The sequence below is a fragment of the Streptomyces sp. NPDC020681 genome (assembly GCF_044334895.1).
Lineage (GTDB): Bacteria > Actinomycetota > Actinomycetes > Streptomycetales > Streptomycetaceae > Streptomyces.
In genome coordinates, this window is the sequence record NZ_JBIRTX010000001.1 from 169,385 (window position 1) to 227,055 (window position 57,671).

The 57,671-nt window shown below is 70.5% G+C and carries 39 protein-coding genes and 1 pseudogene (1 of these 40 cut by a window edge); 19 read left to right on the top strand and 21 right to left on the bottom strand.

Translation table 11 applies throughout. The annotated features are described in order from the left end of the window. Window positions 1-223 precede the first annotated feature (223 nt). Window positions 224-1,855 (top strand): serine/threonine-protein kinase, encoded by a 1,632-nt coding sequence (locus ACH4YL_RS00725; protein ID WP_398503402.1) that lies wholly within the window; start codon window positions 224-226, stop codon window positions 1,853-1,855. Next, complete coding sequence (locus tag ACH4YL_RS00730) at window positions 1,852-2,607, top strand: hypothetical protein (protein WP_398503404.1); 756 nt, start codon at window positions 1,852-1,854, stop codon at window positions 2,605-2,607. Before ACH4YL_RS00725 ends, ACH4YL_RS00730 begins: the two co-directional genes overlap by 4 nt. On the opposite strand, the gene ACH4YL_RS00735 is transcribed toward ACH4YL_RS00730, so the two are convergent. The 3 genes from ACH4YL_RS00735 to ACH4YL_RS00745 all read right to left on the bottom strand — a co-directional run bounded on the left by ACH4YL_RS00735 (window position 2,592) and on the right by ACH4YL_RS00745 (window position 6,074). Continuing rightward, window positions 2,592-3,140 (bottom strand): hypothetical protein, encoded by a 549-nt coding sequence (locus tag ACH4YL_RS00735; RefSeq protein WP_398503406.1) that lies wholly within the window; start codon window positions 3,138-3,140, stop codon window positions 2,592-2,594. The two genes, ACH4YL_RS00730 and ACH4YL_RS00735, sit on opposite strands and share 16 nt — an antisense overlap. A 134-nt stretch (window positions 3,141-3,274) precedes the next feature. Next, window positions 3,275-4,429: a glycoside hydrolase family 64 protein gene (locus tag ACH4YL_RS00740; RefSeq protein ID WP_398504336.1), complete on the bottom strand. Its 1,155-nt coding sequence runs from the start codon at window positions 4,427-4,429 to the stop codon at window positions 3,275-3,277. 145 nt (window positions 4,430-4,574) lie between these two features. Then, window positions 4,575-6,074 (bottom strand): glycoside hydrolase family 76 protein, encoded by a 1,500-nt coding sequence (locus tag ACH4YL_RS00745; RefSeq protein WP_398504338.1) that lies wholly within the window; start codon window positions 6,072-6,074, stop codon window positions 4,575-4,577. Between the two features lie 408 nt (window positions 6,075-6,482). On the opposite strand from ACH4YL_RS00745, the gene ACH4YL_RS00750 reads away from it, so the two are divergent. The 5 genes from ACH4YL_RS00750 (at window position 6,483) to ACH4YL_RS00770 (ending at window position 12,090) form a co-directional block, all read left to right on the top strand. Beyond that, on the top strand, window positions 6,483-7,244 hold the full coding sequence (locus tag ACH4YL_RS00750; RefSeq protein WP_398504340.1) for a serine/threonine protein kinase: 762 nt from the start codon (window positions 6,483-6,485) through the stop codon (window positions 7,242-7,244). Between the two features lie 41 nt (window positions 7,245-7,285). Beyond that, on the top strand, window positions 7,286-8,803 hold the full coding sequence (locus ACH4YL_RS00755) for a protein kinase (RefSeq protein WP_398503408.1): 1,518 nt from the start codon (window positions 7,286-7,288) through the stop codon (window positions 8,801-8,803). A gap of 108 nt (window positions 8,804-8,911) precedes the next feature. Further along, window positions 8,912-10,063: a hypothetical protein gene (locus ACH4YL_RS00760; RefSeq protein ID WP_398503410.1), complete on the top strand. Its 1,152-nt coding sequence runs from the start codon at window positions 8,912-8,914 to the stop codon at window positions 10,061-10,063. A 120-nt stretch (window positions 10,064-10,183) separates the two neighbouring features. After that, on the top strand, window positions 10,184-11,194 hold the full coding sequence (locus ACH4YL_RS00765; RefSeq protein WP_398503412.1) for an SPFH domain-containing protein: 1,011 nt from the start codon (window positions 10,184-10,186) through the stop codon (window positions 11,192-11,194). Continuing rightward, window positions 11,191-12,090: a hypothetical protein gene (locus ACH4YL_RS00770; protein WP_398503413.1), complete on the top strand. Its 900-nt coding sequence runs from the start codon at window positions 11,191-11,193 to the stop codon at window positions 12,088-12,090. The genes ACH4YL_RS00765 and ACH4YL_RS00770 overlap by 4 nt, the downstream gene beginning before the upstream one ends. A gap of 95 nt (window positions 12,091-12,185) precedes the next feature. Here the strand turns inward: ACH4YL_RS00770 and ACH4YL_RS00775 are convergent, their stop codons facing one another. After that, entirely contained in the window at window positions 12,186-12,899 is a 714-nt protein-coding gene (locus ACH4YL_RS00775) for an SDR family oxidoreductase (protein ID WP_398503415.1), read from the bottom strand. A gap of 121 nt (window positions 12,900-13,020) precedes the next feature. Between ACH4YL_RS00775 and ACH4YL_RS00780 the strand changes: the two genes are divergently transcribed. Both ACH4YL_RS00780 and ACH4YL_RS00785 read left to right on the top strand, forming a co-directional pair. Continuing rightward, window positions 13,021-13,590, top strand: coding sequence for a TetR/AcrR family transcriptional regulator (locus ACH4YL_RS00780; RefSeq protein WP_398503417.1), 570 nt, complete (start codon window positions 13,021-13,023; stop codon window positions 13,588-13,590). 416 nt (window positions 13,591-14,006) lie between these two features. Then, window positions 14,007-14,924, top strand: a complete 918-nt coding sequence (locus tag ACH4YL_RS00785) for a S1 family peptidase (protein ID WP_398504342.1) — start codon at window positions 14,007-14,009, stop codon at window positions 14,922-14,924. A gap of 82 nt (window positions 14,925-15,006) precedes the next feature. On the opposite strand, the gene ACH4YL_RS00790 is transcribed toward ACH4YL_RS00785, so the two are convergent. The 5 genes from ACH4YL_RS00790 to ACH4YL_RS00810 all read right to left on the bottom strand — a co-directional run bounded on the left by ACH4YL_RS00790 (window position 15,007) and on the right by ACH4YL_RS00810 (window position 19,041). Then, the gene (locus ACH4YL_RS00790; protein WP_398503419.1) at window positions 15,007-15,789 is read right to left on the bottom strand and encodes a uracil-DNA glycosylase; all 783 of its coding nucleotides are present in this window, start codon (window positions 15,787-15,789) and stop codon (window positions 15,007-15,009) included. A gap of 96 nt (window positions 15,790-15,885) precedes the next feature. Continuing rightward, window positions 15,886-16,761, bottom strand: a complete 876-nt coding sequence (locus tag ACH4YL_RS00795; protein ID WP_398503421.1) for an amino acid ABC transporter ATP-binding protein — start codon at window positions 16,759-16,761, stop codon at window positions 15,886-15,888. 7 nt (window positions 16,762-16,768) lie between these two features. Next, window positions 16,769-17,599, bottom strand: coding sequence for an amino acid ABC transporter permease (locus ACH4YL_RS00800; protein ID WP_398503423.1), 831 nt, complete (start codon window positions 17,597-17,599; stop codon window positions 16,769-16,771). Beyond that, a complete protein-coding gene (locus tag ACH4YL_RS00805; protein WP_398504344.1) occupies window positions 17,566-18,333 on the bottom strand; it encodes an ABC transporter substrate-binding protein in 768 nt (255 codons plus the stop codon). The genes ACH4YL_RS00800 and ACH4YL_RS00805 overlap by 34 nt, the downstream gene beginning before the upstream one ends. Window positions 18,334-18,543: 210 nt before the next feature. Continuing rightward, window positions 18,544-19,041 carry a GNAT family N-acetyltransferase gene (locus ACH4YL_RS00810; protein ID WP_398503424.1) on the bottom strand — a complete coding sequence of 166 codons (498 nt, stop codon included), beginning with the start codon at window positions 19,039-19,041 and terminating at the stop codon, window positions 18,544-18,546. A gap of 205 nt (window positions 19,042-19,246) precedes the next feature. On the opposite strand from ACH4YL_RS00810, the gene ACH4YL_RS00815 reads away from it, so the two are divergent. The 3 genes from ACH4YL_RS00815 to ACH4YL_RS00825 all read left to right on the top strand — a co-directional run bounded on the left by ACH4YL_RS00815 (window position 19,247) and on the right by ACH4YL_RS00825 (window position 22,945). Next, on the top strand, window positions 19,247-20,422 hold the full coding sequence (locus ACH4YL_RS00815) for an alpha/beta hydrolase family protein (RefSeq protein WP_398503426.1): 1,176 nt from the start codon (window positions 19,247-19,249) through the stop codon (window positions 20,420-20,422). Between the two features lie 119 nt (window positions 20,423-20,541). Continuing rightward, window positions 20,542-20,925 (top strand): DoxX family protein, encoded by a 384-nt coding sequence (locus ACH4YL_RS00820; RefSeq protein WP_398504346.1) that lies wholly within the window; start codon window positions 20,542-20,544, stop codon window positions 20,923-20,925. A 127-nt stretch (window positions 20,926-21,052) separates the two neighbouring features. After that, complete coding sequence (locus tag ACH4YL_RS00825) at window positions 21,053-22,945, top strand: Xaa-Pro dipeptidyl-peptidase (RefSeq protein ID WP_398503428.1); 1,893 nt, start codon at window positions 21,053-21,055, stop codon at window positions 22,943-22,945. A 78-nt stretch (window positions 22,946-23,023) separates the two neighbouring features. Here ACH4YL_RS00825 and ACH4YL_RS00830 read toward each other — a convergent pair whose 3' ends face one another. Then, entirely contained in the window at window positions 23,024-23,632 is a 609-nt protein-coding gene (locus ACH4YL_RS00830) for an HD domain-containing protein (RefSeq protein WP_398503429.1), read from the bottom strand. A gap of 46 nt (window positions 23,633-23,678) precedes the next feature. After that, window positions 23,679-24,404: a siderophore-interacting protein gene (locus ACH4YL_RS00835; RefSeq protein WP_398503431.1), complete on the bottom strand. Its 726-nt coding sequence runs from the start codon at window positions 24,402-24,404 to the stop codon at window positions 23,679-23,681. 111 nt (window positions 24,405-24,515) lie between these two features. Here ACH4YL_RS00835 and ACH4YL_RS00840 point away from each other — a divergent pair, with 111 nt between their 5' ends. Next, the gene (locus ACH4YL_RS00840; RefSeq protein ID WP_398503432.1) at window positions 24,516-27,164 is read left to right on the top strand and encodes a GNAT family N-acetyltransferase; all 2,649 of its coding nucleotides are present in this window, start codon (window positions 24,516-24,518) and stop codon (window positions 27,162-27,164) included. Between the two features lies 1 nt (window position 27,165). Here the strand turns inward: ACH4YL_RS00840 and ACH4YL_RS00845 are convergent, their stop codons facing one another. Further along, window positions 27,166-28,674 carry an amino acid adenylation domain-containing protein gene (locus tag ACH4YL_RS00845; RefSeq protein ID WP_398503434.1) on the bottom strand — a complete coding sequence of 503 codons (1,509 nt, stop codon included), beginning with the start codon at window positions 28,672-28,674 and terminating at the stop codon, window positions 27,166-27,168. A 61-nt stretch (window positions 28,675-28,735) separates the two neighbouring features. Further along, the gene (locus ACH4YL_RS00850) at window positions 28,736-30,091 is read right to left on the bottom strand and encodes a KamA family radical SAM protein (RefSeq protein ID WP_398503436.1); all 1,356 of its coding nucleotides are present in this window, start codon (window positions 30,089-30,091) and stop codon (window positions 28,736-28,738) included. A gap of 232 nt (window positions 30,092-30,323) precedes the next feature. Here ACH4YL_RS00850 and ACH4YL_RS00855 point away from each other — a divergent pair, with 232 nt between their 5' ends. Further along, window positions 30,324-39,272, top strand: a complete 8,949-nt coding sequence (locus ACH4YL_RS00855) for an amino acid adenylation domain-containing protein (protein ID WP_398503438.1) — start codon at window positions 30,324-30,326, stop codon at window positions 39,270-39,272. Next, the gene (locus tag ACH4YL_RS00860) at window positions 39,265-40,452 is read left to right on the top strand and encodes an NAD(P)/FAD-dependent oxidoreductase (RefSeq protein WP_398503440.1); all 1,188 of its coding nucleotides are present in this window, start codon (window positions 39,265-39,267) and stop codon (window positions 40,450-40,452) included. The genes ACH4YL_RS00855 and ACH4YL_RS00860 overlap by 8 nt, the downstream gene beginning before the upstream one ends. A 126-nt stretch (window positions 40,453-40,578) precedes the next feature. Here ACH4YL_RS00860 and ACH4YL_RS00865 read toward each other — a convergent pair whose 3' ends face one another. Next, window positions 40,579-40,782 carry a DUF5999 family protein gene (locus ACH4YL_RS00865; RefSeq protein WP_398503441.1) on the bottom strand — a complete coding sequence of 68 codons (204 nt, stop codon included), beginning with the start codon at window positions 40,780-40,782 and terminating at the stop codon, window positions 40,579-40,581. Between the two features lie 275 nt (window positions 40,783-41,057). Here ACH4YL_RS00865 and ACH4YL_RS00870 point away from each other — a divergent pair, with 275 nt between their 5' ends. Then, on the top strand, window positions 41,058-42,494 hold the full coding sequence (locus ACH4YL_RS00870; protein ID WP_398503443.1) for a PP2C family protein-serine/threonine phosphatase: 1,437 nt from the start codon (window positions 41,058-41,060) through the stop codon (window positions 42,492-42,494). 105 nt (window positions 42,495-42,599) lie between these two features. Here ACH4YL_RS00870 and ACH4YL_RS00875 read toward each other — a convergent pair whose 3' ends face one another. Then, window positions 42,600-44,093: a hypothetical protein gene (locus ACH4YL_RS00875; RefSeq protein WP_398503445.1), complete on the bottom strand. Its 1,494-nt coding sequence runs from the start codon at window positions 44,091-44,093 to the stop codon at window positions 42,600-42,602. 232 nt (window positions 44,094-44,325) lie between these two features. On the opposite strand from ACH4YL_RS00875, the gene ACH4YL_RS00880 reads away from it, so the two are divergent. Next, on the top strand, window positions 44,326-45,450 hold the full coding sequence (locus tag ACH4YL_RS00880) for a phosphotransferase (RefSeq protein WP_398503447.1): 1,125 nt from the start codon (window positions 44,326-44,328) through the stop codon (window positions 45,448-45,450). 83 nt (window positions 45,451-45,533) lie between these two features. Here ACH4YL_RS00880 and ACH4YL_RS00885 read toward each other — a convergent pair whose 3' ends face one another. From ACH4YL_RS00885 to ACH4YL_RS00910, 6 genes and pseudogenes are all read right to left on the bottom strand, one after another. Then, entirely contained in the window at window positions 45,534-48,650 is a 3,117-nt protein-coding gene (locus ACH4YL_RS00885) for a ThuA domain-containing protein (protein WP_398503449.1), read from the bottom strand. After that, on the bottom strand, window positions 48,647-49,528 hold the full coding sequence (locus ACH4YL_RS00890; protein WP_398503451.1) for a sugar phosphate isomerase/epimerase family protein: 882 nt from the start codon (window positions 49,526-49,528) through the stop codon (window positions 48,647-48,649). The genes ACH4YL_RS00885 and ACH4YL_RS00890 overlap by 4 nt, the downstream gene beginning before the upstream one ends. Continuing rightward, on the bottom strand, window positions 49,528-50,751 hold the full coding sequence (locus tag ACH4YL_RS00895) for an ABC transporter substrate-binding protein (RefSeq protein ID WP_398503453.1): 1,224 nt from the start codon (window positions 50,749-50,751) through the stop codon (window positions 49,528-49,530). Before ACH4YL_RS00895 ends, ACH4YL_RS00890 begins: the two co-directional genes overlap by 1 nt. Continuing rightward, window positions 50,748-51,752 carry an ABC transporter permease gene (locus tag ACH4YL_RS00900; RefSeq protein WP_398503455.1) on the bottom strand — a complete coding sequence of 335 codons (1,005 nt, stop codon included), beginning with the start codon at window positions 51,750-51,752 and terminating at the stop codon, window positions 50,748-50,750. The genes ACH4YL_RS00895 and ACH4YL_RS00900 overlap by 4 nt, the downstream gene beginning before the upstream one ends. After that, window positions 51,749-52,744 (bottom strand): ABC transporter permease, encoded by a 996-nt coding sequence (locus tag ACH4YL_RS00905; RefSeq protein ID WP_398503457.1) that lies wholly within the window; start codon window positions 52,742-52,744, stop codon window positions 51,749-51,751. Before ACH4YL_RS00905 ends, ACH4YL_RS00900 begins: the two co-directional genes overlap by 4 nt. Window positions 52,745-53,241: 497 nt before the next feature. Further along, window positions 53,242-54,735: pseudogene (locus ACH4YL_RS00910) on the bottom strand (sugar ABC transporter ATP-binding protein); the annotation flags it as partial. A gap of 164 nt (window positions 54,736-54,899) precedes the next feature. On the opposite strand from ACH4YL_RS00910, the gene ACH4YL_RS00915 reads away from it, so the two are divergent. Together ACH4YL_RS00915 and ACH4YL_RS00920 are read left to right on the top strand one after the other, a co-directional pair. Continuing rightward, window positions 54,900-56,111, top strand: a complete 1,212-nt coding sequence (locus tag ACH4YL_RS00915) for an ROK family transcriptional regulator (protein WP_398503458.1) — start codon at window positions 54,900-54,902, stop codon at window positions 56,109-56,111. Between the two features lie 105 nt (window positions 56,112-56,216). After that, window positions 56,217-57,671, top strand: partial view of an N-acetylmuramoyl-L-alanine amidase gene (locus tag ACH4YL_RS00920; protein ID WP_398504348.1) — the 5' portion only. The gene runs 471 nt beyond the window's last position; 1,455 of the gene's 1,926 nt are visible here — the first part of the coding sequence; it begins with the start codon at window positions 56,217-56,219; the stop codon falls past the right edge of the window.

Genomic DNA, 57,671 nt, shown 5'->3' on the forward strand with positions numbered 1-57,671 from the left:
GGAACCACGGGCCGCCGACCGGCGCCCCGGTCGGTGCACAAGACGACCGAAACCCCACCACCCCCTCCAGGAACAGTGTGGGGAGGCCGGAACCAAGGCGTGATGGAAATGTGTCTGCCCTGAGGAGACCCGCTGGGCTTCGATGGGCTAGCGTGCGGCGGTCGCGCATCGGCGACCGCGCCGCACGGCCCGTTTCGGCAGCCGTGGCGATGGGGGGACGACAGTGAACGCATGGCAGGTGCCCGGGTATACAGAGTCCCGGGAGTTGGGCTCGGGCGCGAGCGGGCGTGTCGTGCTGGCCGCCCATCACGCCACCGGCATGCCCGTGGCGATCAAGTACCTCAGCGAGCGGATGCGGGCGGACTCCGACTTCGTCCGGGCCTTCCGGGCCGAGGCCGGTCTGCTCGCAGGGCTCGACTCGCCGTATGTGGTCGGGCTGTACGAGTACGTCGAGGCGCCGCAGGGCGCGGCCATCGTGATGGAGCTGGTCGACGGCATCGCCCTGCGCGCACTGCTGCTGCGGGAAGGCGCGACCGGGGCCGAGGCGGCGCTGGTGGTGCTCAAGGGCTCGCTGCTGGGTCTTGCCGCGGCACACCGTGCGGGCGTGGTGCACCGCGACTACAAGCCGGAGAACGTCCTGGTCGCGGCCGACGGCTCCTCCAAGCTGGTCGACTTCGGCATCGCGGCGGGCCGCGGCACGACACCGGGCGTGGCCGGCACTCCCGCGTACATGGCGCCCGAGCAGTGGAACGGAGATCCCGCGTCGCCGGCGGCCGATGTCTACGCGGCGACCGCGACGTTCTACGAGTGCCTGACCGGCAGCAAGCCGTTTGCCGGCGAGAACTTCGCCGAACTCGCGCTCCAGCACATCGAGGCACCCGTTCCCGATCAGGAGGTGCCGGAGCCGGTGCGGCCGCTGATCCGGCGCGGGCTGGCGAAGGAACCCGGCGCGCGGCCGGAGAACGCAACGGCATTCGTGGCGGAGCTGGAGGAGATCGCGGAGGTCGCCTACGGCCCGGACTGGGAGGAGCGGGGCCAGCGGAAACTCGCCGCCCTGGCCGCCCTGCTCCCGCTGCTCTTTCCGTCGGCCGGCGGTCAGCCCGCGGGCACCACCGAGCTGGCGACGACGGCAATCGGCGGTGGGTCGGGCGGCGGCTGGAGCGGCTGGAAGCCGGGTCTGCGGGGACTGCTGGCCGGTGCTGCCGCCGCGCTGCTGGCCGTGCTGGTCACGGTCACCGCGAAGGCGACCGAGGACAACCCAGGCCAGGCAACCGCTCAGACGCTGGCCACGACCAGCGCGGAACCGGGCACGGCCAACTCGCCGGGCGGCGGATCCGGTTCCGCAAGCTCGTCACCGAGTGCCGGCGCCTCGCCCGACACCTCGCTCTCGCCATCTCCTTCACCGTCCGATTCCGACGGCGCGACAGCCACTCCCAGTCCCTCGGACACGGACGTGCCGACGCCTCCCTTCACACCCGATCCGCCGACGACGCCTCCCACCACCGAGACCACCCCGCCCGCCAAGCCGCCTGTGGCCGTGAAGTCCGTGACCGTCACGAGCTTCCGGCAGACGGGTGTGACGACCGGCCAGGCATCCTTCGACATCGTCACGGACGGAACCGGTCCCGTGACCGTCGTCATCGCCTGGTTCACCGGCGACAACAAGGGTGAGCTCGGCGCGCAGGAAGGAACGCAGACCATCGAACGGAACGGCGCGACGCAGTACACGCTCACGCTCGACCGCACCTTCCAGGGCAAGGGCTGCTTCTGGGGCGTGCGGGCGACGACGAACCCGGCCGCGGCGAACGGCAGTTCCTCGCAGCAGGTCTTCATCCGGCGGTGCATGATCGGATGAACGATCCACGGATTCCGCACGACCACGAGTACGGCCCCGAGCCTGCGGCGCACAAGCCGCCCGAGACCGGTCGCGAACACGCCGTCGACGGCGACGACGCCTACAGCGCGACAGCTCTCGGCAGCCACTGGTTCGAACGCCCGGAACCGCAGGCCGCGCCCGAGGGCGCGACCCTGCTCCAGGACCCGCAGTGGTCCGACGTGGCACCGGACCGTGTGGAGGGCGAGGTCCTCCGCTTCGGCCCGGGTGTGACCGCGGTCGTGCGCGATCGCAGTCGCAGCCCGCACAACACCACGGCCGCTGTCTGGCACGGCACCCTGGCAGGCCAGTCCGAGAGCGCGGAGCCCAGCGAGAAGCAGCGCGGCGGCCTGCGCCGTTACGCACTGGCCGCGGGCGTGCTTGTCTGCGTGCTCGCCTTTCTCGCCTGGCAGCGCTACGGGCCCGCGCTGTCCGTGGAGGGTGTGGCCGTACGCACGCCTTCCCAAGGGCCCGGATGTGACCAGACGGCGGACATCGTGGGCGTCGTGGACACCAACGGCCGACCGGGCACCGTCAGTTATCGCTGGACCCGCAGCGACGGCACGACCTCGGGCCTGCTCCAGGAGAAACTGACACGCGGCCAGAAGCAGGCCCATCTACATCTGCTGTGGACCTTCCGCGGCCGCGGGGAGTACCGCGCCAGTGCGGTCCTGCAGATCACCTCACCGACCCGGCACACGGCCACGGCCCACCTCACCTACCGGTGCGGGTGATCCGGACCGTACTCGTACAGCACCCGGGTCACATACATCTCGTCCGTGACCACCGACACCCTCCGCCGCAGCCTGGCGCCCACCAGCTCGATCGTGTCGGCGATCTTGGTGTCGCCGTCGTCCATCCGAAGGGGCACGTCCACGTCCTCCCGGTACGGCTGTGCCCAGGTCACCGGCTCGCTCAACAGCAGATGGCTTCCGGTCGGCTTGGTGACGATCCGGCCGTCGAACGGCTTGGCCCGCGGCTCCAGGACGCCCTCCTCGCAGAACCACTCCACCTCCGCCGCCCCGCGTTCCGTGAAGGTCAGGTCCGGCCCGATGTCCAGGACAAGACCCGACGCCGGTTCGACGGCCGGCTCGGGAACCAGCGCCTCGCCGGCCAGCCATCTCTCGATCAGTAGGTCCAAGGTCATCTGCACATCGCCGACGACCGCCTCGACTCCGGTCCGATCGTCGCCCGTGAACACGTACTTCACCCCGGGATCGTGCGATACCGCGCCGCGCAGCGCCCACCGCCCCGTGAAACCAGTCATGCCGTTCGCCCTGCCCCTGCTCGCCGAAGTCGGACGATCTCACCGTAAGGCCAGGGTCTGACAACGACGGGCGGGCCGGGGCGTCGGGGACAGCGCGGGACGGCGGCGGGACAGGACTGGTCACGGAACAGGACCTAGTTGAACGGGTCGAGCGTGATGTACGCCTGCTGCGGATTGCCGTCGTGCACCAGCGACTCATGGGCTCCGACGTCGTCGAAGGCGAAGGCGTACGCCTTCCCGTCGACCATCTGCGCATGGATCTTCCGCGCGTAGTGGTTGGTGACCACGTCCTTGTAGAAGTTCGCGGAGCTGGTGTCGGGCTGGTTCGGGTTGGTCAGGAGCGTGGAGCGGTTGAAGCCGGCGCACAGGGTGCGGGAGATCGGGCCGCGCACCTGGTCGTTGGGAGCGTCCAGCCGCTTGTAGCAGCCGAAGACACTGTCGGAGTCGGGCTTCTGGAAGCTGGTGACGGTCGCTCCCGAGCCGTTGGTGAAGTTCATGACGTTGCCCGAGACCCGGCCGTAGTACTTGGTGTTGGGCTGGTTGGCGAACGGAGTCACCGTCAGCGTCGAGGTGCTGTACCGCTGCCACACGCGGTTGATGTAGTCGTCCAGCACGGTGGCCGGCAGGGTGCCGGTCCCTATGCCGTGCGACGGCGCGAGGGCGCGCAGCACGGTGCCGTCGGAGCGGGTCTGGATCAGGTTCGCCCAGCCTCCGGGCTGTCCTCTCAGCGCGTTGTAGAAGCCGTTGTAGCCGCCGGGCTTCAGATGACCGGTGTTCTTGGTCGTTCCATTGGCGAGCTTGACGCCGACGGCGTACGGGGCCGAGAACATGTCGACCTGTGTGCTGTTGATCCACAGACCGCCGTCGTTGAGCGTGTACTCGGACCAGTTGAAGAGGATGTTCCTGTTCGGGTCGGTCGGGTTCTGGACGGCGGGCTGTACCAGTCCGCCGGTGGTGAGCTTGAAGACCAGCTTCTGGCCGTACGAGAAGTAGATGCGGCCGGAGAACTTGGGCATCCGGATGGTCTTCGACCCGCCGTTCGCGGGTCCGGCGATCGAGGCGTCGGGCGCGGGCGTCGGCGGGTTGCCGCCGGCGGGCCAGGGGTGGAAGGTGCCGTTCGCGTCGGCCCAGCCCTGCTGTCCGGTGGTGAGCAGTGTGCCGAGGTTGTAGATGTAGATCGGCTCGCTGCGCCCCGAGTTGTTGGTGAAGGTGAGGGGGATGGTGGCGGGCACGGCGGCCTGCGCGGGCGTTGTGGCGCTGATGGCCGTCAGGCCAGAGGCGATGACCATCGCCGCGAACAGTGCCGCGGGCGTTCTACGTGGGCGGAACACGTTGGGCCTCCTGGTGGGGGGTGGATTGCGATGGAGCGGGATGCGCCGGGAGAGAGCGCTCTCGAAGCGGACGCGGACGCATCCCGATGGCTCAAGCCCACGCTCACGGCGCGGCGTTGAGCAGGTCGAGCGCGCTGTGCTGGCGAGCGGCGTCCGTCGTGTCGAGGGGCCCGCTCCAGCGCAGCCCGTACTGGTCGAGCGGGTTGCGGTCGCGGGCGTGGGCGGCATCGGCCTGACGGGTCAGATAGGCCGTGTACGGATGGTCGGAGAGCGCGGCGTTGAGCTTGCCGAGGCCGCGGACGTGCGCACCCTTGAAGGACGGGCCGTCGGCCTGACAGTCGCCGCTCTCGCACGGGTCCCGCAGAACGCCTTCCGCGGTGTGCAGAGAGGAGGTGGTGGTCGCGGCGTCGGCGATCTGCCGTGCACGGGTGAGCAGTTGATCGTCCTGGGTGGCCCGGTGCAGTTCGGTGAGCGCGCCGAGCAGTACGCCCTGGTTGTACGACCAGACCGTGCTGCCGTTGTTGCGGCAGGTGGACAGCGAGATACCGTCGTTCACCAGGTTGGAGCCGTTGATCATGCCTGTCGCCTGGAACCACGACCAGCCGGCGCGCGCCCGCTGCAGATACACCGTGTCACCGGGGATGCGGTTGTGCAGGGCAGCGTTGAGCTGGATGTAGAGGGAGTTGGCGATGGCTGCCTTGTAGGTCTTCGCGGTGCTCCACCAGACTCCGCCGCCGCAGGTGCCGTCCCAGTAGGCGGCCATGTGGTCGGCGCCGGCGCGGGCGGTGCTCAGATAGCGGCTGTCGCCGGTGGCGTCGTACGCGGCGACCCAGGCCATCCCCCACCAGCCGGTGTCGTCGATGTACTCGTTGCGGAACTGTCCCGCGTGCGCGTTCAGTTGGCGGTCGTAGGTGTTGGCGATCGCGTAGCGGTAGCTGGGCATGCCGGAGACCCGGATGTTGTCGATGACGGCGGTCAGGGCGTTCGCCGAGTTCCACCATCCGGTGGTGGCGAACAGACCGGTGCCGTTGTTGTAGAACTGCATCTGCGCGGTGGCCGCCGCCGTCCGCCGGTCGTAGGCGTTCCACGTGGTGCGCGCCCAGGCCGTGCAGGCGATCTCCGGCCGGTCGCCGGCCTTTCCGCAGGCACGCAGGGCGCCGACTCCGTGGTTGTTCCAGTCGTCGACGTTGTACATGAGCGTGCGCCAGCCACGGCTCGCGGCGGGCACGGTGGTGAGGCCCAGGCGGCTGCCCGAACTCCATGTGCGCCCGCCGTCGAAGGAGCGGTCGAGCCACATCTCGTCGCCGGGGCTGCCGTTGCCGAGCGAGGCCCAGCCCATCGCGTCCTGGTCGTCGAAGTGCAGCGTGATGCTGCGGGAGTGGACCGAGGTGGAGACAGGGCTGCGGGTCACGGGAGCGAGCGCGGGGTCGCGGGCGTCGCAGTACTTGTTGCAGATCGCGGCGGCGGCACCGGAAGCGGCGGGTGCTCCGGACGGTTCGGCAGCCGCGGCAGGGGCTCCGGACGGTGCGGAGGCAGGCGTGGCGGACGCCTGCGGGGCGCACAGGACGAGCGCGGCGACGACGGGCACGGCGAGGCGGCGCATCCTGGCGGACAGTGCTGGCCACATGAGCGGCTCCCTGAGGCCGAGAGGGGGGAGGCATGAATGAGAGCGCTCTCGGAACGTACGGGCGTGACGGGGTCGCGTCAACCTCCGCCGGGCGCAAGCAGCTTGGCAGCACGATCAGGCCAAGTGCGGTGGCCCGACGAGCGTCTCGAATGGCCCTTGCGCATTGCCGTTCCGCCGTCCCGAGCACGCCGCGCAGTGACGTGAGCACGCCGGACCGAGGGCTCTTTCCGGCCGCACCGGCACAGGAGCCGCCGGCCACAAACGGAGGTGGTGCGTCCACTCTGCGGCAGTCGGTATTGTCGACCGTCGACCACTGAACCGTGAGTCAAGAGGGGGAGCCGTGGGCGTGACAGCGCCTGCGCGCGGAACACGGGTGTGAGCACAGTGACAACAGTGATTGTTCAGTTGCCCGAACGGGCACTTCGGCATGCGGACGATCCGGAGCCCAGGCCCCGGCTGCTGCACCTGGGACCCGGCGAAACCGCCGAATTCGGTCGTGGCGCACCCGGCTGCCCGGTGGCCGTACCGCTGCACGACCCGGGCGTCTCGCGCTACGCCGGCCAGATCATCGCGGCCGAGGACTACTGGCGCCTGACCAACTACAGCCCGTCCGCCACTTATGTCGTGGAGAATCTGGAAGGCGCCGGCGAACACATCAAGGTCGCGCCAGGCCGGATCGCCGCTCCCGTGCCCTTCGAGCTCTCGCGGGTGATCCTTCCCTCGGCCGGCGGACCGGCCGACTTCAAGGTGTTCGCGCCTCAGCACGCCTACCGCGACCCGCACTCCGGCCCGTCCGCCGGCGAGCCCACCGCCGCCCCCTTCGCCCTGGACCCGACATCCAAGTACTTCCTGGTGCTGCTGGCGCTGTGCGAGCCGAGGCTGCGGTCGTCCCTGAGCACCGCGGTACCCGGAGTCGGCGAAGTGGTGGACCGGCTGCGGCCGTTGCCGTCCTGCGGCGATCTGACCCGGTCCGCGGTCAACTACCACATCGACTATCTCGCCACCGCCAAGCTACGACTGGGCGACGACGCCGACGAGTCCGCCGGTCGCGGTGGTAAACGAGGACAGCTCATCGCTCTCGCACTCCGCTTCAACCTGGTGCGCGAGGAACACCTCACGCTCCTTCCTCCACCTGTCCGACGCTGAACCGGTGTTGCACCGACGCTGAACCGAAAGGCCCATCGAGGATGGACCAGAGCACGCCCCCCACGCCCCCACTCGACATCCCCGCCGGATACCGCGTCGCCGACTGGACCGTGACCGAGCTGATCGGATCCGGCAGCTGGGGCAGCGTCTACGCGGCCGGGTCCGCCGAGCGCGACAGGCCGCTCGCTCTGAAGTTCCTCCGCACCGATCTGCTCACGCCGGGTCAGCGCGCCTCGATGGACGCGCTGACCGGTCAGGAAGTGCGGTTCAGCCGCGAGGCCGACCACCCGAATCTCGTACGCACCCACGCCGCGGTCACGCTCGACGACCCGGACCGGCCCGAGCTGAACGGCGTGATCGTGCTGGTCATGGACCGGGCGGAACGGAGCCTGCAGGATCTGCTCGCGGACGGCGAGGCGGGCGTGCCCGTACCGGGCGCCGGGCACATCCTCAGCGGCATCGCCGCCGGTCTCGCCCATATGCACACCCAGGGCTGGGTGCACGGCGACCTCAAACCGGCCAACACACTGCTGGCGTCCGAAGGAGCCGTCTGGCTCGCCGACTTCGGGCTCACCGCGGAACTGGACGGCACACACGCCTACATACCGCCGATCGGCTCGCTCGACCATGTGCCGCCGGAGTGGTGGTCGCAGCGCACCGGCGTGCGCGGCAGCGTCGTACGCCCGACCGCCGACATCTGGGCGTTCGGCGTGCTCGCCCACCAGGTGCTCACCGGCGGACTCCATCCTTTCCTCGGTTCGACCGCCCGCGCGCGTTCGCTGGCGGCGCAGACGTACGCCAAGGGCGCCGCGCCCCTGCGACTGGACGACAGGCTGCCCGAAGGCTGGCGCGATCTGATCACCGCGTGCCTGGCCCCGGACCACGCGTCGAGGTCGCCGCTCGGCGCGCAGGAGCTGTCGGACCGGGTGCGCGCGCTGCACGCCGGCTCCCGTCCGCCGACCCGCCGGCGGACGCAGATTCTCGTCGGCGCCGGACTGGCACTGGCCGCCGCCCTCGCGGGAGTTGCGGTGGTGGCGTGGCCGGAGCGCGAACAACAAGCCAGTCCGAGGCCGAGGAAGTCCACCGTCGTCACGCTCCCCGGCGCGATCCCCGAGGACTCGGACGTGCCGCGCGAGCTGAGACCGGTGATCAACGAGGCCGCGAAGCGGTGCACCGACAAGGAGGTCACCCCGGCGCTGCTCGCCGCGATGGTCAAGGCGGAGAGCGGTTTCGATCCGAAGGCAGCGCGGCCCGCCACCGGTGAGTACGGCATCGCGATGTGGACACCTTCCGTCTTCAACGCATGGGCGGTGGACGGTGATCGGGACGGCGACAAGGACTACATGTCCCCGCCGGACGCCATCTCCAGCATGGCCGTCTTCACCTGCTGGCTCGACCAGCGCTTCAAGCAGAGCGGCCTCCGCGAGAACCTGCCCGCACTCATCGCCGCCGGATACCGCACCAGCGACAAGGCGGTCATCGAGGCCGGCGGCGTGCCCGCCAGTACCCGCGGCCATGTCGACACGGTGCTGAGCAACCTCGCGGCCTACACCCGCTGAGCGTGACCGAGGACGCCCCGGAGTGGTCCTGACATACGTCAGGAGGCGCCCGGCCCACGGCTGACTACCGTACGGACCGCTCCGCCAACCCACTCCGGGGGAACCACAATGACCCTTCGCACCAGACTCGGCGCCCTCGCCGCCCTGACCGCGACGCTGCTGTGCGTCGCGACGGCCGCGGGCGCAGCCCCCGCGCGCCCCGCGGCCGAGCCGCAACCCAAGGCGGCGTCCGTCGCCGTCCCGGCGGGAGTGACGGCGGGAGTCGCCGTCTTCGACCGCCGGACCGGCACGTTCACCGAGCAGTTGAACACCGGCATGCAGTTCCGTTCGGCCTCGGTGGTCAAACTGCTGCTCGCGCTGGACTTCCTGTGGAACCGCGGGCCCGACTACAGCATCCCGGCCGCCGACCGGACCCGTCTCGACGCCATGCTCCGCAGCAGCAACGACGATGCCGCCAGCCACTACTGGAGCGCCAACGGCGGTTCGGCGATCATCGGCCGGATGGTCACGCGGCTCGGCCTGTCCGACACAGCGCCGCCGCCGGCGAGCCACCCGGGCTACTGGGGCTACACGGCGCTGTCCGCCCGAGACACCGTGACGATCTACCGCTATCTGCTGGACTCGGCGCCGGCCCCGGTCCGCGACTACATCATGGGGAATCTGCGCCAGTCGACCCGTTGTGCGTCGGACAGTTTCGACCAGCACTTCGGCATCGCCGGCGCGTTCGAGAAGCCCTGGGCCGTGAAGCAGGGCTGGTCGGGCCAGTACGCGCCGGGCACCTGCGGCCCGTCGAGCAGCGCCGAGAAGAGCGCGGTCTCCGTTCGACAGGCCGCGGCCGACGCCGACCTGTCGCGTCCCGCGCTGCACACCACCGGCACGGTGGGCGCCGGTGACCGCAGCATCGTCGCCGTTCTCACGCTGCACCCCATGGGCACGACGTACGGCAAGGCCTACACCGACATCGGTCGCCTCACCCGCTCACTCACCGTGCCCGGTGGCGTCCGGCCGGCGGGCAAGTGGTACGGGACATGGGGCTCCGACGTGAACGTCCGGGCGGACTCGACCAGTTCGTCCAAGGTGCTCACCCGGCTGCCGGCCGGTGTCGAGGTGCTGGTGGACTGCCAGAAGCGCGGTGATGTGGTCTCCGTACCGCCGTACACCAATGAGTGGTGGGCCCATCTGCCGCAGTACGGCGGCTACATGACCAACATCTACGTCAACTCGCCGGACAACAAGCTTCCCGACGTGCCGGACTGCTGACCGCAGGCATCGCAACTCGATGGGGGCGGCTCGCCGAAAGCGAGCCGCCCTCTTCATGTCGTCGTCTTGACGATAACCGGTCAGGCCCTATATCGTCGAAGAGACGAAAAGGGGTCCGGCATGGCCGACATCATCAGGCGCTTCGGATGGCGCCACCTTCGTTCCGCACCCACCGCTCATGTCCGCCACCACCGGCGGGGACAGCTCGTCCACGACGGACCCGGACTGAGCTTCTGGTTTCGCGCGCTGACCGCCGCGCTCTGCGAAGTGCCGGTCGACGACCGCGAGGAGTCCATGGCCTTCCATGCCCGTACGTCCGACTTCCAGGACGTGACCGTGCAGGCCACCGTGACGTACCGGATCGGCGAACCGGCCACCGCCGCCGCCCGGCTGGACTTCTCCATCGATCCGGACACCGGCGCCTGGCGCGGCGCTCCGCTGGAGCAGATCTCCACACTGCTCACCGAGACCGCCCAGCAGCACGCGCTGGACGTGCTGGCCCGCACCCCGCTGGCCGCCGCTCTCGTCGACGGAGTGGCCGCGGTACGGGAGCGGATCGGCGCCGGACTCGAAGGCGAGCCGCGGCTGGCCGCGACCGGCATCGCCGTGGTGGCCGTGCGCGTCGTGGCGATCCGGCCCGAGCCGGAGGTGGAGCGGGCGCTGCGCACCCCGGCCCGCGAACAGATCCAGCAGGAGGCGGACCGTGCGACCTACGAACGGCGGGCCGTCGCAGTCGAGCGGGAGCGCGCCATCGCCGAGAACGAACTCGCCAGCCGCATCGAACTGGCCCGCCGCGAGGAGCAGTTGGTCGAACAGCGCGGCACCAACGCCCGCCGCGAGGCCGAGGAGAAGGCGGCGGCCGACGGCGTACGGGCCGAGGCCGAGGCCGCGCGCACCGTACGGCTGGCCAAGGCGGAGGCCGAGGCCGCACGCGAGGTGGGCGACGCCCGCGCCCAGGCCCAGGCCGCGTGGCTGCGGGTGCACGCCGAGGTCGACGCGGCCACGCTGCACGCGCTGACCGGCTCCCGGCTCGCCGAGAACCTGCCGCGCATCGACAGCCTCACGGTCTCTCCGGACGTGCTCACCGGATTGCTCGCCAAGCTCGGCGGCAGGCAGGGAGACCAGGCGTGAGCCTCGCGCCCCGGGCGGTGCTGGTGCACCGGACCAGTGAGTACGAGGAGTTGCTGGCCCGCCACGGCACGCACGGGCAGGCCGGCTTCTTTCTCTCGTCGCGCGGCCGGAGCATCGAGGACGTGGCGGAGCGCCACCGGCGGGCCCGGCGGGCGCTCGCCGATGCGGCCGCCGCGGTGCCTCTGAACTGGCGTCAGGCCCGGGTCGACCGGGCCGATCTCGACCGTTTCCTGTTCGGCCCCGAGGACGTGGTGGTCGTGGTCGGGGCGGACGGGCTGGTGGCGAACACCGCCAAGTACCTCTCGGGCCAGCCGGTGGTCGGCATCGACACGGAACCCGGCCGCAACCCCGGTGTCCTGGTGCGCCACCGGACCAAGGACACGGCCCGGCTGCTGGCAGCCGCCGTGACGCCTCGCTGCGCCTGCGACGAACTCACCATGGTGGAGGCCGTCGCAGACAACACCGAGCGACTGCGCGCACTCAACGAGATCTATCTGGGCCGGCCCGGCCACCAGAGCGCCCGCTACCGGCTGAGCCCCGCCGACGACACGGACGCCTCCGAAGCGCAGGCGTCCTCCGGAGTGCTTGTCGGCACCGGCACGGGCGCGACCGGCTGGCTGCGCTCGCTGTGGCAGGAGCGCGCCAGCGGTCTCCAACTGCCCGGCCCCGCCGATCCGCGGCTCATCTGGTTCGTACGCGAGGCCTGGCCCTCGCCCACCACCGGCACGTCGCTCGTCGAGGGGACGCTGGGACGCTCCGAACAGCTCCGGCTGGTCGTCGAGTCCGACCGGCTGGTCGCCTTCGGCGACGGCATCGAGAGCGACGCGCTGGAGCTGACCTGGGGCCAGACCGTACGTCTGGGCATCGCTGACACGACGCTGCGGCTGCTTCTCTGAGGCGGACACGGTGGCGCACCGCAGGCCCGCGGCCCCCGCCGGGAACGGGAGCCGCGGGAGTCTTGCGGCTCAGGGCCTTTCGTCTGGATCAGGCCCTAGGCCGCCGGCTGGACCAGCTGCGGGTAGAGCGCGCTCGGGTCGGCGGAGAGTCCTGCCTTGACCTGCGCGGTGATCTCGTCGGCGATGATTTCGTACCGGCCGGCCTCGATGGCGTCGAGTGCGGCGTGCGCGACCTTGGCCGGGTCGGCCTTGGGCTGGTCGACGGCCGCGGCCATGTCGGTGTCCATATAGCCCACGTGCAGCGCGGAGACGAGCGTCCGCTGCTCGGCGAGCTGGACGCGCAAGGCGTTGGTGATGGCCCAGGCGGCGGCCTTGGACGCGCTGTAGGCCGTGTTGGCGGGTATCACGTACCAGGACAGGACCGAGAGGACGTTCAGCAGTGCGCCGCCGCCGTTGCGGGCGAGGATCGGAGCGAAGGCCCGGCTCACCTCGAGGGTGCCGAAGGCGTGCGTGTCCATCTCCCGGCGGAATCCTTCGAGGTCGCCGTCGAGGACGCCGGTCCCGGTGGAGATGCCCGCGTTGTTGATCAGCAGCGTGACGTCCTGGGCCTGTTCGGCCGCCGCGCGAACGGCGGCGGGGTCGGTGATGTCGAGGGCGAGAGGCACCGCGCCCGGGACAGTGACCGTGTCCGGATTGCGCGCGGCCGCATAGACCTTCGCGGCTCCGCGGTCGAGGAGGGCCTTGACGAACTGCTCCCCCAGTCCGCGGTTGCCGCCCGTCACCAGGGCCACTGCGCCGTCGATCTGCATGGTGATCTCTCTTCTCGTCGCGCTGCGAAATCCGGCTCGGAAACCGATCGGTTTCCTGGGTGCTGCCTCGATGGTAAACCGATCGTTTTCCTTTGCCAAGCCCCGGCGGTAATCTCGGCGTATGACCACGACATCGACGCCATCCACCCGCGACCGGCTGCTCGACGCCGCGGCCGAGCTCTTCTACCGCGAGGGCGTCGGCATCGGCGTCGAGGCGCTGTGCCGGGCCGCGGGCGTGTCGAAGCGCTCGATGTATCAGCTGTTCGACAGCAAGGACGCCGTCCTGGCCGCGTCACTGAAGCGGCGCGCGGCCGGCTACGAATCGCAGCTCCTCCCGCCGCAGGACGACCAGCGGCCGCCGCGCGCCCGGATCCTGCATGTCTTCGAACAGCTGGAGGCCGCTTCAATCCGGCCCGAGTACCGCGGCTGCCCGTATCTGGCCACCCAGGTCGAGCTCAAGAACCCCGACCACCCGGCGAGCCGGGTCGCGCGCAAGGTCAAGGACGGCCTGACCGCCTACTTCCGCTCGGAGGCGGAGCGCGGAGGCGCCCAGGATCCGGCGCTGCTGGCACGCCAGTTGACGCTGGTCTTCGACGGGGCGAGCGCGAGGGCCGGGGTCGGCGCGGAGACGCTGGACGGGCTGACGCCGGCGACGGCGGGAGCGCTCTTGGACGCGGCGGGCATCGCGTAACACCCGTGCAATGTGACCCGCGTAGATCCGGACACCCGCACGCCGTGCGCGAAGCGTGCCGATCGGGGCGATAACGCCGGGCGCCGGCGCCGCACTTCACCTCCCGGGGCCGACGGCCCGAAGCGGGCTCCGGCCGAAGAAGCGCCCTCGACCAGCCACGATGCCCACCGAGCCCGCGCGAAAGCACGACATTCAACCTCCTTCCGGCACTCGGCAGTTCACGCCCGTGTGGCGCGAACTGGACGCGCGTAGAGCGGCCGAAAGGCGATCTTGTGGCAGCCCCATCCGGAGTCGAGGATTCCTATCGCACGGCGGTTGTCAGGGCCATGACTGTCAAACGGTCAACGGTGCTGTCCTCCACCGCGCTGAAGGGCCCGTCCACCCAGCGGGCCCCGGAACCCCCACCGGAGGATGTAGTGAACATCAAGCGCTTCTCCCCCCTCGGCGGCGTCGCCAGACGCGGACGGCTGATCGCCGTCGCAGCCAGCCTGCTGACCGTCTCCGCGCTTGCCGCCCCGACCGCGGTCGCCGAGTCCGGCGACGGCGTACGGGCCACCACCGCCCAGCTCGCGCAGGCGAGCAGCGCCGTGCTCGGCGCCGACGTGCCCGGCACCGCCTGGTACACGGACTCGGCCACGGGCAAGCTCGTCGTCACGGCGGACAGCAGCGTGTCCCCCGCCGAGATCGCCGAGATCAAGAAGGCCGCGGGCGCGCGTGCCGGAGCACTCGAGATCAAGCGCACGCCCGGCACGTTCAACAAGCTCATCGCCGGCGGCCAGGCCATCTACACCGGCGGCGGCCGCTGCTCGCTCGGCTTCAACGTCCGCAGCGGCAGCACGTACTACGCCCTGACCGCGGGCCACTGCACCAACATCGGGAGCACCTGGTACACCAACTCCTCGAACACCACGGTGCTCGGATCCACCGCCGGATCCAGCTTCCCGACCAACGACTACGGCATCATCCGGCACTCGAACGCCTCGGCCGCCGACGGCCGGGTCTACCTCTACAACGGCTCGTACCGCGACATCACCAGCGCCGGCAACGCCTCCGTCGGCCAGTCCGTCCAGCGCAGCGGCAGCACCACGGGTCTGCGCGGCGGCACGGTGACCGGTCTCAACGCCACGGTCAACTACGGCGGCGGTGACATCGTCTACGGCCTCATCCAGACCAACGTCTGCGCCGAGCCCGGCGACAGCGGCGGTTCGCTGTTCTCCGGCAGCACCGCGCTGGGCCTGACGTCCGGCGGCAGCGGCAACTGCTCCTCCGGCGGCACCACGTTCTTCCAGCCCGTCACCGAGGCGCTGAGCGTCTACGGCGTGAGCATCTTCTGATCGACCGCTTCTGATGCACAGCTCGTGATCGACGTGATCGACGTGGCCGGCGGGTCGCCTTCGGGCGGCCCGCCGGCTGCGGTTACTGCTCCAGGCCCGCGACGGCGGCCGCCTGGCGGAACACGTCGACGACCATGTCCAGGGTGAGCAGCCCGGTGAAGGTGTTCCGTTGGCTCGGGTGATAGCAGCCGAGCAGATGCAGCTCTCGCCCGCCGCCGCTGTCGGGCAGCACCACATGCGCACCGTGCCCGAACACCGGCCGGGGCCTGGGCAGTTGTCGGCCGGCGTCACTCAGCACGGGCAGCAGAGCCTGCCAGCCGAAGGCTCCCAGAACCACCACGGCCCGCAGCGACGGACGCAACAGCTCCAGCTCGCGCGCCAACCAGGGCCGGCAGGCGTCCCGCTCCGCCGGAGTGGGCCTGTTCTGCGGCGGAGCGCAGTGGACCGGCGCGGTGAGCCGCACTCCGCGCAGTTCGAGTCCGTCGCCGCGGTGGGTGCAGGTGGGCTGGTTCGCGAGCCCTGCGGCGTACAGCGCCTCGAAAAGGAAGTCGCCCGATGCGTCACCGGTGAACATCCGACCGGTCCGGTTGCCGCCGTGCGCCGCCGGAGCGAGCCCGACCACCGCCAGGGGTGCGTCCGGCGGACCGAACCCGGGAACCGGCCTGCCCCAGTACTCCCAGTCCTGGAACGCCGAGCGCTTGCTGACAGCGACCTCCTCGCGCCAGCTCACCAGCCTCGGGCAGGCCCGGCACTGCGTCAGCCGGGCGTCCAGCTCGGCCAGGTCCTGGCACCCTGGCGCGCTGCGGGCGGGAAAGTCACCGTCGTCAGGAACGGGCCGCGGACCTGGCGCTCCGTGCGTCCTCATGGGTCCACGCTAGTGCGGACCACTCCCGCGGGCCGGGTTCCGCGGGCCGGGTTCCGCGGGCCGGGTTCCGCGGGCCGATGCGCTGGTCCGCCGCCGTCACTCGCCGGTCGAGCCGCCGGCCTTCCGCGGTCCGGGCTCCGTGTCCGTGGACTCCGTGCCGGTGGACTCCGCGTCCGCGCTCGGCACGTCCGCCGCGGCCGGATCGAGAATCCGGTCGAGGAAGTTCCTGGTCCGCTCGTGCTGCGGGTCGCCGACGACCTGGGCCGCCGGTCCCTGCTCGACGATCACTCCGCCGTCCATGAACACCACTCGGTCCGCGACCTCACGGGCGAAGCTCATCTCATGGGTGACGACCATCATCGTCATGCCTTCCGCGGCCAGCAGCCGCATCACCGACAGCACCTCGCCGACGAGTTCGGGGTCGAGCGCCGAGGTCGGCTCGTCGAAGAGCATCACCTCCGGGCCCATCGCCAGCGCCCGCGCGATCGCCACGCGCTGCTGCTGACCGCCGGACAACTGCGCCGGATAGGCCTCCGCCTTGTCGGCGAGCCCGACGCGCTCCAGATTCTCCCGGGCCACGGCGGCCGCGCGCGCCTTGTCCCGGCGCAGCACCCGCCGCTGCGGCAGCGTGAGGTTCTCGGTGACGTTGACGTGCGGGAAGAGGTTGAACTGCTGGAAGACCATGCCGATTCGGCGGCGTACGGCGTCGATGTCCACGTCGAGGTCGGTCACTTCGGTGCCGCCGACGAAGACCTGGCCGGAGCTGGGCTCCTCCAGCAGATTCACACAGCGCAGCAGTGTCGACTTGCCCGAGCCGGAAGGGCCGATGACACACACCACCTCGCCGCGGCCGATGTCCAGGTCGATGCCGCGCAGCACGTGGTTGTCGCCGAACGACTTGTGCAGCCCCCGGATCTCGATCTCCGGGTGGTCCGCGGCCATGGCGTCCACGCTCTGAGTCTTCTGTGACATCTCGTCCTCACCTGGCCTTGTCGGCGCGGGTCTCGAGACGGCGCACGACGAAGCTCAGCGGCACGGTCACCAGGAGGTAGCAGAGTCCGGCGACCAGGATCGGGGTGGAGTTGGCGGTCTGGCTGGCGAGGTCCCTGCCGAACTTGGTCAGTTCTCGCTCGTCGAGCGTGACGCCGAGGAACAGCACCAGCGAGGAGTCCTTGAACAGCAGGACGAGCTCATTGGTGAGCGGCGGGATCACGATGCGGAACGCCTGCGGGATGATCACCGACACCATGGCCCGGGCGTGCGAGAAGCCCAGCGAGCGGGCCGCCTCCATCTGGCCCTTGGGCACCGCCTGGATGCCCGCCCTCATCGTCTCCGCCATATAGGCGGCTGCGACCAGGCCGAGACCGAGAGCGACCTTGCCGTACGTGCCGCCCGGGATCTGGTAGCCGGGGAACGCCAGCGGCACCGCCACACCCACGAAGATGAAGATCAGCAGCGCGGGCAGACCGCGGAAGAGCTCGATGTAGACGCTCGCGACCCAGCGGTACGGGGCGACGGACGACAGCCGCATCAGCGCGATGATCAGCCCGAGGACCAGTCCGAAGCCGAAGCCGGAGAACGTGTACACCACCGTGTTGCGCAGCGCGATGGTGATGATGTCCGGGAAGAGCTCTTCGGCCAGGTCCTGCTGGGCGAACTGGTTCTGCAGCCGGCCCCAGTCGGCGAACACGCCGACCACGACCAGCACGGCGACGAAGACGGCGTACTGAATGCCCTGCGAGACGCGGCGACGCTGCCTTCGGGTCAGCCGAGAGGTCACGACGTGCCCTTGGGCAGCGGACCGATCCACTGCTGGTAGAGCTTGTTGTACGTGCCGTCGGCGCGGGCGTCGTTGATCGCCTTGTCGATCGCCGCGAGGAGCTCGGTGTTGCCCTTCTTCACCGAGAATCCGTACTGCTCACCGGTCTCGATGTTCTGGCCGAGCGCGAACGCGGCGGCGTTCGCCTTGTCCTTGAGCCAGCCTTGGACGACCGGGTAGTCGATGACGACCGCGTCGACCTGGCCCGTACGAAGACCGTTGAGCACCGCGTCGGAGCTCTCGAAGGCGACCGGGTCGAAGCCCTGCGACTTGGCGTAGCTCTCGCCGGTGGTCTCGGCCTGAGCGCCGAGCTTCTTGTTCATGGACTTGACGTCGGCCAGCGTCTTCACGCCGCTCTTCTTGGTGGCGAGGAGCGCCTGGGTGGCGTCGAAGTACGGGACGGAGAAGTCGACGTTCTTCTTGCGCTCGTCGGTGATCGTCATGCCGGCCGCCGCGAGGTCGCACTCGCCGGAGTTCAGGAACGCGCCGGTCTTGAAGTTCTCGAACGGCGTGTCCACGATCTTCTGCTGGACCTTGAGGTTCTTGGCGACGAGGTCGATCAGCGCGACGTCGAAGCCGACGACCTTGCCGCTCTGCTCGAACTGGAACGGCGGGTACGGCAGATGCGTGCAAGTGGTGAGCTTGCCCTTCTCCACGACGGGAACGCCGCCCGCCGCCTCGCCCGGGCCGTCGCCGCCGGAGGAACAACCCACGGCGAGGAACATCCCCGCCGCGACAGCACCGGCGGTGGCGCGGGCGCGGAAGCTGCTGCGGTGACTGCGGTGTCCTCTGGCCGTCCAGAACACGGTTGACCTCCATGAGTATGCATTGCGGGCGGCCGGCAGAACGCGACCGTCCGTCGGAGATCGTAAGGCACTGAGCGGTTGCGGGAGCGGAGCTGTCCACGATGCGTCCACACCGTCTCACCGGCTGAACTACCAGGCCGAAGGGATCGGGATGATCAGCTCCGGCCGGTCCCACATCACGGCCGGCGGGTTCGCCCGCACGGTGCCGCAGCGCTGCGCGCCCACGCTCCGGTAGAAGCCCTCGGCGGGCGGATGCGAGACGACCCGCACGGCGGTGATGCCTGCTCTTCGGGCCTCGCCCGCCATGTGCTGGACGAGGCCGCGGCCGATGCCGAGTCCCTGCGCGGCGTCGGAGACGAACATCAGGTCCAGCTCCGGCGGCGACAGGACCAGCGCGTAGAAGCCGAGCACGGCGTCGTCCTCGCCGACGGCGACATGGACCGAGTGGGTCTCGATGTAGTCCGGGCCCACCCGGTAACCGGCGACCATCGGCTCGTACGGTCCCTGGTAGGCGCGCGAATTCCGCACCAGCCCGGTGAGCCGCTTCCCATCCCGCGCAGTGGCCCGCCGGATCCGCACAGCCTTCCCCCGCCCGCCGCGGCCGGCCGCTGTCATGTCCGAAGTCATGCGGAGAGTATTACCCGCGGGTCAGACCTCGCAGAACAGTGAGGGCAAGACCCAGACGACAGGCTCCAGGTCTCCGGGTGCTGTCAGCCCTGCGTATGACCCGAGATGCCTCCGCGGGCTGACGCTCCGGTGCCTGCCCGATTCCTACGCTTCCCTCCATCAGGCCGCCGCACCCGCGTGGCCGACAGAAGTAGGAGGCCCCTGGATGACCGGAGTCCGTCATGCCGCCGTCGCCGCCGCGCTGGTGCTGTCGCTGGCCGGCGCGGGGACGGCCTTAGCCGTTCCGCAGCCGGACGGCGCCGCCGCGACCGCTTCGTCCGACAGCAAGGGCGTGCGGCTGGAGCTGCCGCGTCCGACCGGGCCGTACGCCGTCGGGCGCAACACGCTCCATCTCGTCGACCACTCGCGTCGCGACCCTTGGGTGCCGTCGGCCGGTGCGCGGGAACTGATGGTGTCGGTGTACTACCCGGCCAGGCCCGGGACCGGCAGGGCCGCGCCGTACATGACCACCGAAGGGGCCCGGCAGCTGCTGGAGTACCAGGATCTGGCCGAGCTGGTCCCGGCCGAGGTGCTCAGCGGTACCCGCACCCACTCCGCGACCGGCGCCCGGCCCGCTCGGGGCCGTTTCCCGCTGGTCGTGCTCTCGCCCGGCTTCACCGCGCCGCGGACCACGATCAGCGCGCTCGCCGAGGACCTGACCAGCCGCGGATATGTCGTCGCGACCGTCGACCATGCCTACGAGGCGGTCGGGGCGAACTTCACGGGAGGGCGGATCCTGCCGTGCACGGCGTGCGATCTGCCGCCGGAGTCCACCGGCAAGGTCCCAGGAGTACGGGCGAAGGACCTGTCCTTCGTGCTGGACGAGCTGACGGGACGTCATCCCGCCTGGGCATACTCCCGGATGATCGACCGCACCCGGATCGGCATGGCCGGGCACTCGATCGGCGGCGCGAGCACCGCGGCGGCGATGGAGTCCGACCCACGGATCCGCGCCGGGGTGAACATGGACGGCAGCTTCCACTCCTGGCCCACCGCCGGGGGCCTCGGCGGCCGGGCGTTCATGATGCTCGGCACCGAGTCGCTCCACGTTCCGGGCGGCAGGGACACCACGTGGGACCGGGCCTGGGACCGGATGGACGGCTGGAAGCGCTGGGCGACCGTGGCCGGCGCCGGCCACTTCTCGTTCACCGATCTGCCGCCGCTCGGCGCTCAGTTGGGGCTTTCGGACCCGGAGGCGCCGCTGCCCGGCAAGCGCGCCGCGGAGATCACCAACGGCTATGTCGGCGCATTCTTCGACCTCCATCTGCGAGGCATCGCACAGCCGCTGTTCGACGGCCCGTCGCCGGCGAATCCGGAGGTCACGCTGCATCACCTGCCCTAGGAGTCGTCCCGTGAATGATCCTCGCCGTGGTCGGGCGGCCGGGGTGTTCGGAGATGTCACATTCGGGGCTGCTGATCCGTCGTACTCGGTGCAGGCAATCCTCGATCAAGGAGCAGATGATGGACATCGCGCTGTGGATCGCTGCCGGACTGCTGGCCGCGGTAGCCCTGGGCGGCGGCATCAGCAAGACATTCGTGCCCAAGGAAAAACTGGCCGCGCTTCCTGGTGGGGGATGGACCGCGGACGTGAGCGCCGGCTTCCTCAAGACCCTCGGCGTCCTGGAGCTGCTGGCCGCGGCAGGCCTGATCCTGCCCGCCGCACTCGACATCGCACCGGTTCTGGTGCCGGTGACTGCCGTCTGCTGGGTCCTGCTGATGGTCGGCGCAATGATCACCCACGGCCGACGCGGCGAATCCGCGTTCGTGGTGCTGAACCTGATCTATCTCGCGCTTGCGGCCTTCATCGCGTGGGGCCGCTTCGGTCCCGAGTCCTTCACCGGCTGACATTCAGCCCGACGCATCGGACGGGGGCGGAAGTGGCGGGAGTTGGGTCTGGCGCGGGGCGCGCGCACGCGGTGGAATGTGCGCGCGCTCCCCGCGTGATCGTCACTTCCCGGTCCCTGGAGGCACGATGGCGACCCCCACCGCTTTACGTACGGCCCGGAGGCTGGGCATCACCGCGCTCGCGGCTTCGCTGATCGCGGCGCTGCCCGCTCCCGTCGCGCAGGCCGACGATCCGGCGCTGCGTATCGTCGGCGACCGGACCGAGCCGGTCTTCTCCCGCGCGGACGCGATCTCGCAGCTCGTGGACATCGAGACGGAGGCCGACAGTGACGGCGACGGCCGCCTCGACACCGTGAGGATGCGGATCCTGCGGCCGAAGGAGACCGATGCCGGCCTGAAGGTCGCCACCATCATCGAGGCGAGCCCTTACTGGGGCGGCGGCAACGATGTGCCCTTCCACCCGGTGGACCTGGACGAGGACGGGCTGCCGGCGAAGCAGCGCGCGGGCGAGGAGCGGCTGCCCGGCCTCATCGGCCCCTCGGTGCCCTTCCCCGGCTACACCGACAACTACTTTCTGCCACGCGGTTATGCGGTGGCCCAGCTCGACAGCCTCGGCACCGGCGGCTCCACCGGCTGCCCGACCTCCGGCGGACGCAACGAAACCCTCGGCGCGAAGGCCGCCGTCGACTGGCTGAACGGCCGGGCGAAGGGCTGGGACCCGGAAGGCCGGCCGGTCGGCGCGGCCTGGTCGACGGGCAACACCGCGATGATGGGGATCTCGTACAACGGAACGCTGCCAACGGCCGTCGCGGCGACCGGAGTCGAGGGCCTCAGGGCGATCGTGCCGATCTCCGGCATATCGTCCTGGTACGACTACTACCGGGCGAACGGCGGGGTCGTCGCGCCGGGCGGTTATCAGGGCGAGGACACCGACATTCTCGCCAAGGCCGTCTACAGCCGCACCGACCGGGAGGTCTGCAAGCCGGTGCTGGACGGGCTGACGGCGGATCAGGACCGTAAGACCGGCGACTGGAGCCGGTTCTGGGCGGAGCGGGACTACGTCAAGGACGTCCGGAATATCAGGGCCGGAGTGTTCGCCGTGCACGGCGGCAACGACTGGAACGTGAAGACGCAGCACGTCGGTCAGTTGTGGGAGGCGCTGAAGAGGCACGATGTGCCGCGCAGGCTGTGGCTGCATCAGGCAGGTCACATCAATCCGATGCCGCTGCGGATGGAGGCGTGGCTGGGTCAGCTGCACCAGTGGTTCGACTACTGGCTGTACGACCTGGACAACGGCGCTCTCGACGCACCGCCGGTCGAGGTCGAGCAGTCCGACTTCAGCTGGCGTGCGCAGTCCGACTGGCCGGCGCGCGGCACGCGTGATCTGACGATGCGGCTGAACGCGGGCGGACTGGGTGCGCTGCCGGATGTGCCGGTGACGCAGTCGCTGTCGGACGCGGGCCGTACGGTCACGGCGGAGACGCTGGCAGCGGATCCGGACGGAGCCAACCCGAACCGGCTCGTGTACACGACCGGCGCGCTGCCGAAGGATCTGCGGGTCAACGGCGTGCCGGAGGTCTCGGTGCGGGCGTCGCTCGACGGGACATCGCCCTATGTGACGGCGCTGCTCGTCGACTACGGCCGGGACACGAGGGCGACGGCGGGCACGGTGGCGGACACCTCGAAGCTGATCTGTTACGGCGAGGGCATCCCTCAGGACACCGGCTGCACCTATCGCACGGTGCACCGCACGGAGACGGCCGACTTCAAGATCGTCTCCCGTGGCTGGCTGGACGCGCGCAACCGTCGCTCGATCACGCACGAGGACAAGGTCGTCGAGGGCCGGGAGTACAAGCTGGAGTGGGGCATGCAGCCGCAGGACTACGTCTTCAAGAAGGGCCACCGGCTGGGTGTGGTGCTGATCTCGACGGACTACGACTACACGCTGCGGTATCCGTCGGGGACGCGGATGACGGTCCGGACGGGAGTCAGCAGCGTGACGCTGCCGGTGGAGCGGTGACGCCTCGGGCCTGATGCCACGGCGTGGGCGACCGCACGGGGCCCGGTGCGTCAGCTACCCGTCGGGAAGCCCGGTGCGTCAGCGGCGCACCGGGTGGGCGGCCTGGAAGTCCAGGCGGGCGTCGGCGTCTTCGCCGATGCGCGCCAGGACTTCGTCGAGCGCCAGGAACTCCTCCCAGACCTCGCGTCCGCTCACGGCGGCCAGCCGCGCGACGAGCAGATCCTCGAGTTCGGGCACCCGTTTGTTCTTCCAGACCTTGTCGGCGACGCTCACCAACAGGTCCTCGATCGCGGCGGGGTCGTCCGGGTCGAGGACGGACCAGGACGCGTGGGTGGCGGCGAAACGTGCGAGCTGCGCGCTGACTCCGTGGGACAGCAGCAGCTCGCGTCCGGCCTCCTCGTGCCGGGAGCCGGAGCCGCCGAGTTCGGCGACATGCACCGTCTTGCCCAGGTCGTGCGTGGCCGCGCCGAAGAGCACGGCGTCGCGATCGATGCGAAGCGTCGGATACCGCCGTTCCGCCCAGCCGACGAGCTGGTGCGCGACATCGTGAACGGCCCGCAGATGCGCCGCGAGGCGCGGCGGAGCGTCCAGGGCCTCCAGGAGCTCCGCCGCACGCTGCGGCAGCGGGCGCAGGGGCAGGTCACCGGTGTCGTGCAGGGCACGCTGCAACGGGTCGGCGGTCGTCACCGCGTCAGCGTACGCGCGGTGCGTGCGGTGCGTGCGGTGCTTGCGGTCAGGCCGCGCGCCAGTAACCGAGTGCGTTGACGCGGTCCTTGGGCAGGGCCAGGTCCTTGCGGGCGTACGCCGTGAGGGTCCGGGTCGTCGTCGTGTCGCAGGCGATCCAGACATACGCGCCCGAGGGGTCGCCGAGCAGTCCGGGCAGCGCCGACTTCACCTGCTCGACGAGGTGGCCGCCGGCCTCGCGGCGGGGCACGCGGTGCACCTCGTGGTGCGCGGAGTCGAGCCGCAGCGGCAGGTCCTCGTCCGAGGCGTGCGTGGTCTCGAACCAGATCGTCGCGGGCACCTTCGGCAACGCGTCCAGCAGCGAGTTGATCGCCGGGAGCGAGGCCGGGTCGCCGATGACGAACAGCCGGCTCGGCAGCGGGTCGGGCGCGCTGAAGCCGGTGCCCTGGAGGGTCGCCTCGACGGTGTCGCCGGGCTGCGCCTTGCGTGCCCAGTCGCTCGCGCAGCCTTCGTGCAGCGCGAACTCCAGGCTGAACGTGCCGGCCGCGGGATCCGGGTCCACCAGCGTGTACGCGCGCTGATGGGGCTTGCCGGCGTTGTCGAACCAGATCCGGACCCACATCGTGGGGTGCACTCCGGTGAGCGCGAGCATGCCGCCGTCGGTGAAGTGGACGCGCCGGAAGTGCTCCGAGACTTCTTCGGCCCCGGTCACGGTGAACTCGAAGTCCTTGCCGCGCATCAGTTTGAGGACGACGCCCTCCCAGCCATGCCCCACGACAGCTCCTCCCCATCGGTCCGGGATTGTCTCCCGAACACTCGTGCATTAATTTAGGCCAGCCTAACCTAAACAAGGTGGGGGAATGAGCCATCAAGGGCGGGGAACAAGTTGAGCACCAAGATCTACCGTGACGCCTGGGGTATCCCGCATCTACGGGCCGGCAGCGCGGACGAACTCGCCTTTGCGCAGGGGCGGAATGCAGCCACCGACCGGGCGTGGCAGATGGAGACGGACCGGCACAGGTCGCAGGGCACCTCGGCCGCGCACCTCGGCGAGAGCGCCGTCGGCTGGGACCGCTTCGCCCGGCAGGCACGCCTGGACGACACCGCGAGGCGCTGCTTCCGCGGACTCGACCCGGACACCGCGGCCTGGATCGGCGCGTACGTCGACGGTGTGAACGCCGGTCTCGGCGAAGGGGCGCGCCGCTCGCCCGAGTTCGCGGAGACCGGGCTGGAGCCGGGGGCCTGGCAGCCGTGGACGCCGCTGGGCATCTGGCTCACCACGCACATCCTCTTCGCGGGCTTCCCGACGAAGCTCTGGCGCGAGGAGGTGGCCCGTGCGCTCGGCGAGGAGCTGATCGAGCTGTTCGCCACGGACGGCAGCGGCAGTTCCGGAAGCAACGGATGGCTTGTCACCGGCGGGCGGACCGAAAGTGGCGCGCCACTGATCGCGGGCGATCCGCACCGGCTCATCGAGGATCCGGGCATCTACCAGCAGATCCATCTGGCGTGCCCGGAGTTCGACGTGGTGGGACTGGCCGTCCCCGGCGTTCCCGGAATCGCACATTTCGGGCACACCGGCTCGGTGGCCTGGGCGATCACCAACGCCATGGCCGACTACCAGGACCTGTACCGGGAACAGCTTCGCCGCCGGGGCACCGAGGTGGAGGCACTGGGCCCGGACGGCTGGCAGCCCGCATCCGTGCACACCGAGACCATCGAGGTCGCCGGCGGCGAGCCCGTCGTCGTCGAGGTGATCGAGACCGAGCGCGGGCCCGTCGTGGTCGGCGGACCCGACGCCGCGGAGGCGATCAGCCTGCGCATTCCGCCACGAGTGACCGGTGACCTCGGCTTCGAAGCGCTGCCCGCGCTGCTGCGGGCGCGCACCGTCGGCGATGTGGACCGGGCGTTCGACCAGTGGACCGAGCCCGTCAACGTCGTTCAGGCCGCGGACACCGAAGGCGGACTGCTGCATCGCGTCGCGGGCCGCGTGCCGCTGCGGCACGAGGACAACCGGCTGCGGGTGGTGCCGGCGTGGCGGCGAAGACACGAATGGCTCGGCCGGTACGAGCCCATGCCCCGCCGGACCGTCGACGACATCGCGGTGATGGCGAACGGACGCGGCCTGGCCACGCCGCTCGGCGTCGAATTCGCCGCACCCCACCGGTCCGAACGCATCCGGACGCTGCTGAGCGAACACCACGACTGGACGCCAGAGGGCATGGCAGCGGTCCACATGGACACGCATCTGGCCTCCGCCACACCCCTGTTGACGATCCTCGCCGAACTCGACGGGCTCAGCGCGAACGCGGAAGTACTCCGGGAGCAACTGCTCGGCTGGGACCGCCGGATGGACGCGCAGAGCACGGACGCGGCCGCGTACGCCGAGCTGAGATCGGCCGTGGTGCACCGGATCGCCGGGCACCCCGCGCTGGAGAAACTGGCGAAGCAGGTGGATCCGGCGTCGTACCCGGAGGCCCTGCGCCCCTGGCTGGCCTTCCTCCCGCGCGTCGCCTTCGCGCTGGAAGGCCTGCTCACGACCCGGGCGCTGCCCGACATGGACCGTACGGAACTCGTCCGGGCCGCGGTCGAGGAGGTCGCGGCGGCGGCCGGTGAGCCGGCGGCCTGGGGCAGCAAGCACCGGCTCGCGCCGTGGCAGGCGCTGCCCGGCGAGCAGCACGAGGAATGGCCCGCGCTCTCCGGCGACCACGACTGTGTGCTGTCGACCACCAGCGTGCCCGGCCTGACCGACCTCAGCTCGCGCGGACCGGCCGCGCGCTATGTCTGGGACCTGGACCGCCGGGACAACAGCCTCTGGGCGGTGCCGTTCGGCGCGTCCGGGGTGCCCGGTGATCCGCACCGCCGCGACCAACTGCCGCTGTGGCTGCGCGGCGAACTCGTACCTGTGATCACCGACTGGACCCGACTCACCGAGGAAACCATGGCCACCACCTCCCCCGCCGCTGCCCCCGACCTCTCGCGCGAGGCGGTGCACGAGCAGACCGTCGAGGGTTTCGGGACCGTACGCATCGTTCCGCTGGACCCGGCCGCCGATGCCGACCTCGTCCACGGCTGGGTCACCGAGGAGCGCGCACAGTTCTGGGGCATGGTCGGCCACAGCCGTGAACAGGTGCGGGAGATATACGAGTACGTCGACTCGCTCAGCACCCATCACGCCTTCCTCGCCTTCCGCGAGGGCAAGCCGGTAGCGCTCTTCCAGACGTACGATCCCGCCGCCGACCCGGTCGGCGAGTGCTACGACGTGCAGCCCGGCGACTTCGGTATCCATCTGCTGATCGGCCCCTCCTCCGGCACGGCGGAGCGGGGCTTCACCGGCGGCCTGATGACCGCACTCATCGGCTTTGTGCTGTCGGATCCGGTGCATCAGCGGATCGTCGTCGAGCCCGACGCCCGCAACGCGAAGGCCATCGAACGCATGCTCCGGGCCGGATTTGTGCTCGGCCCGGAGATCGACAAGCCAGAGAAGCGGGCGCGTCTGGCGTTCCTGAGCCGCGCGGCGCTCGAGGGCCGCGGCTGAGTCAGGACAGCCGTGAGCGGTCGACCTTGCCGCTCGCCGTGTACGGAAGCTGCGGTACGACGGCGACCGCGGCCGGCACGAGATGGCGCGGGCTGCGGCGGCGCACGAAGGCCAGGATGTCGGCGGGCAGTTCGGCGTGCTCGGCGCCCGGCGCGGGCACGACGTACGCGGCCAGACTCGTCAGGCCGTCCCGGACGCGACCGGTGACGGCGGCCGCCGCGACCCCGGGGTGTGCGCAGAGCTGCGCCTCGACCTCCCCGGGGTCGACCCGGATGCCAGAGACCTTCAGCTGATGGTCGGCGCGGCCCTCGTGGACGAGCACGCCGTTGTCGAGCTGTCGTACCAGGTCTCCGGTACGGAAGAAGCGCACGGCGCCCGTCGCCGTGCCGAGGACGAGGAACTTCTCCGCGGTGGCGGTGGGCAGTTGGTGGTAGCCGAGCGCGACGGAGTCTCCGCCGATCAGCAACTCGCCGTCGCGGCCGATGCGTTCGACGACGTGCGGCAGCGGCCACCCGATCGGCACGGGCTCACCTCCCTGCGCGGTCCGCTCGGCCGTGAGCGGACCGTGCAGATCGACGGCATGCGTGACCAGGGTCGTCTCGGTGCAGCCGTAGGTGTTGACCAGCCGTACAGCCGCCGTGTCCAGCGCGCGCCAGTCGGCCAGCCGCGCGGCGTGGGCGGCCTCGCCGCCGATGACGACCGTCCGCAGGCACGACGGCAACGGCTGCCGCTCCCGCACCAGATGGTGGACGAGCTCGTGCCAGTAGGCGGTGGGCAGATCGACGACGGTGATCCGCTCCCGCTCGACGGTGTCGAGGAAACGGCGGTAGGAGCCGGTGTGCGCCGCGTCGTCGATGACCAGCGCGGCGCCGACGGTGAGCGCGGGCAGAATCTCTTCGAAGCAGGTGTCCCAGTTGAGCGAAGCGAACTGGAGCACGTGGTCGTCGGCGGTGAGAGCGAGGAAACCGCCCAGCGAACGGACGGCCGCGGCGATGGCGCGCCGCGGCGTCACCACCGGCTTGGGCGCTCCGGTGGATCCGGAGGTGAACAGGATGTACGCGGGGTCCGCCGGGCTTCCGTGGAACGCGGCACTCCCGTGATCGCCCGGATGCGTGTCGGCGGGCCTCACCTCCGTGGCGTCGATGACCGGCAGGCCGGCCACCAGCTCCGGCCCGGGCCCGGTGGCGACGACACTCCGGCAGCCTGCGGCATGCGCCAGCGCCTCGCGCCGCTCGGCGGGGTATGCCGGGTCGATCGGGCAGTACGCCCCGCCCGCGGCCAGCACACCGAGCAGCGCCACAACGGTGGGCGCGGTCCGGTGTGCCGCAACCGCGACCGTGCCGGGCGCGGGTCCGAGGCGGGTGGCGATGCCGGTGACCAGACGGTCGAGGGTCCGGTAGTCGATGACGGTTCCGTTGTGGACGATCGCCGTGCGCTCGGGATGGAGCCGGGCGGTTCGCCGGAAGCCGGCGATGACATCCGTGGCCGCGGGATCGGTTGGGGTGGACATGGCACTGCCTCTCGCGGGTTCGGGTGCGTTCGGTGGTACGGAATTCAGGGGCGTGCGGAACTCAGGGACGTGCGGCGGCCGCTTCCTTACGCCGCCACCAGCTCTGTCCTTCCTCGCCGAGCGTCTGCACCGGGTCGTAGTAGTGGTGGCGTCGCGCGAGCGCGAACGGGTCGTCCTGCTCCAGCGCGGTGAGGTAGTTCTTCGTCCAGCTGGAGATGCCGCGTTCGCGGTCGTACTCCTCGGTCTGGTGTACCCAGCGCTTGCCGACGAACGGCACGTCGCACACGATGCGCGGTGTGGCGAAGCCCGGCAGATAACCCATGATCGCCTGTTGCAGGTCCTGCGCCTCGTGGAGCGCGAGCCGCCAGTGCTCGGCGTTCGGGATCATGTCGCAGAGGTAGAAGTAGTACGGCAGGACACCCGCGCCGTCGAGCAACGCGAAGCACAGGTCCAGGAGTTGCTGCGCGGAGTCGTTGACGCCGCGCAGCAGCACGCCCTGGTTGCGGACATCGCGGATGCCGAGGTCGAGCATGGTCCGCGCGGCCTGCGCGGCGAGCGGTGTGACCTGCTGGGCGGCGTTGACATGGGTGTGGAGCGCGAGAGCGACGCCACGGTCGCGGGCGGTCTTGGCCAGCCGTTCGACGCAACTGCGCGCACCGGGAGTCAGCCAGTGCTGCGGCAGGTCGACAAGCGCCTTGGACGCGAGCCGGATGTCCCGTACATGGTCGATGTCCAGCAGGGCCATGATGAATTCCTCGAGCCGCGGCCACGGCACATTCGCTATGTCGCCGCCCGAGACCACCACATCGCGAACTGCGGGTGTTTCGCGGATATAGCCGAGCATGGCGTTCAGTCGGTCCGGCCTGCGTACGGTGAATTTCAGCTTCCGCACTTGGGGAGTGGAATTTCCGACCAGATCCATACGGGTGCAGTGTCCGCAGTACTGCGGACACGTGGAGAGGAGTTCCGCCAGCACTTTTGTCGGATAGCGGTGCGTGAGACCTTCGACCGCCCACATTTCTGCCTCATGCAGCGAATCGCGGGACGCGTGCGGATGCGAGGGCCACTCGGGATCGCGATCGGAGAAGGCGGGCAGCATATGGCGGCGTACCGGATCGGCATACATCGCGTCCGCGTCCGGTTCGGCCGCCGGTGCCATGGTGTTGAGGACATAGGGCGGCAACAGCAGTGACATCGTGGCCCGTTCGGCCTGGTCACGCTCGATGTCCCGGTAGAAGGACTCCGGCAGCGAGGCGCCGTAAACCGAGTGGAGCTGCCGCGTGTTCTTCACACAGTGGGCCCGCTGCCAGCGCGCGTCGCGCCATTGTTCCGGGGTCACGTCCCGCCAGGCCGGGAGTCGTTTCCAGTCCGGCTCGATGAGTTCCCTGCGCGTATAGGAATACGGCTGATGCGGCATGTCCATCCCCCCTGCCCGGTCGCCCCTCTCCCAGGGACAGGACGAACGTAACCGCAGCCGGAGTGTCCGATCCATCTGCCTCGCGGAAATCTCCGGGCAGGTTGTTGTCAGTGGCAGCAACTGGTCAGCCGGAAGGTCAAGTTCAGCCTGCCGTACGGCTCGGATGCGGTGCTAGCGTGACCGGCCGCGGGGAATCCTTTTGCATTGCTGGACAATTCTTCAGGGGGCGGACATGTCTGGTTCCGAATACGGCGGGTCGTGGCCCGCGTCGAGCGCGCAGACCGGTATCTGGTTCGCGCAGCAGCTCGCCCCGGACAGTCCGGCCTTTTCGATCGCCCACTACGTCGAGATCCGCGGCGCGCTCGATCCGATGCTGTTCGAGGTGGCGGTTCGGCAGGGGGTTGGCGAGACCGAGGCGATGAACGCGCGGTTCGTCGCGGACGGCGGCGACGGCGGCGGCGACGGCGGGGGCGAGGCGAGCGGTCTTTCGCAGCTCGTGGAGCCGCTGGAGTTCTGGCCGTTCCCGGTGCTGGATTTGCGCGAGCAGGCCGATCCGCAGGCGGCGGCCGAGGCCTGGATGAGGGCGGACGTCGTACGACCGCTGGATCTGGAGAACGGGCCGGTGTTCTCCATGGCCCTGTTGAGGACCGGCGCCGAACGGTTCCTCTGGTACCAGCGCTGCCATCACATCGCGATGGACGGCTTCGCGGGGACGCTGCTCGCCGGGCGTGTCGCCGACCTGTACTCCGCGCTGGTGGACGGCGTTTCGGCCGACGACGGCGCGTTCGGCTCGTTGCGGATCCTGCTGGACGAGGACACCGCCTACCGGGCGTCGGAGAGTCATGCCGACGACCGGCGGTACTGGACCGAGCGGATGGCGGGCCGGGCGGACGCCATCACCTTCCCGGGCACAGGCACGGGCACAGGCACAGGCGCGGTCGGCAGCACGGTCGGCGGCCTCGGCTTCATCCGGCAGAGCGTCGACGTCGGACCAAAACCCGCGGCCCGGCTCAAGGAACTCGCCGCGGCCTCCGCCACCAGTGTCCCCGGCCTGCTCATCGCCTCGCTCGCGGGAGTGCTGCACCGTATGACGGGAGCGAGCGAACTCACGCTGGCCCTCCCGGTCACCGGCCGCACCAGCCGCGCGACCCGGGCCGTTCCCGGCATGACGTCCAATGTGCTGCCGCTGCGACTGACGGCGAACCCGTCGACGACCCAGCGCGAGCTGGTCCGCCAGGTGACCGGCGAGGTGCGTCAGGCGCTGCGCCATCAGCGGTACCGCTACGAGGAGATCCGCCACGACCTCGGGCTGACCGGCCGCGCCGACCACATCACCGGCCCGTCGATCAACATCATGATGTTCGACGCGGGACCGTCGTTCGGCGGCCTGCCTTCCACCGTGCACAACCTCGCCAATGGCCGGATCGACGATTTCGACATCATGGTCTACGGGTCGGGCGGCCTGGTGACGCGTATTGACTTAAACGCCAGTCCGGAGCGGTACGGGCCGGACGATGTCACGGCTGTCCGCGAGGCGTTTCTGGCGTGGCTGGAGTCGGCCGCCGAACTCGGACCCGGCGCGCCGCTCGGCAGCATGCGGCTGTCCGGCGCGGACGAGCGGAACTGGACCCTGCTGGCCCTTCCCGACCCCGAACCCGGCCCCGTCCCCGCCGAGCCGGAGCACGAGGCCGTCGTCGTGCACGAGGCGGCGCGGTCCATCAGGCCGAAGCCCCGAGGCGCGCGCCGCGCCTCGCGCAGCCCGGAGGAGGAGATCCTGTGCGGCCTGTGCGCGGAGCTGCTGGGCCGTGAGCGGGTCACGGTCGACGACAACTTCTTCGACCTCGGCGGTCACTCGCTGCTGGCGATGCGGCTGATCAGCCGGGTGCGTACGGAGTTCGGCGTCGAACTCGGCATCCAGGCCGTGTTCGAGGCGGCGGACCTCGGTGCACTCGCGGAGTTGCTTCGGGACGCGGACCAGGCCCGTCCGCCGCTTCGGGCCGGCATGCGCCCCGAGTCGGTGCCGCTGTCGCCCGCTCAGCGACGGCTGTGGTTCCTCAGCCGCGAGGACGCGGACCGGGCGACGTACAACATGCCGATGGCGCTCCGGATCAGCGGCGATCTCGACAGGACCGCGCTGGAGCAGGCGCTGGCCGATGTGGTCGCCCGGCACGAGAGCCTGCGCACGGTCTTTCCGGACGTCCAGGGCGAGCCCCGGCAGGAGATACGCGCCGGGGCCGATGCCTGCCCGAGGCTGAGGTTCTCGGTGACGACCGAGCACGGACTCACGGCGGCGCTGGCCCGAGCGGCGGCCGAAGGCTTCGATCTCTCGGCCGAACTACCGTTGCGCGCCCATCTGTTGCGGCTTTCCGACGCCGAGCATGTGCTGCTGCTTGTCGTCCATCACATCGCCATGGACGGCTGGTCGGCCGCTCCGCTCGCCGCCGATCTGGGCCGGGCGTTCGCCGCGCGGTCGACGGGCGCGGAGCCGGACTGGGAGCCGCTGCCCGTCCAGTACGCCGACTACACGCTGTGGCAGCGAGATCTCCTCGGCGACCCGGCCGATGCCCAGGGCCTCGCGCACCGCCAACTGGAGTACTGGACAAGGGCGCTGGAGGGCCTGCCGCCCGAGCTGGAGCTGCCCTTCGACCGGCCGCGGCCCGCCGTCGCCACCCACCGCGGAGACCTCACCCCGATCCGGATCGACGCGGAAACGCATCGCCGCATTCTCCAGTTGGCCAGGTCCACCGGCACCAGCGCGTTCATGGTCGTACAGGCGGCCCTCTCGGCGCTGCTGTCCCGGCTCGGCGCCGGACCGGACATCCCGGTCGGAACGCCGGTCGCCGGCCGCACCGACGAAGCACTCGACGAGCTGGTCGGGTTCTTCGTCAACACGCTGGTCCTGCGCACCGACGTGTCCGGGAACCCGGCCTTCGCCGAGCTGCTGCGGCGGGTCCGGGACACCGACCTCGCCGCGTACGCACACCAGGACCTGCCGTTCGACCAGCTGGTGGAGGCCCTCAACCCGGAACGCTCGACGGGCAGGCACCCGCTGTTCCAGGTGATGCTCGCGCTGCAGAACAACACCGGATCCGGGCCTCAACTGCCGGGTCTGGATGTGCGGTTCGAGGCCGTCGAGTCCCGCGTCGCCCGCTTCGATCTGGCCGTCGAGCTGGTCGAGTCCTTCGCACCGGACGGAACCCCGCAAGGGCTGAGCGGTTCGGTGGAGTATGCGCTCGATCTCTTCGGCGCACGCTCGGCCCTCGCCTTCGCCCGCCGGCTGGAGCGCTTCCTCGCCGACGCCGTGACGTCGCCGGACGTCCCGGTCGGCGACATCGACATCCTCGATTCCGACGAGCGCCACCGCATCCACCACGAGTGGAGCGGCAGCGAGTCGCCGTGGCCGCCGGCCACGCTCCCGGAGCTCTTCGAGGCGCAGGCCGCGAGGACTCCGCAGGCGACGGCGCTCGTCTTCGAGCAGGAGAGCGTCAGCTACGCGGAGTTGGACCGGCGCGCCAATGCGCTGGCCGCCGAACTGGTCGCGCGTCGAGTCGGCCCCGGCCGACTGGTCGCTCTCGTCCTGCCCCGCTCGGTCGAGCTGGTGGTCGCGCTGCTGGCCACGGTGAAAGCGGGTGCGGCCTATCTGCCGGTCGACCCCGCCTATCCGGCGGAGCGGATCGCGTATCTCTTCGAGGACGCGGCCCCGGCGCTGGTGCTGACGACGTCCGGGCTACGGTCCACGGTGCCCGGCGACCACACCGCGCCCGTGCTGGTCCTTGACGAGCCTGCCGCACCGAGCACCGTCGGCTCGCTGCGCAAGCCGTCCCCGCTGGACACCGCGTATGTCATCCACACCTCCGGCTCCACCGGCCGGCCCAAGGGTGTGCTCGTCCCGCACGCCGGTATCGGCGCGATGGCCAGGGGTCTGGCCGAACGGACCGGGATCGGCCCGGGCAGCAGGCTTCTGCAGTTCGCCTCTCCGTCGTTCGACGCGGCTGTGGCCGAGGTGACGATGTGTCTGCTGACCGGCGCGACACTGGTGCTCGCACCGGCGGAGCGGCTCACTCTCGGACCCGCGCTCGTCGACCTCGTCACGGAACAGCGCCTCTCCCACCTGCTGTTGGTGCCGAGCGCGCTCGCCGCATTGTCCGGCACCGAAGTGCTTCCCGCCGATCTGACGCTCGTACTGGCCGGTGAGGCGCTGCCGGCCGAGCTGGCCGCCCGCTGGTCGGACGGCCGGCGGCTGGTGAACGCCTACGGCCCCACCGAAGTGACCGTCTGCGCGACCACGAGCGTGCCGGAGTCGCCGCTCGTCGCAGGAGCGCCGCCGATCGGGCGACCGTTGCCGGGGACGCGGGTGTATGTGCTGGACGAGCGGCTGCGCCCGGTGCCGCCGGGCGTTCCGGGTGAGCTGTATGTCGCGGGATCGGGTGTGGTGCGCGGCTATCTGGGCCGGCCGGGGCTGACGGCGCAGCGGTTTGTCGCCGATCCGTACGGCGAGCCCGGCGGCCGGATGTACCGCACCGGCGATCTGGTGCGGCGGCTGCGCGACGGGGATCTGGAGTTCCTCGGCCGTACCGATGAGCAGGTGAAGATCCGCGGCTTCCGGATCGAGCCCGGCGAGGTGGAGGCCGTGCTGTCCGGCCATCCGGCGGTGGACCGGGTGGCGGTGCTGGCGCGGGAGGACCGGCCGGGCGACAAGCGGCTGGTGGCGTACGCAGTTCCGGCGGCGGTTCCGGCAGCGGCAGTTGACGAAACAGGCGCGCTCGGTGCGGAGTTGCTGCGGTACGCCGAGCAGAGCCTGCCGACCCATCTGGTGCCGGCCGCCGTGCTGGTCCTCGACTCGCTGCCGCTGCTGCCGAGCGGAAAGCTGGACCGGCAGGCGCTGCCCGCACCGGACGAACAGCCGCGACGGGCCGGCCGTTCACCGCGCACCGAGGTCGAGCGCGTTCTGTGCGGGCTGTTCACCGAGGTCCTGGGCGTCGAGGACATCGGGATCGACGACAGCTTCTTCGAGCTGGGCGGCCATTCCCTGCGCGGCATGCGGCTGATCGGCCGCATCCGGGCCCGGCTCGGCGCCGAGCTGACCATCCGGACTCTCTTCCAGAACCGGACGGTCGCCGAGCTGGCACCGCTGGTGGCCGCACCGCCGGCCGAGGCGCGAGAACGGGTGACAAGCCGGCCGAGGCCCGAACGCATTCCTCTGTCGCCGGGCCAGCGCCGCCTGTGGTTCATCCATCGGCTGGACGGCCGGAGCGCCGCATACAACATGCCCCTGGCGCTCCGGATCAGCGGCGATCTCGACAGGACCGCGCTGGAGCAGGCGCTGGCCGATGTGGTCGCCCGGCACGAGAGTCTGCGCACGCTGTTTCCCGACCAGGACGGCGAGCCGTACCAGCTGGTGCTGCCGATCGAGCGGTGCGGCGTTCCGCTGCCGGTGTCGCCCACCGGTGCGGATGTGCTGACCGACGCGCTGGCCGCTGCCGCCGGTCGCGGCTTCGATCTGGCGGCGGAACTTCCCGTACGCGCCGAGCTGTTCGCCGTGACTCCCGCCGAGCATGTGCTGCTGGTCGTCGTGCATCACATCGCGGGCGACGGCTGGTCCTACGCACCGTTCCTGGCGGATCTGGAGCGGGCGTTCGCGGCACGGTCCGCCGGAGCGGCTCCTGGCTGGGCTCCGCTGCCGGTGCAGTACGCCGACTACACGCTCTGGCAGCGTGAACTCCTCGGCGATCAGCGGGATCCGGCGAGCCTGGACGCCCACCAACTCGCCTACTGGCGCGAGAGGTTGAGCGGAATGCCGCAGGAGCTCACGCTGCCCGCCGACCGCCCGCGGCCCGCCGTCGCCTCACACCGGGGCGCGGTCACCCCGATCCGCATCGACGCCACGACACACCGCCGCATCCACGAACTCGCCCAGCACTCCGGCACCAGCGTCTTCATGGTCCTGCATGCGGCACTCGCCGGGCTGCTCTCCCGCCTCGGCGCCGGTGAGGACATCCCGGTCGGCACACCGGTCGCGGGCCGTACGGACGAGGCCCTGGACAATCTCGTCGGCTTCTTCGTCAACTCTCTCGTCCTGCGCACGGATGTGTCCGGGGCGCCGACCTTCGCCGAGCTGCTGCGGCGGGTCCGGGAGACCGACCTCGCCGCGTACGCGCACCAGGATCTGCCCTTCGACCGGCTCGTCGAGGCCCTCAACCCCGACCGCTCACCCGCCCGGCACCCGCTGTTCCAAGTGATGCTCGCGCTGCAGAACGACACCTCGGCCGCCGCCCGACTACCCGGATTGCAGGTGGCGTTCGAAGAGGTCGGCTCCGGCACCGCGAAGTTCGATCTGTTGGTGGATGTCCGGGAGACCTTCACCGACGACGCCTCTCCGGCCGGAGTGACCGGCTCGCTGGAGTACGCGCTGGATCTCTTCGACCCGCAGACCGCCGCGGCGCTCGCCCGCAGGCTGGAGCGCTTTGTCGCCGAGGCCGTCACCGAACCCGACATGCCGCTGCACCGGATCGCCGTACTCGACGACACGGAACGCCACCGCATCCTCCGCGCGTGGCACGACCCGGCACCCGACCTGCGGCCCGCGACCCTTCCGGAGCTCTTCGAGGCCCAAGCCGCGAAGACCCCGGACGCGCCGGCCCTGAGCCGGGGCGACCGCGCCCTCACCTACCGCGAACTCAACGCCCGGGCGAACCGTCTTGCCCGGCTGCTGGCGGCGCGCGGCGCGGGCCCCGAGAGCCTGGTCGCGGTCGCGCTGCCCCGGTCCGCCGAGCTCGTGGTCGCGCTGCTCGCCGTACTCAAAGCGGGCGCGGCCTATCTGCCGGTGGATCCCGAATACCCGGCCGAACGCGTCTCGTTCATGCTCCAGGACGCCGCGCCCGCACTGCTGCTCAGCACGGCGGATGTCGCCGCGCAGACGCCGGGCATGGCCGTACCCGCCGTACTCCTCGACGATCCCGAGATCCTCAGGCAGCTCGCGGCGGCGTCGGACGCCGATCCGCAGAGCGGCCTCACACCGGCTCATCCGGCCTATGTCATCTACACCTCCGGTTCGACGGGCCGGCCGAAGGGAGTCGTGGTCCCGCATGCCAATGTGACGCGGCTGTTCGGAGCGACGGACCACTGGTTCGGCTTCGGGCCGGAGGACGTGTGGACGCTCTTCCACTCCTACGCCTTCGACTTCTCGGTCTGGGAGCTGTGGGGGCCGCTGTTGCACGGCGGCCGGCTGGTCGTGGTCGACCAGGAGACCAGCCGCTCCCCCGTCGAGCTGCTGAGACTGCTGGCACGCGAGCGTGTGACGGTGCTCAACCAGACCCCGTCCGCCTTCTACCAGCTCGCCCGCGCCGACCGCGACCATCCCGAACTCGGCCGCCGGCTCTCGCTGCGCCAGGTCGTCTTCGGCGGCGAGGCGCTCGACCCGAGTCGGCTCGCCGACTGGTACACCCGCCATCCCGACACCTCACCGTCGCTGGTGAACATGTACGGCATCACCGAGACCACCGTCCATGTCAGCCATCTGGCACTGGACGCCGCGACGGCCGCCACCGGGACCGGCAGCCCGATCGGACGCGGCATTCCCGATCTGCGGATCCGTGTCCTCGACCGGTGGCTGCAGCCGGTACCGCCGGGCACGGCCGGTGAGATGTACGTGTCCGGGGCCGGGCTCGCCCGCGGATATCTGCGCCGTCCGGCGCTGACCGCAGGCCGGTTCGTGGCGGACCCGTACGGAGAGCCGGGGACCCGGATGTACCGGACGGGCGACCTGGCGCGGTGGCGTGCCGACGGGACACTCGAATATCTCGGCCGCGGCGACGACCAGGTGAAGGTCCGGGGCTTCCGGATCGAGCCGGGCGAGGTGGAGGCGGCGCTGCGCACCTGTCCCGGCATCCTGGACGCGGCGGTGCTGGTGCGCACGGACGCGGTGGGTGACGCCCGGCTCGTGGCGTATGTGGTGCCGCAGGACGAGACGGCGCCGGAGGCGGCCGAACTGCGCAAGGCGCTCGGCGAGCAGCTCCCGCCATGGATGCTGCCGCAGACGTATGTCACGGTCGCTGCCGTCCCGTTGACCGCGAACGGCAAGCTGGACCGTGCCTCGCTGCCGGACCACACCGTCGTGAGCGGGCGCGAGGTGACCGCGCCGAGGGACGAACTGGAGCGGCAGGTCACCGATGTGTGGCGGACTCTGCTCGATGTTCCGGACGTCGGCATCGACGACGACTTCTTCGCGCTGGGCGGCGACTCGTTCAAGGCGGTGCGGATCGCCCGCCGCATCGATCCCGGGCTGCCGGTGATCGAGCTCTTCAAGCACCCGACGCCACGCGCGCTGGCCGCATATCTGCGCGCATCGCGCGAGGACACGCAGCGGGACCGGAACTGGCTGCACCGGCTGACGCCGGACCGCGACGAGGTCGAACTGAGCCTGGTGTGCGTGCCGTACGGCGGTGGCAGCGCGCTGGCTTACCAGCCGCTGGCCCGGGAGCTGCCGGAGCATCTGGCGCTGTGGGGCGTCACGCTTCCGGGCCACGACCCGGCGGACCGCGATGTGCCGCCCGTGGACTGGGGCGAGGCCGTGGAGGAGCTGGCCGAGCAGATCTCCTCGACGGTGGCCGGACCTGTGGCGCTGTACGGACACTGCGCGGGCACGGTCCTCGCGGTGGAGCTGGCGCACCGGCTCGCGCTGCGTGGCGTGACGCCGACAGCGGTCTATCTCGGCGCGGCGCTGCCCGACGAGGACGCGGCGGACGAGGCGGAAGGCGCGAACGGCTCGGTCGGCGCCGTGGGCTCGTTGTCGGGCTCGGACGAGCAACTGGAGGCGTTTTTGCGCTCGTTGGGCGGATTCGACGGTGCGCTGGACCCGGACGACACGGCGGGTGCCGTGCGGCTGGTGCGGCACGACATGGTCGAGGCTGCCTCTATGCACGCGCGCTCCCGCCGCGATCCCGAGCCGCGTCCGCAGGTTCCGGTGTGTGTGGTGGTCGGCGACGCGGATCCGCTGACCGACGGGTACGCGGAGCGCTACCGCGACTGGGAGCGGTCCGCCGGGCCCGCGGAGCTCGAGGTGCTGACCGGCGCCGGGCACTACTTCGTCAAACACCGGGCCGCCGAACTCGCGGCCCTCCTCGCCGCCCGCCACCCGGCAGCAGCCCGTCTTTCGCACGCCCAGGGAGAGACCGATGTATGACGTGATCGTGGTCGGCGCCCGCGTGGCGGGCGCGTCCACCGCGCTGCTGCTGGCCAGATCCGGCTATCGCGTGCTGCTGCTGGAGCGGTCGGCGTTCCCGAAGGACACGCTCTCCACGCTCTACATCCACCAGCCGGGCGTGGCCCTGCTCGGGCGCTGGGGAGTCCTCGACGCGGTGACCGCGAGCGGCTGCCCGCCACTCGACCGGGTGACGTACCAGGTGGCGGATGTGCGTCTGGAGGGCTGTTCGCGGCCCGTGGACGGCAGACGTGCGGCGTACGCGCCGCGCCGTACGTTGCTCGATCCGCTGCTCGTTCAGGCGGCGGTGGCGGCGGGTGCGGAGTACCGCGAGGGCTGCGCGGTGGAGGAGTTGCTCTTCGACGGTGAGCGGGTCACGGGCGTGCGCTGCCGCAGTGCGCGGTCGGGCGCGCAGCAGGAGCACGCCTCGCTCGTCGTCGGCGCGGACGGGATGCGTTCGCTGGTCGCGGACCGGGTGCGAGCCGCGACGCTGATCGAGGATCCGGAACTGACCTGCGCGTACTACACGTACTGGGAAGGTGTTTCGGAGCACTTCGAGCTCTTCGAGGCTCCGGGCCGATGGGTCGGCGCGATTCCCACGCACGACGGAGCGACGCTGATCGGAGCCTACTTTCCGCAGTCGGAGTTTGCGCGGGTGCGGGCCGACGCGCTGTCCGCGTATCTGGACGCCGTCCGCACCACGGCGCCGGGTCTGGCCGACCGGTTGCCGGGGCTGCGTCCGCTGGAGCGGCTCCATGGAACGGGCACGCAGCGGAACTTCTTCCGCCGTGCGTCGGGACCCGGCTGGGCGCTGGTCGGCGATGCCGCGCACCACAAGGACTCGATCACGGCCCGTGGGATCACCGACGCGTTCCGTCAGGCGCAGTCGCTGGCGGACGCGATCGGCTCGGAACTGCATTCACCCGTCCGGCTGGCTGCCGCTCTCGACGAATACGCGGCCGGCCAGAAGGAGTTGCTGATCGACGACTACCACAGCACGCTGACCGTGGCGGCGCTGGAGATCCACGAGGACCGGCTGGCGATGCTCAGGGCGGTGGCGACCAGCGAGGACCTGCGGGAGCGGTACTTCTCGTCGGTGGCCGGCGTCAGTCCGGTCGAAGAGCTGTACACGCCCGAGCTGTTGGAGCTGCTGTACGGCTGATGGCACGGACCTCAGAACGGAAGGACTCGGCCCGACGGCGTCCGCAGGTCGAGATCGCGGGCGGGCTTGGCACGCACCGGTTTGCGGATCCGGATCTGAGGAGCCTTGGCCATCGCACTCACCTTCTCAAGCCGCAACGGGTACGCGCTCTTCGGCCGGGCGCCGAGGAGAGACCACCTGTCCGTCGGGCAGCAGCTCGCCCAGGTCCTCGAAGAGGATCGCACCGTTGCACAGCAGGCTCCAGCCTTGCTCGGGATGGGATACAACTGTGTGTGCCGCGGCGTGGTCGTGGCTTTCGGCGGGCGGGCACGGGGGCTGATGCGGACACATGGTGCACCTCCAACTCCTGGGGCCTGCGGCGGATTTGCCGCACGCTCTCGTCATGGGTAAAGACGCCGACGCCACCGGGAACTCATCGCTGCCGCGCCAACCGATCTCTACCCGTCCGGCCTGTGGCATATACCGCGGGCACCACCGCATCGAGTGTTGCCAAATCCCTTACAGGCCGTCGCAGCCTGTGCAACAGTCGTAACCGGTCCCTTGTTCAGACTGAAGACCGTGTCTCAGACCTGGCCGTGAGAGCCGCGCCTGTATCGGAGTACGACATGCCGTCCCATGTGTCCGCGGACCGTCCCGCCCCGCAGCCGCCCGAGCGCGGCACCGTCGACGCGCTGATCACTCAAACGCGTCGGCTGCGCGGGGACGTGGACGCGGTCCGTCGTGACGCCGTGGTGGACGAGGACGACCCGCAGGGCCGCTGGCAGCGCGCCCTGTGCGACCTGGCGGTTCACCATCTCGACGATCTCGGCGCACACTTGGGCCAGCTCAAGGAAGGGCTGCCGACGGACGTCGTCGGTGCGTTCGAGGAAGAGCTCGCCGGCTATGAGGCGGACGGCGCCCAGAGCACCGGATCGCTGCTCAGCCGGGTCGGCAGCGCGGAGTGGAACCTCCTGACCGACGAGGTGAGCTGGTCCGATGAGCTGTACCAGATCCTGGGACGAGCCCCGCAGAGCGGCCCGATGACTCTGGACGAGCTGCCGTCGATCGTCTTCACGGAGGACCAGGCGCTGCTCACCGCGATGGTGACGGACTGTCTTGTCGACGGCCGTCCGATCGACGGCGAGTTCCGCATGGTCCGCGCCGACGGCCGGGTGCGTACGGTCCACATGATGGGCGAGCCGGTGCTCGACGCCGACGGCTCCACCGCCTCGATGTGGGCGGTGTTCAGGGACGTCAGCGAGCTGCGCCGCAGTGAGCGCGCGATGCACGAGAGCCGTGACTCGCTGCAGCGCAAGCAGCACTTCGAGCAGGCGGAGCGCCGCCTCGCGGTCGAGCTCCAGGAGGCCGTGCTGCCTCCGTGGCGTGGCTCCTTGCAGTTCCCGCTGGACGGCCCTGGCGCACTGGACGTGGCCGCGCACTATTTCCCGTCCGCGAACAGCGCGCTGATCGGCGGCGACTGGTACGACGCGCTGCAACTGCCCAACGGCGACTCACTGTTGAGCGTCGGCGATCTCACCGGACATGGAGTGAGTGCCACATCGGCGATGGCCACGCTGCTGGGCGCGCTGCGCGGCATGGCTGTGGCCGGGATCAGGCCCGGGGCGCTGATGGCCCATCTCAACCAGATGCTGGAGACGGCGACCCAGCCGGCCCTGGGCAGTGCGGTGTGCTGCCGCTTCGACCCGTCGACCCGGACCGTGTGCTGGGCGCAGGCAGGACACCCCGCCCCGCTGCTGTTCCGCAACGGGACGGGGTCCGCCCTGACACCGCCCGACGGCGTACTCCTCGGTGCGACGTCCGGTGCCGTGTACGAGCAGGCCGAACTGCAACTGCTCCCCGGCGACCTGCTGGTGCTGCACACCGACGGACTGACACGCAGGAGCGCCGCCGCGGAGTACGACGCGAGCCGGCTGCTTGCGCTGGCACCGCGGTTCGCCGAGGCCCGTGACGCGCAGGAGTGCGTACGCAGGGTCGCCGAGGCGTTCGGTGGCGACAACCGCGAGGACGACGCCTGTGTGATGGTCGCGAGGATCGGCTCGTAGCAGAGTCGGTCAGGTGTAGGTGTGGATGGAGGGGTAGGTACGGTCCAGGTACGGTCCAGGTTCGTTCCGGCGTCGTTGCCGCGAGCCTGGGAAGGTGGCGGGCGGCTAGATTTCCGCGCTCCTGGAGTGCTTCGCCGGGCTGTTGGGCAGCGACAGCTGGATTTCCTCGCGCAGATCCTGGATCTTCGCGTACCCCGCGTACTGCCCGGTCAGCCGGTACATCTCGCGCAGCCTGTCCCAGGTCCGGTGCGAGGAGGTCTCCCCCATCGACACCAGCGCGAGCCTGGCGTAGCGGTCCGCCTGTTCGGGGTCGTCGGCGATGAAGCACGCCGAGGCCAGTGAGATGTAGTCGAAGATCTTCGACCGCTGCCGTCCGCCCTCACGCAGCTCCAGCGCCTGCTTGGCGTGACCCTGCGCGATGTTCGCGGCCGACGGTTCGTGCTCGGCCAGCGTGCGGTACGCCAGTGCCTCCATGCCGTGCAGATCCGCTTCGTCGAACATCTGCATCCAGCTGGGCGGCGGTACGTCGCCCGGGTCGGAGACGAACAGGTCCTCGGCCTCTCCGAGGGTGCGGCGCATCGCCTGGCCACGTCCCATCGATGCCTGCGCCCAGGCCTCGATGGTGTGCAGCATCGCGCGGGTGCGCGGCAGGGTCTGTTCGCCCGAGCCGGACTTGGCGAGCTTCATCAGGTCCAGCGCGTCGTCTGGACGGCCCAGGTGGACCATCTGGCGGGCGGCGCGGGAGAGCGCTTCGCCGGCGCGCGGGCGGTCGCCGCCCTCGCGTGCCGCATGGGCGGCGATGACGAAGTACTTCTGGGCGGTGGGTTCGAGGCCGACGTCGTGGGACATCCAGCCGGCGAGTACGGCGAGGTTGGCCGCGACGCCCCACAGGCGTCGCTGGAGATGGTCGGGGTGGCGGTAGGCGAGCATGCCGCCCACCTCGTTGAGCTGTCCCACAACGGCCTTGCGCTGGAGCCCGCCGCCGCGGGCGGCGTCCCAGGCGCGGAAGACTTCGACCGAACGTTCCAGTGCCTCGATCTCCTGCGACCCGATGGGGGCGGCCTCGTAGCGGTCGAACCCAGCGGGGTCGGCATGCAGGGGATTCGCGGTGTGGGGGGCGTCCTGTGCGAGTGCGGGGTCGGTGTGCAGCCAGTCGTGCATGGCGCTGCTGAGTGCGGAGCCGGCGGCGAGCGCGGCACCCGCGCCCACCAGGCCGCGTCGGTTGAGCATGAGGTCCATTCCCGTGAATTCGGTGAGGACCGCAGCCGTCCGGTCGGGCGCCCACGGCAGGCCGTCAGGGTTGTCAACCGCCTTGACGTCCCGCCGCTTTCCCGATCGCCCGTTCCGTACGAACCCGAGGTCCTCGATGGTCACGACACGGCCGAGCCGCTCGGTGAACAGAGCCGCCAACACGCGGGGCACGGGATCGCGCGGGGTCTCCCCCATGTCGATCCAGCGCCGCACCCGAGAGGTGTCGGTCGCCAGCTGTGGGTGGCCCATGGCCGCCGCCTGCCGGTTCACGAGTCTCGCGAGTTCCCCCTTGGACCAGCCGGCCAGGCCGAACAGGTCGCAGAGGCGGGTGTTGGGTTCTCCGGTCACGTCAAGCCCCCAGGTTCTCGGCTGAGTTGACAGTAACCCCCTGTCAGATGCGTGGCGACTATTCGCCAGGGTTCGCCAGGGTCCGCCAGATGGTGTGCCACCCGTCACGGGGTGTGACGTAGGAACGCGCCACCCCGGCCCGGCAGCCGGTCGACACTCCCCAGGGTGCAGACGGGCTGCCGGGGCGGGGCCGCGCACGCATCTGTCGGCGCACGAAGGGATCTGTCACCCCATGTACACAGCATCGTCCTCCGTGTCCGCCCCACACCGGCCGTCGCGCACCGCACTCCCGGCCGGCACCGGACCGTTCCTCGACCCCACTCAGGCCGGGCGGGCTCGTCGGCCGGCGGGAATGGTCGGCCAACCCCTCAGCGGGAGAATCGACTTGTCCGGCCCTCAGGGCGCGCAGCTGCGCATGGCTGTGGCGTCGGTGCACCGGATCTGCCCGGAGTTCAATCCGGTGCAGGTGCTGCGCCGCAGCGGACGTTCCGTACTGCTCGTCGGGACAACAGGACGGACCACGGCGGTCGCCAAGTGCTTACTCGACCACTCGCCCGTCTGGTCCGAGCGGTTCAGGCACGAAATAGCTGCATATCGCGCCTTCGTCCGGCACCGCCCGCCAGTGCGGGTTCCGCGGCTGATCGCCGCGGATCCCGACAACTGCACACTGGTGATCGAGCGGATGCCGGGCCGGGCGGCGGCCCTTGCGCGGCACCCGGCCGAGGCTCCGCCCCGCGCCGATGTACGCGCCGCCCTGGGCGCGATCGCCAGGCTCAACACCTGGCGGCCGCCTGCCGGGATGTTCGACGCACCGCTCGACTACGCGTCCCGTATCTCGCGCTATCACGAGCTGGGTCTGTTCACCGACCGTGATCTGGGGGATCTGCAGAAGCTGCTGCACGGTCTCGCCCATGCCGGCGGCAGGCAGGGCATGGGCCAGTTCTGTCATGGTGACGCTCTGCTGTCGAACATCCTGCTGTCGCCGACGGGTCCGGTGCTGGTCGACTGGGAGCACGCGGGCTGGTATCTGCCCGGGTACGACCTGGCCACGCTGTGGTCGGTGCTGGGTGACGCGCCGGCGGCTCGCCGGCACATCAGTCAGCTGGCGCAGCAGACGGGTCCGGCGGCGCGGGACGCGTTCCTGGTGAATCTGATGCTGGTGCTGACCCGGGAGATCCGTACGTACGAGACGGCGGTGCAGCGGACGATGCGGGAGGCCGCGCCCGCGGGCGCGAACCCTGCCGTCTCGGCCGGCGGTCTGTCGGCCGGTGAGGAACAGCGGCTGCTGTTGCGGCGGCTGCACGACGACTGCGCACTGGCCCGGCGGGCCGTGCGTGCCGCGGTCGGCACTCGCTGAGTCCGACCGCCGCAGAGGGGGAAGCGCGCTGCGCGCCCAGTGGAGACACTGGGCGCGCAGCGCGCTGTGGTGCCCGGTCCTCCCTAGGGCCGGTGGAACTCCACGGCGTCCACGTCGAAGGAATTGTTCTGCGGGGACGTGAAGACGAGATAGAGCTTGTGCGTTCCGGCGAGCGCCGCCACCGGGACGGCCGTGGTGGCCTGGTAGTTGTCCCAGCCTCCGGTGTTCGGTACGGGCGTGGTGGCGAGCAGCTGTCCGTCGGGGGCGTCGGCACGCAGTTCGATCGCGCCGACTCCGTACGGAGAGGACAGCTTGTAGCTGACCGAGTCCACGCCTTCGACGCTCATCGGGTCGAAGGCCACCCAGTCTCCGTTGCTCACATCGCCGATCCGTTTGCCGTTCTCCGCGCCTTCCTGTGAGACGACCCGGGTGCCCGACTGCGCGTCGTAGTACTCCGCCTGCTTGTGCGCGGGCTGCAGCACGGAGCGTCCGTAGCCGGTGAGGGCCGAGGTGCCTTCGGCGCCCTTGTCGGTGTACTTGGCGTTGAGTACGTAGGTGAGGTCCGCGCCCTCCGGGTGGCCGCCGAGGTCGCCGGTGTCGACGGTGCCTTCGCAGCCGGGGATGTCGGTGGTCGGGTGCTCGTGGTCGTCATGGCCGAGGGCCGGGTTGACGGTGACCTTGGAGCAGTCGACCGGGCCGTCCTCCGGGTCGGTGACGGTGACCTTGTACGGGATCTTGTCGCCGAAGGTGATGAGTTTGCCGCTGACCGGGAAGTCGATGGTCACCTTGGGTGCGGTGTTGCCTGCGGTGATCGGGATGTTGGCGTAGCCGGACTTTCCGGTGGTGTCGGTGACCTTCAGCTGTGCGGTGAAGTCTCCCTTGGCCGTGTAGGTGTGCTGGGGACTCGCCTCGGTCGAGTCGTAGGTCCCGTCGCCGTCGAAGTCCCAGGCGTAGCTGAGCAGATCGCCGTCGGGGTCTGTGCTGCCCGCGCTGGAGAAGTCGACCGTGAGCGGGGTGGGTCCGTTGGTGGCGGATGCGGCGGCCTTGGCGACGGGGCTGCGTTTGCCCTGTGCGTAGTCGATCCGGTAGAGGCCCGAGTCGTTGTTGCCGCCGCCGAAGGAGCTGCCCCATTCCAGGACGTACAGCGATCCGTCGGGACCGAAGGTCATGTCCATCGGCTTGGTGAACTTCACCGTGGACAGGAAGTCATTGATCTTGAGGAGTTTGCCCTGCTGGTCGAAGCGCATCTCCTTGATGTAGTTGCGCGACCACTCGTAGAAGAAGTTCGCGCCGTCGAAGTAGGCGGGGAACTTGGTCTCGGACGTGCTCTTGGCGTCGTAGCGGTAGACCGGGCCGCTCATCGGCGCAGAGCCGCCGGTGCGCATCTCCGGGAACTCCTTGGACGCGCCGTAGCCGTACCAGATTTCGGGCAGCTGGAGCGGCGGCAGGTCCTTGAGGCCCGTGTTGTTCGGTGAGGGGTTGACCGGCTTGGCGCAGTCGAACTTGGGGCCGACGACCTTGGTGTCCGGGTCGTAGGGCGCGTACGCCTGGTTGTTGCCGTGGCAGAACGGCCAGCCGAAGTTGCCGGGCTTCTTGATGACGTTGTACTCGACGAGGCCCTCGGGTCCACGCTCGGTCTCCGGCGGGTTGCGGTCGGGTCCGTAGTCGGAGACGTGGACATAGCCGGTCTTCGGGTCGACGGTGAAACGGAAGGGGTTGCGGAAGCCCATCGCGTAGATCTCGGGGCGGGTCTTCGTGGTGCCGGGGCGGAAGAGATTGCCCTTCGGGATGGTGTAGCCGCCGGTGTCGCGCGGCTTGACGCGCAGGATCTTTCCGCGCAGGTCGTTGGTGTTGCCGGCGGTGCGGGCGGCGTCCAGCATCTGCTTGCCCGGCCGCCAGTCGATCGGCGCGTAGCCCTGCCAGTTCGGGTCGTAGTTGGGCGGTGTGTCGTCGCCGACGCCGAGATAGAGGGTGCGGTCGGGGCCGAACTCGACCGCGCCGCCGGTGTGTCCGGGCTCCGGGAAGGTGCGGTCCCGGTATGCCGGGACGTCGATGATCTTCTTCTCGCTCGCCAGGTCGAGCGTGTTGCCGTTGACCGTGAACCGGGAGAGCCGGTTGACGTCTTCCGTGGCGGCGGCCGGCGCGTAGTAGAGATAGATCCAGTGGTTGGTCCGGAAGCCGGGGTCGAGCTCCATGCCGACCAGGCCGTCCTCGCCGCCGGCGTAGACGTCGAGCTTGCCGGCGCTCACCGTGGAGTGGGATGCGGGGTCGTAGACCTTCACTTCGCCGTTGCGCTGGGCGTAGAAGACGCGGCCGTCGTGGGCGACGTCGAGCTCCATCGGGTCGGCGGTGTTGTCGTCGAGGGTGACCTTCTCGTAGCCGCTCCACACGGTGCCGCCGCAGTCGCCCGGCTGGTTGCCCGCGGCCCATTTGACGCCGCCGACGACATGGTCGCGGAAGGCGGCTTCGCTGTACGAGGGGATGTCATGGCCCATCGCGGTGGCCCAGATCCGGCCGCCTTCGGTGTTGCGGCACCAGGAGATGGGATGGTCGGCGCCCATGGCGGACCCGCCGGGGTTGTACGTCGTCTCGTCGGCGGTGACGAGGACATGGACGTCGCCGCGCGGGTTCTTGTCGAAGTTGTACCACTCCTCGGGCCGCTCCCAGCGTTCGGGAAGCCCCTTGGTGGAGGGGTGGACCTGGTCGGCGACCTTGGCCGTGCCCTGCAGGACGCCGGGCGAGTGGGCGGGCATGTGCGCGCCGCCGTTGATGGCGTCGTCCCACCACGGGAACTGTTCCTCGACGCCCATGTCGAGGGTGTTGTGGATGGCGACGACGCCGCCTCCGCCGCGTACGTACTTCTGCATGGCCTCACGCTGGGCGTCGGTGTCCCAGACCATGCCGGAGTTCTGCAGCATGACGATGGCGTCGAAGTCCTTCAGCTTCTCGTCGTCGAAGACGGTGGGGTCCTCGGTCTGGACGACCTCGAAGTTGTTCTCGGCGGCCTCCTCCTTGAACATCTGGATGCCGGCCGGGATGGAGGTGTGGACGTAGCCGACGGCTCTGGTGAAGAGCAGCGCGCGGAAGGCGGGTGCCTTGGCGGCGGGGTCGGCGGTGGCGGGCAGTGCGGTCACCGCGAGCAGCAGGGCTGCGACGACGGCGATCACCGCCCGGCGAATGTCACGAGCATGACAGCTCATGAGCCGGTCCTCTCTGGTGGGGATGCGAGCAGGGAACGCAAGAAGGCGAGACCGTCGGTCGCGATGGCGTCCTGGCTCCCGGCGAGCGGGCGCCAGACAGAGGCCGCGACGGCGATGGCGTCGTTGTGCGCGGTGAACGACTCGATGCACAGCGGCCCTTGGTAACCGTGCTCGTCGAGAGCCTCGAGAAAGCCGGGCCAGTCGAGATGGTCCGCGCCGGGCGTGCCGCGGTCGTTGGCGCACACCTGGACATGGACGATCCGGCCGGCGGCCTGCCGTACGGCGCCGGGCAGCGAGTGCTCCTCGATGTTCTGGTGGTAGGTGTCGAGGGCCAGTCCCACGGTCCCCGGATCCAGTCCGTCGAGGGCTTCGAGACCCTGCGCGACGGTGTTGAGCAGGCTGGTCTCATAGCGGTTGAGCGGCTCGACGCCGATCCGTACACCGGCGGCCCGCGCATGGTCCACGACCGGTGCGAGGTTCTCCCGCAACTCCTCGTAGGCCGCGCTCCGTTCGCCGGGGTCCATCCGCCAGGTGCGGCCGACGGCGGTGTAGACGGGACCCGCGACGACCGGTGCGCCGACCTCGCTCGCCGCGTCGACGCAGCGCCGCAGATAGTCCTGAGTGGCGCGCACGGTGGCCGGGTCGGTGCGTACGAGATCGCGCTCCGCAGGCATGACGGCGATGACGGCCGCCGGTGCCAGAGCGGTCGCGTCGAGCAGTTTCGCGGTCGCGGCAGGATCCCAGTCCCCGGCCTGTTCCAGCGGGAGTTCGACGCAGTCGAAGCCCCAGGAGGCGAGGCGCGGCAGGACGTCGGCAAGCGCCTCGAGGGACACGGGAGAGTGCCAGATCCACGGGTTCGCGCCGATCGGACGGGGCATCACTTCTTGCCGCCCCAGCTCTCCGGGAATCCGGGCAGCTTCTCGCAGCCGCACATCGCGTAGTGCAGCGGCGGCATGCCCGGCCGCAGATACTGATCCAGGGTGTCCTGCGTGACGGTGGGCTGCGGCAGCTTCCACTCCTTCGGAACCTGCTGACCGTTCAGGATCTTCAGCGCGGCGATCACGGGTGTGCGCCACTGGAACGTCGGATACGTCGGCGCGATCGCGGTGAGCTTCTTGTCCTTCCACGCCTGAAGGAAGTCCTGCTGGTCCTCGCCCGTGATCGGCGGTACGTCCTTGCCCGCGTCCTCGAACGCCTCGACGGCCGCGACCGCCGTGGCCCCGGAGTCCATCCACACTCCGTCGATGTCGCCGTGCCGGGTCAGCGCGTCCGTGACGATCGACTTCGTCTTGGCGGGGTCGCCGTCGGTGAACTTGACGTCCACGACGTCGAGTTCGCTCTTGTCGAAGGCAACCTTCGCCGCCGACCAGCGGGTCTCCAGGACGTCGACACCGGGCGAGATCCGCAGAGCGAGGATCTTGCCCTTGGGCTTCACCTTCTCCACCAGGAAGTCGGCGGCGACGGCCCCGTATCCGTAGCCCCCGATCGGGTTGATGAAGGTGACGGCGCAGTCGGTCTCCACACCCCGGTCGAAGACGATGACCGGCAGCTTGGCGCAGGCCTGTTTGACGGCCGGGGTCAGCGTGGCGGTGGTGTTCGGCGACACGATCAGCGCGTCGCAGTCCCGGCCCGCGAGCTCCTGGATGTCGGAGATCTGCTTGTCGTCCTTGCCCTGGGCGTCCAGGACGGTGAACTTGGTGATCTCCTTGTGAAGCCCGGCCTCGGCCCGCATGTTCTTCAGGCCGACCTGCCGCCAGGGGTTGAAGACACCGGCGTTGGAGAAGCAGAGATGGATGCCCTGGCCCTGCTTCTTGTACTGCGCCGTGTCCGTCAGCTGCGGGCTGAGCATCTGCTCCCAGGGCTTGCCGGCCGGGCCCTCGGGCGTCTGCTTGCCGAGGGCCAGCTGACGGTCGTACTCCGTCTGCTGGAAGAACTTCGACTGGGCGCCGGTACCGGAGTCCTTGCTCGCCCCGGACGCGCCGGTCGCACCGGCAGGGGAATCGGGCGGCGCGTCGCTGGTGCAGGACGCGATGAACGCCGTGGTGAGCAGCGCGGCGGCGGATGCCAGGGCGCGCCTGCGGATCGTACGGATGGCGGTCATGAGGGTTCCCCTCCCGAGGGGTGCGTACGGCGGCGGCGCAGCCGGGACCAGTCGGCGGCTCCGAGGCCCACGGCGGCGATGACGATGAGCCCTTGGACGGTGGATTCCAGAGCGCCGGACACGCCCCGGAGGTTGAGGAACGTGAACAGCGCCTGGAGCGAGAAGGCCCCGGCCATGGCGGCGACGACCGAGCCGCGGCCGCCGCCGAGCACCACTCCGCCGAGTACGACGGCGGTGATGGCCTCGAACTCATAGCCGCGGCCCGCTTGGGCGGAGACTCCCGAGAAGCCTCCGACGAGGACGGCGGCCAGGGCTGCCGCGGTGCCGGAGAGGATGAACGCGACGGTTCGGGCGCGGGCCACGCGTACGCCGGCGAGTGCCGCGGCCCGCTCGCTGTCGCCGGTGGCGACCAGCGTGCGCCCGAAGTCGGAGCGCATCAGCAGGACCGCGGCCGCTCCGGCGACGAGACAGGCGAGAACGGCCCACGGCAGCCAGCCGAAGGCGGTGCCGCGGCCGAGCTGGCGGAAGGCGGTGGGCAGCGCGCCGTGCGGGGAGCCGCCGGTCCAGAAGAAGACGGCGCCTTCGAGGATCAGCATCATGCCGAGCGTGGTGATGAAGGACGGCACCCTCAGAGCGGTGGTGATCAGTCCGTTGACGAGGCCGACGACCGCGCCCGCGGCCAGCAGGAGGAGGGTGACGAGCAGCCAGGGCGCGGACGGAAAGGATCCGTAGACCTCGGCGGCGACCACGACACCCGCGGTGACGATCGCGCCGACGGACAGGTCGAACTCGCCGCAGACGATGACCAGATACTGGCCGGCGGCGAGGATCACCAGCGGTGCGGCGCGTTTGACGAAGGCGAGGAAGCGGTCGGGTTCGTAGAAGCCGGGGTCGGTGAGCGCGAGCGCCGCGAAGAGGACGGCGAGGAGTACGTAGACCGGCGTGCCGGTGCCGAGCGCCCGGACCACTCGCTTGCCCTGTAACGCTGTTGCCGTCGTCATGCGGGCCTCCTGGTCGAGCGGCGCGCGTACAGCGCGACGGCCGCGATGATCACGACGCCGCGGACGACGTTCTTGAAGAAGGGGTCGACGGAGAGCTGGTTGAAGATGCTGTCGAGTACGGCGAGCACCAGGACGCCGCCGAGGGTGCCGGCGACTCCGCCGCGCCCGCCGGCGAGCGCGGTGCCGCCGAGGACGACGGCGGCGATCGACTCGAGGTCGTAGCGCGCCTCGGTGCCTGCCCACGGCGCGCTGGCGCCGAGCCTGGCGGCGAGGAAGAGCGCGGCCGCGCCGACGCACAGCGAACACAGGACGTGGGCGGCGACGACGGTGCGGCGGGTGCGTACGCCGGAGAGCCGGGCGGCGTGTTCGTCGCCGCCGGTGGCGTACATGTGGTGCCCGAGGCGGGTCCGGCGGGTGATCAGCCATACGGCCGCTGCTACGGCGGCGAGCAGGAAGAGGGATACGGGGACGGGCCCGATGCGGTCGTAGCCGAGATGCTGGAAGGATGCGGGGACCTTGCCGGCGGGTCCGGTGTAGTTGTCCTCGATCCAGCCGCGCAGGATGAACGCGGTGCCCAGGGTGGCGATGAAGGCGTTGACCTTCAGCCCGGTGACGATGAGCCCGTTGGCGAGCCCGACGCAGGCGCTGAGCGCGAGTACCGCGATGACGGCGGTGACGACGCCGCCGCTCTGCATGGTCTCGGCGGCGACGAGGGTGCCGAGGCTGATGAGATACGCGACGGAGAGGTCGAGCGAGCCGGTGAGGATGACGGCGGACTGGCCGACGGCGACAAGGCCGAGTGCGACGCAGTTCTGCAGGATGGCGACGACATTGGTGACGGTGAGAAAGTCCCCGCCACGCGCTGCGACGACGATCCACCCGATGACCGTGACCCCGAGGGCCGCGACCCACACGCCGACGACGGGATCGGTCAGCCGCGCGTTTCTCGCCTTCGGCGAGGGCCGGAGGGCGGCGGCGGTGAGGGCGTTCACGGGGCCTCCTTGGCGGTGCGGGGCCGGCCGGGTAAGGAGTCGCCGACCGGGTCACCGGGCGGCCTGTCGCGTCCTGTGGCCTCGCCGCGCACAAGCGGATCGGGGCTCGTCGCCAACTCGGCGGCTTCGCCGCCGGAGTGGCCGGTTCCCGGTGAGGTGCCATCGCCGTCGGGAGCCAACGGCGCGGCGTTGTCGGCACGACGATCCGAAACCGCGCCGGGCAGCGCGGCGTTGTCGGCTGTGGGAGCCGGACCGGACCCGGGCTCGGCCGGCCCGCCGCGTCCTGCGGCTTCGCCGCGGACGGAGGCTTCCCTGTCGGGGGCCGTCGATGAGCCGGCAGAGCCGACGCCCGGTCGGGCTGTGCCCGCAGCGTCGCCGCGCGGCGTTGCGCTGGGGCCCGTGGGCGGGGTCTTGGCCTGGTCTGCTTCGCCTTCTCGGCGATCACCGGGGGCGGCCGATGAGCCGGGCCGGGCGGCGCCTCCGGCGGCGGCACGACGAGCCGCATCCGCTCCCCCGGGCGGCGAGCCCACCGCGCCCGTCGCCACGTGCATGATCGACTCCTCCGACGCGCCCGCCGGGAGTTCGCCCGCCACGCGGCCCTCGGACATCACCAGGATCCGGTCGCTCATGCCGATCAGCTCCGGCAGTTCGGAGGAGATGATCAGCACCGCGAGGCCCTCGCGGGCGAGTTCGCGGACCAGTGTGTGGATCGCGGCCTTCGCGCCGACGTCGACGCCGCGGGTCGGTTCGTCGAAGAGCAGTACCTGCGGACGGGCCGCCAGCCACTTGGCGATGACGACCTTCTGCTGGTTGCCGCCGGAGAGGTACTGCGCCTGCTGGTCCTCGCCACGGGATTGGAGGCGGACGCGTTCGAGGAGCGCGGTGATCTCGCGGCCGGCCGGCGGGCGGGCGCGGGAGGGGACCGCGCGGGTGACCAGGAGAGCGTTGTCGCGCACCGACTGGCGCAGGGCGAGGCCCTCCGCCTTGCGGTCCTCGGTGACGAGCGCGATGCCGGCGGCGATCGCGTCGCGCGGCCCGGCCGGCCGCAACGGCCTGCCGCCGACCGTCATGTCGCCCGCTTCGAACGGCGCCGCTCCGAACAGCGCCCGGGCCAGCGAGGTGCGGCCCGAGCCCTGGAGGCCCGCGACGCCGACGACCTCTCCGGCCCGGAGTGTGAGGTCGATGCCGGAGATCCGGTCGTTGCCGCCGCCGGTGACGGTGAGGCGTTCGGGCCCGATCTCCTCGGGCCGGGCCCGCGGCGGGTAGTACGCGGTCAACTCCCGCCCCACCATGGCGCGTACCACCTGATCCGAGTCGGTGCTCGCCGTGTCGACGGTGCAGACCCGGCGGCCGTCCTTGAGGACGGTGATCCGCCGCGACAGGTCGAACACCTCTCGCAGCCGGTGCGAGATGTACAGGATGCCGAGGCCGCGCCGGGCGAGCCGGCGCACCAGGCCGGAGAGGAGTTCGACCTCGTGGTCGGCGAGCGGCGCGGTGGGTTCGTCCATGACCAGTACGCGTACGTCCGAGGCGAGCGCCTTGACGATCTCGACGGTCTGCTGCCGGGCCACGGAGAGGTCGCGGACGAGTGTGCGCGGAGTGATGCCGGTCTCGTCGAGTTCCGCGAGGAGTTCGGCGGTCCGGCGCTCCATGGCTCGGCGGTCGACGAGTCCGTACCGCGTCGGCTCGCGGCCCAGGAAGACGTTCTCGGCGACGCTGCGGTGTGCGAGAAGCGCGAACTCCTGGTGGATGATGCCGATTCCGGCGGCCTGCGCCTGCGCCGGGTGACTGAAGGCGTGCTCGGTTCCGTCGATGGTGATGGTCCCGGCGTCCGGGACGTACTCCCCCGAGAGGATCTTCATCAGGGTGGACTTCCCGGCGCCGTTCTCTCCCACCAGAGCGTGTACTTCGCCGGGTTGGAGGTCGAGCCCCACATCGTGGAGCACACGCACCCCGAGAAAGCTTTTGGACACGCCGTGCATCGTCAGCATCGCCTGCTCCTTGGGCAGCGGTCTGCAGAGCAATGTCCTGAGTGCTCTTTGACCTGTCAAGAGCCCAAGCAGCCTTCGTCACAAGCGAATTGGACCGGACTTACGCCGATGAACGAACAACATCCGCCTTGTGAGCAGCGGAAGTCGTCCCTATGGTTTCTGCCATGTCTACGCCGCAGGACCACAGCGCCTCGGCCGCCGCGCACTCGCCCGGCGACGTGCTCGCACTGATCAGCTCGGGGGCCGCCGCAACGCGCGCGGATGTCGCCCGGATCACCGGGCTGGCCCGCTCCACCGCCTCGCAGCGGGTCGATGCCCTGATCGCGCACGGCTTCGTCGACGAGACAGCGGCGGAGGCCGGCACGTCCACCGGCGGCCGGCCGCCGCGCCGGCTCCAACTGCGCACCGTGGAACACGCCGTGGCGGGCGTGGACCTCGGCGCGTCGCACTGCCGCGTGGCGCTGATGGACATCGGCGCGGCGACCCTGGCCACCCGGGAGGATCCGCTGTCCATCGCGGACGGCCCGGATTCGGTGCTGCGCCATGTGGAGCGGACGCTGCACGCGCTGCTGAAGGAGGCGGGCCGGGAGCCGGGGACGCTGCGGTCGATCGGCGTGGGCGTGCCGGGTCCGGTGGAGTTCTCCACGGGCCGTCCGGTGGATCCGCCGATCATGCCGGGCTGGCACCAGTATCCGATTCCGGAGTTCTTCGCCTCCCGCTTCGGGGTGCGCGCGCTCGTCGACAACGATGTGAATGTGATGGCGCTGGCGGAGCAGCGTCGCGCCTTCCCGGACACCCGCTATCTGCTGTACATCAAGGTGGGCACGGGCATCGGCTGCGGCATCGTGGCGGACGGCCGGCTGCACCGGGGAGCGCAGGGCTGCGCCGGCGACATCGGCCACATCAGGGTCGGCGACGAGGAACAGCCGTGCCGCTGCGGCAATTCGGGGTGTCTGGAGGCGGTCGCGGGAGGCGCGGCACTCGCGGCCCGGCTCTCGGAGCTGGGGCTGAACGCGGCGTCGGGCAGCGATGTCGTACATCTGGTGAAGTCCGGCAACCGCGACGCGGTGCGCATGGTGCGCGAGGCGGGCCGCGCGGTCGGCGAGGTGCTGGCGAGCCTGGTGAACTTCTTCAACCCGGACACGGTGGTGCTGGGTGGAGCGCTGGCGGCCGTGCACGACCAACTGCTCGCGGGCGTACGAGAGGCGGTCTACCGCCGCTCGCATCCGCTGGCCACGCATGTGCTGCGGATCGAGCCGAGCCGTACGGGTGAGGACGCGGCCGCGCTCGGTGCGGGAATCCTCGCGATCGAGCACGCGCTGTCGCCCACCCAGGTGGATCGTCAGCTGGCTTCGATCTCCCGTGTCGGGGCGTGATTGACGGATCGTCGGGGAGCCGATACCCCTGTAGTCGAGTTCTGGCCAGAGGAGGCTGCCTTGCAGGGATCCGCTGCCGTACGACCGGGAACCACGCGCCGCCGGATGCTGAGAGCAGGCGGCGCGGTGGCATCCGCCGCGCTGCTGCTGCCGCTGGTGTCGGCCGGCCCGTCCGCGACTGCCGAACAGCCCCCGCCCGGTGCGCTGCAACGCGACTTCGCCGAGGCCGCAGCCGCCTACCGGGTGCCGCAGAGCGTGCTGCTCGGCGTCTCGTATCTGCAGTCCCGCTGGGACGCGCACGGCGGTGCGGCGAGCGTCACCGGCGGCTACGGGCCGATGCATCTGACCGACGCCAGAACCGCGCTGGCCGAGGCTCCGCACCATTCGCACGGCAGCGAGGACCCGCGCGGCGACGATGCCCGCGGCACGCTCGAACGCGCCGAAGCGGCGCTGCCGAAGGCCGCTGAACTCCCGCCCCGGCTGCGTACGTTGGACCGGGCCGCCGAGCTGTCGGGCCACACGGCCGAGCAGCTGCGGGACAATCCGGCCGCCAATGTGCGCGGCGGCGCGGCGCTGCTCGCCGACGCGCAGCGCAAGCTGGGCCGGCCACTGAGCCAGGACCCGGCCGACTGGTACGGAGCGGTCGCGCGCTTCTCCGGCGCCGACGACATCGCGACCGCGACGACCTATGCCAACGATGTCTTCGAAGTGATCCGCTCGGGCGAGTCGCGCACCACGGACAGCGGCCAGCGGGTCACGCTGCCGGCCGAGAGGTCCGCGGTGCCCGATCCGGCGCAGACCGCGTGGCTCGGGCTGCGCACCGCCGACGCGCGGCGCACCGAGTGCCCGCCGACGGTGGCGTGCGAGTGGATCCCGGCGCCGTACGAGGAGTTCGGCGACGGCGACTACGGCAACCACGACAAGTCGGACCGCCCCAAGTCCCAGAAGATCGACTACATCGTCATTCACGACACCGAGGCGACCTGGGACACCACTCTGAAGCTGGTGCAGGACCCGACGTATGTGTCGTGGCAGTACTCGCTGCGCTCGTCCGACGGGCACATCGCGCAGCATCTGCCGCTGAAGGACGTCGGCTGGCACGCGGGCAACTGGTACGTCAACGCCAAGTCGGTGGGCCTGGAGCACGAGGGCTTCCTCGTCTCGCCCGACGCCTGGTACACGGAGGCGATGTACCGCACCTCCGCGCGGCTGGTGCGGTATCTGACACAGCGGTACGACATTCCGCTGGACCGGCAGCACATTCTCGGCCACGACACTGTGCCGGGCACCACCACCGCGACGATCCGCGGCATGCACACCGACCCCGGACCGTACTGGGACTGGGCGCACTACTTCACGCTGCTCGGCAAGCCGTTCAAGCCGACGGCGGGACCCGGCAGCGCTGTCGTCACCATCCGCCCCGACTACGCGAAACACCAGCCGGTGTACACGGGCTGTGTGAAGGCGGGCGAGGCGTGTGTGCCGCACGGCTCCGGCGCGGTGCGGCTGCACACCGCGCCCGCGGACGACGCGCCGCTGGTGAAGGACATCGGACTGCGT

Coding starts and splice junctions, on each gene's coding strand:
- ACH4YL_RS00730 (WP_398503404.1), top strand. CDS start 1,852: ATGAACGATCCACGGATTCCGCACGACCACGAGTACGGCCCCGAGCCT.
- ACH4YL_RS00735 (WP_398503406.1), bottom strand. CDS start 3,140: ATGACTGGTTTCACGGGGCGGTGGGCGCTGCGCGGCGCGGTATCGCAC.
- ACH4YL_RS00740 (WP_398504336.1), bottom strand. CDS start 4,429: ATGGTCATCGCCTCTGGCCTGACGGCCATCAGCGCCACAACGCCCGCG.
- ACH4YL_RS00745 (WP_398504338.1), bottom strand. CDS start 6,074: ATGCGCCGCCTCGCCGTGCCCGTCGTCGCCGCGCTCGTCCTGTGCGCC.
- ACH4YL_RS00755 (WP_398503408.1), top strand. CDS start 7,286: ATGGACCAGAGCACGCCCCCCACGCCCCCACTCGACATCCCCGCCGGA.
- ACH4YL_RS00760 (WP_398503410.1), top strand. CDS start 8,912: ATGACCCTTCGCACCAGACTCGGCGCCCTCGCCGCCCTGACCGCGACG.
- ACH4YL_RS00765 (WP_398503412.1), top strand. CDS start 10,184: ATGGCCGACATCATCAGGCGCTTCGGATGGCGCCACCTTCGTTCCGCA.
- ACH4YL_RS00775 (WP_398503415.1), bottom strand. CDS start 12,899: ATGCAGATCGACGGCGCAGTGGCCCTGGTGACGGGCGGCAACCGCGGA.
- ACH4YL_RS00780 (WP_398503417.1), top strand. CDS start 13,021: ATGACCACGACATCGACGCCATCCACCCGCGACCGGCTGCTCGACGCC.
- ACH4YL_RS00790 (WP_398503419.1), bottom strand. CDS start 15,789: ATGAGGACGCACGGAGCGCCAGGTCCGCGGCCCGTTCCTGACGACGGT.
- ACH4YL_RS00795 (WP_398503421.1), bottom strand. CDS start 16,761: ATGTCACAGAAGACTCAGAGCGTGGACGCCATGGCCGCGGACCACCCG.
- ACH4YL_RS00805 (WP_398504344.1), bottom strand. CDS start 18,333: ATGTTCCTCGCCGTGGGTTGTTCCTCCGGCGGCGACGGCCCGGGCGAG.
- ACH4YL_RS00810 (WP_398503424.1), bottom strand. CDS start 19,041: ATGACTTCGGACATGACAGCGGCCGGCCGCGGCGGGCGGGGGAAGGCT.
- ACH4YL_RS00815 (WP_398503426.1), top strand. CDS start 19,247: ATGACCGGAGTCCGTCATGCCGCCGTCGCCGCCGCGCTGGTGCTGTCG.
- ACH4YL_RS00820 (WP_398504346.1), top strand. CDS start 20,542: ATGGACATCGCGCTGTGGATCGCTGCCGGACTGCTGGCCGCGGTAGCC.
- ACH4YL_RS00825 (WP_398503428.1), top strand. CDS start 21,053: ATGGCGACCCCCACCGCTTTACGTACGGCCCGGAGGCTGGGCATCACC.
- ACH4YL_RS00845 (WP_398503434.1), bottom strand. CDS start 28,674: ATGTCCACCCCAACCGATCCCGCGGCCACGGATGTCATCGCCGGCTTC.
- ACH4YL_RS00850 (WP_398503436.1), bottom strand. CDS start 30,091: ATGCCGCATCAGCCGTATTCCTATACGCGCAGGGAACTCATCGAGCCG.
- ACH4YL_RS00855 (WP_398503438.1), top strand. CDS start 30,324: ATGTCTGGTTCCGAATACGGCGGGTCGTGGCCCGCGTCGAGCGCGCAG.
- ACH4YL_RS00860 (WP_398503440.1), top strand. CDS start 39,265: ATGTATGACGTGATCGTGGTCGGCGCCCGCGTGGCGGGCGCGTCCACC.
- ACH4YL_RS00865 (WP_398503441.1), bottom strand. CDS start 40,782: ATGTGTCCGCATCAGCCCCCGTGCCCGCCCGCCGAAAGCCACGACCAC.
- ACH4YL_RS00870 (WP_398503443.1), top strand. CDS start 41,058: ATGCCGTCCCATGTGTCCGCGGACCGTCCCGCCCCGCAGCCGCCCGAG.
- ACH4YL_RS00880 (WP_398503447.1), top strand. CDS start 44,326: ATGTACACAGCATCGTCCTCCGTGTCCGCCCCACACCGGCCGTCGCGC.
- ACH4YL_RS00885 (WP_398503449.1), bottom strand. CDS start 48,650: ATGAGCTGTCATGCTCGTGACATTCGCCGGGCGGTGATCGCCGTCGTC.
- ACH4YL_RS00890 (WP_398503451.1), bottom strand. CDS start 49,528: ATGCCCCGTCCGATCGGCGCGAACCCGTGGATCTGGCACTCTCCCGTG.
- ACH4YL_RS00895 (WP_398503453.1), bottom strand. CDS start 50,751: ATGACCGCCATCCGTACGATCCGCAGGCGCGCCCTGGCATCCGCCGCC.
- ACH4YL_RS00900 (WP_398503455.1), bottom strand. CDS start 51,752: ATGACGACGGCAACAGCGTTACAGGGCAAGCGAGTGGTCCGGGCGCTC.
- ACH4YL_RS00915 (WP_398503458.1), top strand. CDS start 54,900: ATGTCTACGCCGCAGGACCACAGCGCCTCGGCCGCCGCGCACTCGCCC.